The organism is Niveispirillum sp., assembly GCF_052437035.1.
GTDB lineage: Bacteria > Pseudomonadota > Alphaproteobacteria > Azospirillales > Azospirillaceae > Niveispirillum.
This window is the reverse complement of the sequence record NZ_JBQVOH010000002.1, coordinates 57672-114274: the sequence shown is the minus strand read 5'-3', so window position 1 is coordinate 114274 and position 56603 is coordinate 57672. Positions and strand designations below refer to the sequence as shown.

At 63.7% G+C, this 56603-nt stretch carries 51 protein-coding genes (2 of these 51 cut by a window edge); 20 read left to right on the top strand and 31 right to left on the bottom strand.

All coding sequences use genetic code 11. The features are described from left to right. A protein-coding gene (locus ACT6Q8_RS05750; protein WP_444734278.1) for a glycosyltransferase family 4 protein crosses the window boundary here: on the top strand, window positions 1–941 show its 3' portion. The gene continues 148 nt to the left of window position 1, outside the view; the window shows 941 of its 1089 coding nt (coding positions 149–1089); its start codon lies off the left edge, out of view; the stop codon is at window positions 939–941. Here ACT6Q8_RS05750 and ACT6Q8_RS05745 read toward each other — a convergent pair. The 8 genes from ACT6Q8_RS05745 to ACT6Q8_RS05710 all read right to left on the bottom strand — a co-directional run bounded on the left by ACT6Q8_RS05745 (window position 910) and on the right by ACT6Q8_RS05710 (window position 8291). Beyond that, window positions 910–1806, bottom strand: a complete 897-nt coding sequence (locus ACT6Q8_RS05745; protein WP_444734200.1) for a glucosamine inositolphosphorylceramide transferase family protein — start codon at window positions 1804–1806, stop codon at window positions 910–912. The genes ACT6Q8_RS05750 and ACT6Q8_RS05745 overlap by 32 nt on opposite strands. Before the next feature lie 126 nt (window positions 1807–1932). Then, window positions 1933–2130 carry a hypothetical protein gene (locus ACT6Q8_RS05740; RefSeq protein WP_444734201.1) on the bottom strand — a complete coding sequence of 66 codons (198 nt, stop codon included), beginning with the start codon at window positions 2128–2130 and terminating at the stop codon, window positions 1933–1935. A 90-nt stretch (window positions 2131–2220) separates the two neighbouring features. Then, on the bottom strand, window positions 2221–2469 hold the full coding sequence (locus tag ACT6Q8_RS05735; protein ID WP_444734202.1) for a hypothetical protein: 249 nt from the start codon (window positions 2467–2469) through the stop codon (window positions 2221–2223). 88 nt (window positions 2470–2557) lie between these two features. Further along, window positions 2558–3760: a DUF1624 domain-containing protein gene (locus ACT6Q8_RS05730; protein WP_444734203.1), complete on the bottom strand. Its 1203-nt coding sequence runs from the start codon at window positions 3758–3760 to the stop codon at window positions 2558–2560. Window positions 3761–3799: 39 nt separating this feature from the next. Beyond that, window positions 3800–5122 carry an NAD(P)/FAD-dependent oxidoreductase gene (locus tag ACT6Q8_RS05725; RefSeq protein WP_444734204.1) on the bottom strand — a complete coding sequence of 441 codons (1323 nt, stop codon included), beginning with the start codon at window positions 5120–5122 and terminating at the stop codon, window positions 3800–3802. A gap of 48 nt (window positions 5123–5170) precedes the next feature. After that, a complete protein-coding gene (locus ACT6Q8_RS05720; RefSeq protein ID WP_444734205.1) occupies window positions 5171–5572 on the bottom strand; it encodes a RidA family protein in 402 nt (133 codons plus the stop codon). Beyond that, window positions 5572–6699: a DSD1 family PLP-dependent enzyme gene (locus ACT6Q8_RS05715; protein WP_444739353.1), complete on the bottom strand. Its 1128-nt coding sequence runs from the start codon at window positions 6697–6699 to the stop codon at window positions 5572–5574. The genes ACT6Q8_RS05720 and ACT6Q8_RS05715 overlap by 1 nt, the downstream gene beginning before the upstream one ends. 161 nt (window positions 6700–6860) lie before the next feature. After that, window positions 6861–8291 (bottom strand): aldehyde dehydrogenase family protein, encoded by a 1431-nt coding sequence (locus ACT6Q8_RS05710; protein WP_444739352.1) that lies wholly within the window; start codon window positions 8289–8291, stop codon window positions 6861–6863. 140 nt (window positions 8292–8431) lie between these two features. Here ACT6Q8_RS05710 and ACT6Q8_RS05705 point away from each other — a divergent pair, with 140 nt between their 5' ends. After that, the gene (locus tag ACT6Q8_RS05705) at window positions 8432–9352 is read left to right on the top strand and encodes a LysR family transcriptional regulator (protein ID WP_444734208.1); all 921 of its coding nucleotides are present in this window, start codon (window positions 8432–8434) and stop codon (window positions 9350–9352) included. A gap of 139 nt (window positions 9353–9491) precedes the next feature. Here the strand turns inward: ACT6Q8_RS05705 and ACT6Q8_RS05700 are convergent, their stop codons facing one another. The 5 genes from ACT6Q8_RS05700 to ACT6Q8_RS05680 form a co-directional block, all read right to left on the bottom strand. Continuing rightward, a complete protein-coding gene (locus tag ACT6Q8_RS05700) occupies window positions 9492–10577 on the bottom strand; it encodes an amidohydrolase family protein (RefSeq protein WP_444734209.1) in 1086 nt (361 codons plus the stop codon). A gap of 14 nt (window positions 10578–10591) precedes the next feature. Beyond that, window positions 10592–12034: an NAD-dependent succinate-semialdehyde dehydrogenase gene (locus tag ACT6Q8_RS05695; RefSeq protein WP_444734210.1), complete on the bottom strand. Its 1443-nt coding sequence runs from the start codon at window positions 12032–12034 to the stop codon at window positions 10592–10594. 48 nt (window positions 12035–12082) lie between these two features. Then, window positions 12083–13543, bottom strand: coding sequence for a carotenoid oxygenase family protein (locus tag ACT6Q8_RS05690; RefSeq protein ID WP_054169217.1), 1461 nt, complete (start codon window positions 13541–13543; stop codon window positions 12083–12085). Window positions 13544–13580: 37 nt separating this feature from the next. Further along, on the bottom strand, window positions 13581–14909 hold the full coding sequence (locus ACT6Q8_RS05685; RefSeq protein ID WP_444734211.1) for a spinster family MFS transporter: 1329 nt from the start codon (window positions 14907–14909) through the stop codon (window positions 13581–13583). Window positions 14910–14970: 61 nt separating this feature from the next. Beyond that, a complete protein-coding gene (locus tag ACT6Q8_RS05680; protein WP_444734212.1) occupies window positions 14971–17844 on the bottom strand; it encodes a TonB-dependent receptor domain-containing protein in 2874 nt (957 codons plus the stop codon). Window positions 17845–18419: 575 nt separating this feature from the next. Between ACT6Q8_RS05680 and ACT6Q8_RS05675 the strand changes: the two genes are divergently transcribed. Continuing rightward, window positions 18420–19841: a carotenoid oxygenase family protein gene (locus ACT6Q8_RS05675; protein WP_444734213.1), complete on the top strand. Its 1422-nt coding sequence runs from the start codon at window positions 18420–18422 to the stop codon at window positions 19839–19841. Window positions 19842–19886: 45 nt separating this feature from the next. Here the strand turns inward: ACT6Q8_RS05675 and ACT6Q8_RS05670 are convergent, their stop codons facing one another. After that, a complete protein-coding gene (locus ACT6Q8_RS05670; protein WP_444734214.1) occupies window positions 19887–21233 on the bottom strand; it encodes an MFS transporter in 1347 nt (448 codons plus the stop codon). Window positions 21234–21533: 300 nt separating this feature from the next. On the opposite strand from ACT6Q8_RS05670, the gene ACT6Q8_RS05665 reads away from it, so the two are divergent. From ACT6Q8_RS05665 to ACT6Q8_RS05655, 3 genes are all read left to right on the top strand, one after another. Continuing rightward, window positions 21534–22091 carry a MarR family winged helix-turn-helix transcriptional regulator gene (locus tag ACT6Q8_RS05665; RefSeq protein ID WP_054169212.1) on the top strand — a complete coding sequence of 186 codons (558 nt, stop codon included), beginning with the start codon at window positions 21534–21536 and terminating at the stop codon, window positions 22089–22091. A gap of 183 nt (window positions 22092–22274) precedes the next feature. Further along, entirely contained in the window at window positions 22275–22790 is a 516-nt protein-coding gene (locus tag ACT6Q8_RS05660; RefSeq protein WP_444734215.1) for a nuclear transport factor 2 family protein, read from the top strand. Further along, entirely contained in the window at window positions 22790–23659 is an 870-nt protein-coding gene (locus ACT6Q8_RS05655; protein ID WP_444734216.1) for an alpha/beta hydrolase, read from the top strand. Before ACT6Q8_RS05660 ends, ACT6Q8_RS05655 begins: the two co-directional genes overlap by 1 nt. On the opposite strand, the gene ACT6Q8_RS05650 is transcribed toward ACT6Q8_RS05655, so the two are convergent. Both ACT6Q8_RS05650 and ACT6Q8_RS05645 read right to left on the bottom strand, forming a co-directional pair. Continuing rightward, window positions 23600–24163 carry a VOC family protein gene (locus tag ACT6Q8_RS05650; RefSeq protein WP_444734217.1) on the bottom strand — a complete coding sequence of 188 codons (564 nt, stop codon included), beginning with the start codon at window positions 24161–24163 and terminating at the stop codon, window positions 23600–23602. The genes ACT6Q8_RS05655 and ACT6Q8_RS05650 overlap by 60 nt on opposite strands. 15 nt (window positions 24164–24178) lie before the next feature. Continuing rightward, the gene (locus tag ACT6Q8_RS05645; protein WP_444734218.1) at window positions 24179–25300 is read right to left on the bottom strand and encodes a hypothetical protein; all 1122 of its coding nucleotides are present in this window, start codon (window positions 25298–25300) and stop codon (window positions 24179–24181) included. A 53-nt stretch (window positions 25301–25353) separates the two neighbouring features. Between ACT6Q8_RS05645 and ACT6Q8_RS05640 the strand changes: the two genes are divergently transcribed. After that, window positions 25354–26151 (top strand): response regulator transcription factor, encoded by a 798-nt coding sequence (locus ACT6Q8_RS05640; protein ID WP_444734219.1) that lies wholly within the window; start codon window positions 25354–25356, stop codon window positions 26149–26151. Between the two features lie 14 nt (window positions 26152–26165). On the opposite strand, the gene ACT6Q8_RS05635 is transcribed toward ACT6Q8_RS05640, so the two are convergent. The 7 genes from ACT6Q8_RS05635 to ACT6Q8_RS05605 form a co-directional block, all read right to left on the bottom strand. Then, a complete protein-coding gene (locus ACT6Q8_RS05635) occupies window positions 26166–27116 on the bottom strand; it encodes an MBL fold metallo-hydrolase (protein WP_444734220.1) in 951 nt (316 codons plus the stop codon). After that, a complete protein-coding gene (locus tag ACT6Q8_RS05630; RefSeq protein WP_054169206.1) occupies window positions 27113–27319 on the bottom strand; it encodes a DUF2783 domain-containing protein in 207 nt (68 codons plus the stop codon). Before ACT6Q8_RS05630 ends, ACT6Q8_RS05635 begins: the two co-directional genes overlap by 4 nt. A gap of 20 nt (window positions 27320–27339) precedes the next feature. Next, window positions 27340–28941, bottom strand: a complete 1602-nt coding sequence (locus tag ACT6Q8_RS05625; RefSeq protein ID WP_444734221.1) for an FAD-dependent oxidoreductase — start codon at window positions 28939–28941, stop codon at window positions 27340–27342. A 121-nt stretch (window positions 28942–29062) separates the two neighbouring features. After that, window positions 29063–30787 (bottom strand): acyl-CoA dehydrogenase, encoded by a 1725-nt coding sequence (locus ACT6Q8_RS05620; protein ID WP_444734222.1) that lies wholly within the window; start codon window positions 30785–30787, stop codon window positions 29063–29065. A gap of 43 nt (window positions 30788–30830) precedes the next feature. Beyond that, window positions 30831–31262 (bottom strand): nuclear transport factor 2 family protein, encoded by a 432-nt coding sequence (locus ACT6Q8_RS05615; RefSeq protein ID WP_054169203.1) that lies wholly within the window; start codon window positions 31260–31262, stop codon window positions 30831–30833. After that, window positions 31259–31627, bottom strand: a complete 369-nt coding sequence (locus ACT6Q8_RS05610; RefSeq protein ID WP_054169202.1) for a nuclear transport factor 2 family protein — start codon at window positions 31625–31627, stop codon at window positions 31259–31261. Before ACT6Q8_RS05610 ends, ACT6Q8_RS05615 begins: the two co-directional genes overlap by 4 nt. A gap of 22 nt (window positions 31628–31649) precedes the next feature. Then, window positions 31650–32138, bottom strand: a complete 489-nt coding sequence (locus ACT6Q8_RS05605; protein WP_054169201.1) for a DUF3237 domain-containing protein — start codon at window positions 32136–32138, stop codon at window positions 31650–31652. Between the two features lie 157 nt (window positions 32139–32295). On the opposite strand from ACT6Q8_RS05605, the gene ACT6Q8_RS05600 reads away from it, so the two are divergent. Next, on the top strand, window positions 32296–33960 hold the full coding sequence (locus ACT6Q8_RS05600) for a CocE/NonD family hydrolase (RefSeq protein ID WP_444734223.1): 1665 nt from the start codon (window positions 32296–32298) through the stop codon (window positions 33958–33960). Between the two features lie 49 nt (window positions 33961–34009). Continuing rightward, a complete protein-coding gene (locus tag ACT6Q8_RS05595; protein ID WP_054169199.1) occupies window positions 34010–34492 on the top strand; it encodes a DUF3237 family protein in 483 nt (160 codons plus the stop codon). Window positions 34493–34714: 222 nt separating this feature from the next. Here ACT6Q8_RS05595 and ACT6Q8_RS05590 read toward each other — a convergent pair whose 3' ends face one another. Genes ACT6Q8_RS05590 through ACT6Q8_RS05580 form a run of 3 tightly spaced genes read right to left on the bottom strand, consistent with a single transcriptional unit; the run spans window position 34715 to window position 38354 of the window. Then, window positions 34715–35161, bottom strand: a complete 447-nt coding sequence (locus ACT6Q8_RS05590) for a thiol-disulfide oxidoreductase DCC family protein (RefSeq protein WP_444734224.1) — start codon at window positions 35159–35161, stop codon at window positions 34715–34717. Further along, window positions 35158–36525, bottom strand: a complete 1368-nt coding sequence (locus tag ACT6Q8_RS05585; protein ID WP_444734225.1) for a sigma-54-dependent transcriptional regulator — start codon at window positions 36523–36525, stop codon at window positions 35158–35160. The genes ACT6Q8_RS05590 and ACT6Q8_RS05585 overlap by 4 nt, the downstream gene beginning before the upstream one ends. Continuing rightward, entirely contained in the window at window positions 36522–38354 is a 1833-nt protein-coding gene (locus ACT6Q8_RS05580; protein WP_444734226.1) for an ATP-binding protein, read from the bottom strand. Before ACT6Q8_RS05580 ends, ACT6Q8_RS05585 begins: the two co-directional genes overlap by 4 nt. Window positions 38355–38534: 180 nt before the next feature. Here ACT6Q8_RS05580 and ACT6Q8_RS05575 point away from each other — a divergent pair, with 180 nt between their 5' ends. The 4 genes from ACT6Q8_RS05575 to ACT6Q8_RS05560 are packed head-to-tail and all read left to right on the top strand — an operon-like array spanning window position 38535 to window position 41192. Further along, window positions 38535–38879, top strand: coding sequence for a hypothetical protein (locus ACT6Q8_RS05575; RefSeq protein ID WP_444734227.1), 345 nt, complete (start codon window positions 38535–38537; stop codon window positions 38877–38879). Further along, on the top strand, window positions 38879–40177 hold the full coding sequence (locus tag ACT6Q8_RS05570; RefSeq protein ID WP_444734228.1) for an NAD(P)H-binding protein: 1299 nt from the start codon (window positions 38879–38881) through the stop codon (window positions 40175–40177). The genes ACT6Q8_RS05575 and ACT6Q8_RS05570 overlap by 1 nt, the downstream gene beginning before the upstream one ends. Further along, on the top strand, window positions 40170–40640 hold the full coding sequence (locus ACT6Q8_RS05565) for a DUF2269 family protein (RefSeq protein ID WP_054169193.1): 471 nt from the start codon (window positions 40170–40172) through the stop codon (window positions 40638–40640). Before ACT6Q8_RS05570 ends, ACT6Q8_RS05565 begins: the two co-directional genes overlap by 8 nt. Window positions 40641–40643: 3 nt before the next feature. Next, complete coding sequence (locus ACT6Q8_RS05560; RefSeq protein ID WP_444734229.1) at window positions 40644–41192, top strand: DUF4166 domain-containing protein; 549 nt, start codon at window positions 40644–40646, stop codon at window positions 41190–41192. 227 nt (window positions 41193–41419) lie between these two features. Here ACT6Q8_RS05560 and ACT6Q8_RS05555 read toward each other — a convergent pair whose 3' ends face one another. From ACT6Q8_RS05555 to ACT6Q8_RS05545, 3 genes are all read right to left on the bottom strand, one after another. Continuing rightward, a complete protein-coding gene (locus ACT6Q8_RS05555) occupies window positions 41420–42103 on the bottom strand; it encodes a class II aldolase/adducin family protein (RefSeq protein WP_054169191.1) in 684 nt (227 codons plus the stop codon). Window positions 42104–42252: 149 nt separating this feature from the next. Next, window positions 42253–43278, bottom strand: coding sequence for an ABC transporter substrate-binding protein (locus tag ACT6Q8_RS05550; RefSeq protein WP_054169190.1), 1026 nt, complete (start codon window positions 43276–43278; stop codon window positions 42253–42255). A gap of 140 nt (window positions 43279–43418) precedes the next feature. Then, complete coding sequence (locus tag ACT6Q8_RS05545; RefSeq protein WP_054169189.1) at window positions 43419–45857, bottom strand: TonB-dependent receptor; 2439 nt, start codon at window positions 45855–45857, stop codon at window positions 43419–43421. A 572-nt stretch (window positions 45858–46429) separates the two neighbouring features. Here ACT6Q8_RS05545 and ACT6Q8_RS05540 point away from each other — a divergent pair. From ACT6Q8_RS05540 to ACT6Q8_RS05525, 4 genes are all read left to right on the top strand, one after another. Then, window positions 46430–47590 (top strand): LLM class flavin-dependent oxidoreductase, encoded by a 1161-nt coding sequence (locus ACT6Q8_RS05540; protein ID WP_444734230.1) that lies wholly within the window; start codon window positions 46430–46432, stop codon window positions 47588–47590. 178 nt (window positions 47591–47768) lie between these two features. Continuing rightward, complete coding sequence (locus ACT6Q8_RS05535; RefSeq protein ID WP_444734231.1) at window positions 47769–49556, top strand: ABC transporter ATP-binding protein; 1788 nt, start codon at window positions 47769–47771, stop codon at window positions 49554–49556. A 2-nt stretch (window positions 49557–49558) separates the two neighbouring features. Further along, window positions 49559–51397, top strand: a complete 1839-nt coding sequence (locus ACT6Q8_RS05530; RefSeq protein WP_444734232.1) for an ABC transporter ATP-binding protein — start codon at window positions 49559–49561, stop codon at window positions 51395–51397. A gap of 257 nt (window positions 51398–51654) precedes the next feature. Beyond that, window positions 51655–52746: an ABC transporter substrate-binding protein gene (locus tag ACT6Q8_RS05525; protein ID WP_054169309.1), complete on the top strand. Its 1092-nt coding sequence runs from the start codon at window positions 51655–51657 to the stop codon at window positions 52744–52746. 249 nt (window positions 52747–52995) lie between these two features. Here the strand turns inward: ACT6Q8_RS05525 and ACT6Q8_RS05520 are convergent, their stop codons facing one another. Next, complete coding sequence (locus tag ACT6Q8_RS05520) at window positions 52996–53586, bottom strand: nitroreductase family protein (RefSeq protein ID WP_054169185.1); 591 nt, start codon at window positions 53584–53586, stop codon at window positions 52996–52998. Window positions 53587–53792: 206 nt separating this feature from the next. On the opposite strand from ACT6Q8_RS05520, the gene ACT6Q8_RS05515 reads away from it, so the two are divergent. The 3 genes from ACT6Q8_RS05515 (at window position 53793) to ACT6Q8_RS05505 (ending at window position 56428) form a co-directional block, all read left to right on the top strand. After that, entirely contained in the window at window positions 53793–54416 is a 624-nt protein-coding gene (locus ACT6Q8_RS05515) for a helix-turn-helix domain-containing protein (protein WP_444734233.1), read from the top strand. Between the two features lie 149 nt (window positions 54417–54565). After that, complete coding sequence (locus ACT6Q8_RS05510) at window positions 54566–55660, top strand: LLM class flavin-dependent oxidoreductase (RefSeq protein ID WP_444734234.1); 1095 nt, start codon at window positions 54566–54568, stop codon at window positions 55658–55660. A gap of 24 nt (window positions 55661–55684) precedes the next feature. Next, window positions 55685–56428, top strand: a complete 744-nt coding sequence (locus ACT6Q8_RS05505; protein ID WP_444734235.1) for a class II aldolase/adducin family protein — start codon at window positions 55685–55687, stop codon at window positions 56426–56428. Window positions 56429–56463: 35 nt separating this feature from the next. On the opposite strand, the gene ACT6Q8_RS05500 is transcribed toward ACT6Q8_RS05505, so the two are convergent. Further along, window positions 56464–56603: the 3' end of a sigma-54-dependent transcriptional regulator gene (locus ACT6Q8_RS05500; protein ID WP_082372494.1), read on the bottom strand. The gene runs 934 nt beyond the window's last position; only the last 140 of its 1074 coding nucleotides appear in the window; its start codon lies beyond the right edge, outside the window; it ends in the stop codon at window positions 56464–56466.

Genomic DNA, 56603 nt, shown 5'->3' with positions numbered 1-56603 from the left:
TGGAGGCTGGGCTTGATCCCCTGGTGCGCGACGGCGGAACCGGCGACCATTGGCATGCTACCCGCTGGCTGGACGCGGAACTGCGGAAATGGGGGGCCACCCATCTCTGGACCTCGCTCAGCCGTGCCACCATCATGGGCCTTCTGATCGGCCCCAGGCTTGGATTGCCGGTCGTCTGCTGGCAGCATGCCGCCTTCCTGAAACCGTGGAACCGGCGGCTGATGCGGCTGCTGCAATCGTGCGCCTTGCTCTGGGTGGGGGATTCCACCTCGGTCACCACCCTGACACGGCAAAGGCTGGGCGTAACGCCCGACAGGCTGGTGACGTGGCCCATCTTCGCGGCCAATCCCGACCAGCCCGCCGCACAGCCCTGGCAAGCCGGAGAGACGCTGCGCCTAGGCAGCCTGGGCCGGTTGCACCCGGTCAAGGGCTATGACGTCTTACTGCTGGCATTGGCGGCTTTGCATCGCCAGGGTTTCCGCCCGCCATGCCCCATCAGCCTGACACTGGCCGGCGAGGGGGAAGAACGGGCGCGGCTGGCCGCCCTGGCGGGGAACGTCGGCATCGCCGATGTGATCCTGCCCGGCTATACGGACCGCCCCGACAGGTTCCTGGCGGACCTGCATCTCTATCTGCAACCCTCCCGGTCCGAGGGTTTCTGCATCGCAGCGCATGAGGCGATGGCAGCCGGCCTGCCCGTGCTGGCATCCGCCGTGGGGGAAATCCCGCATAGCATCACGGAGGACACGACCGGTCACACAGTTCCGCCTGGTGATGTGGTGGCGCTGGCCACCCAGCTGGCAAAACTATTGTCCAATCCCGGCGGACTGCATGCCATGGGAATGGCGGCGCGAACCCGTATACAGGATCAGTTCTCTCAGACCCGCTTCCGCGAGGCGGGCACCGCCATCATGCGGCGGATCGCCCCCATTTCCGTTTGATATCCAGCCAAAGACCGGAGAGCGACCGGTCAATGCGTTTCACATCGATCAGGGTGACGCCGCCACCGCTGCTCAACGTGTGCATCCCATCACGATAGGTCCCTGCCGATCCCGGCAGGTCCAGCGGCGCCCCCGCCACCGCCGCAAACCCCGTCTCATCCAGCCTGTCGATCCAGAGCGGGCGCAGCGCGCCGCCATAGGTGTGACGGCAATCCTGCACTGGCAACATGATCCGGCCATCAATGACCAGAGCCGTACCGCCGGGGCGGGATGAACCACGGTCGATGCGGACGGGATTGCCGGGATGCGGGATCCACGGTCCCGTCAGCCGGTCTGCCCAGGCCACATGCAGATGCCCCAGCTTGGTGGCCTTGGCTGTAGCCGGTGAATAGAACAGCCACCAGCGGCCATCATGCCAAAGCGGCGTGGCGTCCACGGGCACGCAGTCCAGACGGATCTCCGCCTCACGCCTCCAATCCGCCGGCCCATCCCCCATGCGATAGAGATGCAAGCCCCCCGACCGGTGCGCCTCCGGCAGCATCCAGGTGGCCCCATCGGCATCGAAAACCTGCGGATAAGAGAGGTGCCAGGCCTCCCGCAGGCAGGGGCGGCGCGCCACCAGCCGGAAATCATCGCCCAGCGTCAGCAGTTCGATAATCCCGTGCCGTGTCGCATAATCATAGCTTTCCACAAAGACATGAAGCCGCCCCCCCGGTTCACGCCACGCAAAGGGGTCGGCCAGGAAGGCGAAGGCAGGTTCCTCAGGCAGCCAATGCACCGCTGCATCGGCCAGCCCGCCAACCAGCAGTTCCGCCGCAGGCCGGGCGATCAGCCCGCATCTCCAGATATCCTTACGGCGGGGCATGCCTTGACTCCACAATCCCGTGAGTGGCCGATGCTGGTGACACCTATGTCAGCAGCAAGGGATAAACCCTGGGCCCGTGGCCCGTCGAACATCTTAAACAGTGGCCGCCCCCAACGGCATCCGCAATCAAGGCGCGCCTTTCCCCCGCGCGGTCGCCAGATCGGGGTCCTGCCGGTCAAAGCCCAGCCAGGGGGAAACAAAGCGCAGCAGCAGGTTCAGCAACAAATTGTGGCTGCGGACCAGATTGACGGAGGGTTCCAGGCTACTGCCGAAACGCAGTTTGGCTGCAATCGCGGGCCGGAAGCAGCACGGCAGACCCGTCATCAATCCGTCGCCGCAACCCCGCCTGCCCGGTCAGCGATCCATTGAGATCCAGGACAAGGCAGCGCACGCGCGATGGTGTCCCCAGTTCCGTCATTCGGCCGCCACCGTCGGCCTGAAATGCCGGTCCAGCCAGTCGGCGAAGACAGGCGTCAGGTCCTGAAAGCCCGCGAAGGGCGGATTGCTGCATGCCTGCGATCCCGCCATGCCGGCCGCACTGGCGCGGACAGCGGCGGAACTTTTGCCGGCAAACCGCGTTCTGGAGTGGCAGCGCAGGCTGGCACGGACCAGCCTGCTCCTCGGGAATTCCCCCTGGCTGACGAACGCGGACCTGGACGTCATTGTGACGACATTATCCACCAGCATTCAGCATGCACCCTGACGGCAACGACATCGGCCCCGCCTGCCGTCCCAGGGAAAACGCGACCGGTCAGAAATATCTCAGCCAGGTGATATCCTTGCGCCGCGCCTTCAACCGCGAGAACCAGGCCGTCGGAATGTAGAAGGGAATGATCAGGCCCAGGTACCAGGCGAACACCCAGCCATAATTATCAAACCCAAACAAAACCCCATGGTTGGGGCCCCAGATGGCCAGCGCCGTGTGGTACAGCACGCGCAGCATGGCCAAGTGGAAGATGTAGAAGAACATCGGGGCACCGCCGAACACTGACAGCGCGCTGGTGATACCAGCGTCGCGGATACGTTCGAAAAAGGCCAGCAGCAGCGATCCAACACCCAGGGTAAACAGCAGGAAATCCAGCGATGGCGGATATTTGGTGAGCGACATGAAGCTCATCATCGTCCGGGCCGGATCACCATCAACGACAAACCACGGCTTGTCGCCATAGATGTTGAGAAGTCGCAGACCAATGAACAGGGCGATCATGCCGACACCCAGCAGCAGCAGCCGGCGCTGACGCACTTGGGCCGAGACATGCGGCAGGAACCAGGGCCCGATCCCGAAGCCAAGCAGGATCACACCGATCCAGGCCAGCACAGGATAGCTGGTCTTGGCCACCAGCCCGAAAGGCAGGACAAGAAGGTCACGCTGGTGCAGCACGGCCCAGAGCCAGTGAAACGGCGCATCCGGGGCCAGACGGATGGGATCAAGCAGATTGTGGCCCGCAACGATCACCATCCCCAGCACGATCAGCGTAGCCAGCGGCAGCCGGAACAGACCGGCCAGCACGATCATGCACGCCCCAATGCACCAAATGACCTGCAACCACAATGTTGGCTGTGCGATCCCCCAGTAAAGCGGCGACAGGAAAAACACCTCAATCGCCATCAGCAGCAGGCCGCGCTTCAGCAGGTAGGAGGTCGTTTCCTGGGCCGTGTGGTTGCGGGCATAGAGAAAGACGCCAAGTCCCGTCAGCGCCACAAAGATCGGCGCGCACAGGCTGGCGGCCAGCCGGGCGAAGAACAGGGCCGGCATGATGGTCCTTGCATCCACCGGATCGGTAATGTCGACATGCAGGAACCACGTCTCCCGGACATGGTCCAGCAGCATCACCACCATGACGAAACCACGCAGCGCATCAATACTGCGCAGACGTGACCCCGCCGATTTGACAGCCGTTCCGATGATGCCGGATGGCTTTTGTCCGGAAGCGGCCATAGCGATCGTGCCCATGTTGTGCCCCCTGGATTTGTCTGTTTGTTGTGGAAAGTCCTAAAGCGAGCCGACTTTGATGGTCGACCCGTCAACCAGCCGTGACAGGTTGAAATGCGTCGGGTCGACGGATGGCGTTTCATTGGCGATCAGTTGCGCTATCAGATAGCCGATACCCGGCCCAAGGCCGAACCCGTGCCCCGAACAGCCGGCCGCCAGGAACAGGCCGCCGACCGCATCAATGCCAGACGCAACCGGCACGGCATCCGGCGTGCAATCGACATAGGCGCCCCAGACATGGTCGATCTCGATCCCGGCCAGTTCGGGAAAGGTGCCCCTCACATTGTCCATGATGGCCTCAACCAGCCGACGGTTGGGGGCCGGGTCCAGCACGCGCTGACGTTCGAACATCCGGTCATCGCTGCCCAGCCAGGATGGAAGGGATTCCGGCCCAGCGAACAGGGATTTGCCAACCCCGATCTGTACCGCCTTCAGGCGCTTGATGAATTGCGGCAGGAATTCGCGGGCGAACCGCATGCCCTGCGCCGTCAGTTCCAGCGTCGCCCGCCCGCTGATCGCCAGGGTGTAGCTGCCATCCAGGCGCCGCGTCATGGCCAGGTCGGGGCAATAGACCACGTCGCCGACATCGCGGGTCGGCTTCGTGCGCAACGCCGTCTGCCGCACGCTGGCCTGTGGAAACACCACGCCATGGCGGGCCAGGAAGGTGGAGGCCCAGGCCCCGGCAGCACACAGGACCGCATCCGCCCGGATGCTGCCCTTTTCGGTATGCACACCCGTCACACGGCCATTGGTGATGTCCAGGCCGCGCACGGCACAGTTCTGATGGATGGTGGCGCCGCGCGCACGCGCCCCGTCGGCCAGGGCCGGCGCCGCCCAGGCGGGTTCCGCCTTACCATCCGCGACGGAGTGCAAACCGCCCACCCATTTGCGGCGGGTTTCGGGAATGCGCTGTGCCGCCTGCGCCCCTGTCAGCATGTAGGTTTCAACACCGAACGTCCGCGCCGTCGGCCGCCATGCCTCCCACCCGGCCAGCATGGCGGCATCGTCGGTCGCATAGACCAGACCCGTGCGCCGGAAACCCAGATCCTGACCGATCTCCGCCGCCAGCCCGTCCCACAGTGACATGGACAGAAGCGACAGGGGCATTTCACGCGGGTCGCGGTTCTGCTGCCGACACCAGCCCCAGGTCCGGCTCGACTGTTCACAGGCGATATGGCCCTTCTCCAGCAGAGCCACGGACAGGCCGCGCTTGGCCAGATAATAGGCCGACGCAGTGCCGACAATGCCACCGCCGATCACCACGACATCAACGGACTGGGGCAGGGTTTCGTCACTGGCAACGGATCGAACAGCGGGAAGCATCGTGAAACCTCGGCGAGGTGAGTTCGGAGTACCGGCGCGTAGATGCAATTAGGCCGTTGTAATCGTGGGAAGATACGCGACGGCGTCAACCTCCACCAAAAACCCGTAATGAAGTTCGGGCACGGGCACCACGGTCCGCGCCGGTCGCGCATCGGGCAGCATCTCCGCATAGATGCAGTTGAATTCCGGCCAGTTGGCGACGCCCACGATATAGGCGGTCACGCGCGCCAGCTGCGCCGGCGTTCCGCCCGCCGCCTTCAGGATTTCCAGCATGTTGGTCACGGCCTGACGGGCCTGCGCCTCAAAACCGGCGTCGGGCAGCGGTTGACGATCCGCGCGGATCGGCAATTGCCCGGAGATATAGAGCATATCGCCGGCCCGCACCGCCTGCACATAATGGCCGGCAGGCGCTGGGGCGGTATCGGTCAGGATGGTTTCAATACCGGACATTACCAGCCTCCAAAACGCGGCCAGCTGGCCGCGACAATATCCGACGCGCCGCGCACGACCTTGTAGCCGGCATGCTGGGCCCCCGTGGCGCAGGCATGGTTGGGCAGGATACGCACGCGGTCACCGATCTTCAGATCGGGCAGCATCGCCCCGGAGCCTGGCCGGACGGTGACGATCCCATGTTCCTGGTTGGCATCGGCCAGGATGATATCGGCATAGGGCTTGCCGCTGCTGTCACAGACCAGACCATAGCCCTGGCTAACCGGCTGCTTGGAGGTGCCGCGATCCTGCGACATTGCCATCCAGCCGGCATCGACAAGAACCCAGCCCTTTTCCTGCTGATGCCCGATCACGGTGGCCAGGACCGACAGGGCGATATCATCGACCTTGCAGACACCGATGCCCGTCATCACCAGATCGAAAAAGACGAACACGCCGGCCCGCACTTCCGTGACACCGGAAAGATCGGTGGCGAAATGGGCGGTGGGCGTGGAACCCAGGCTCACCGTCGGGCATGGCAAGCCAGCATCGCGCAGTATCTGCGCCGCCTGCACCACCGCGCGGCGTTCCTGGGATGCCGCATCGACCAGGGCCTGTTCGGTGCGGGCACCATAGCTGGCGCCGGCATGGGTCAGGACGCCACGAAGCTCCCCCCCCTGCACCAGCGCCCGCCCGATGGCCAGCAGGCGGTCGGCATCATCGGGAAGGACACCCGACCGGTGGCCATCGCAATCGATCTCGATCAGCGCCGGGATGGCATGGCCCGCCGCCCGCGACGCCGCCGCCACGGCTTCGGCCTGTTCAACGGTGTCCAGCACGACCGCGATATCGACGCCGTCCTGACGAAGCTGCTGCACCTTGGCAAGCTTGGCCGGCGCGATGCCGACGGCATAGATCATGTCCTTGACGCCGGCTGCCGCGAAATACGCCGCCTCCTTCAGGGTGGAGACCGTTGCAGGCCCTTCCGGCGTCGTCATCACCCGGCGCGCCACATCGGCAGACTTCGCGGTCTTCAGATGCGGGCGCAGCGAAACGCCAAGGGATGCAAGCCGCTGCCGCAGGCGGGCAATATTGCGATCCATGCGGTCGGCGTCCAGGATCAGACAGGGTGTTTCAAGGTCCGCCAACCGCACGGGCGCCGAGGCCGTGTCAGGGTTCGTTATTGTGTCCGCGTGCGTCACAGGATAGGTCCTCGCAAATAGGGTGATTTCAATGGTGCTCGCGCGACCAACGCGGCGCAATTAACGGCTTCTGCATGATTGAATAAGACTGGACTTAATGCCGCCAATTATTGCGGGAAATAGCCCAGCACGGCCTTGGTCTCCAGATACTCCTCCATGCCAAACGCCCCATATTCACGGCCATTTCCGGACTGTTTATAGCCGCCGAAGGCAGCATGGGCATCCCAGGCGGGATGGTTGATATGGACCTGCCCGGCCCGTATCCGCGACGCGACCCGCCGGGCACGGTCCAGATCGGCGGACTGGACATGCGAGCCCAGGCCGTAAACCGTATCATTGGCGATGCTCACAGCCTCTTCCTCGTCGGCATAGGGGATCAGGCAGAGGACCGGGCCGAATATCTCGTCCTGGGCGATACGCATGTCCGACCGCACCTGTGAGAAGATGGTTGGCCGCACGAAATAGCCCTGTTTCAGCCCTTCGGGCCGCCCCGGCCCGCCGCAGACAAGCTTCGCCCCTTCCGCCATGCCGATGGCGATCATGGCCTGCACCTTGTCGAACTGCGCCGGGGTGGAGACGGGCCCCAGCACCGTCTCCTCCTGCATCGGATCACCCACCGTCATTGCGGCAGCGGCCTTAGCCGCCAATTCCTCAACCTGCGCCAACCGGCTGGCTGGAACCAGCATGCGGCTGGGAGCGCTGCAGGACTGCCCGACATTGCGGAAGGCCGCTGCCACACCCAACGGCACGACACGCTCGAAATCGGCATCATCCAGCAGGATATTGGGCGATTTTCCGCCCAGTTCCTGGGTAACGCGCTTCACGGTCGGGGCTGCGGCTTGCGCGACCAGAATGCCGGCACGCGTCGACCCCGTGATCGAGATCATGTCCACATCCGGGTGCGCAGCGAGCGGGGCGCCCACCTGCGGTCCCGTGCCATAGACAAGGTTGAAGACGCCCGGCGGCGTCCCGGCATCATGCATGATCCGGGCAAACAAATCGGCGCTGAGCGGCGACATCTCGCTGGGCTTCAGCACGATCGTGCATCCCGCCGCGATGGCCGGTGCCACCTTGGCCGTGACCTGATATAGGGGCCAGTTCCATGGCGTGATCAGTCCGCAGACGCCAATGGCCTCCTTGATGATCGCCGTCGTTCCCTGTCGGCGAATGAAATCATAGGTCCCCAGCACCTCAATGGCGGCACGCACATGCGCGAAGCCGAAGGGAACCTGAGAGGCCCGTGAAAAGCTGATCGCCGCCCCCATTTCGGTGCTGATCGCCTGGGCCAGTTCCTCCGCCCTCTCCTCCATCAGCGCCAGGATCCTGCCCAGCAGCGCTGCACGCTCTGCCACCGGACTGACAGAGAATGCGGGAAAGGCGGCACGCGCCGCGGCGACGGCAAGATCGACGTCATCGGCGTAACCGGACGTGACCAGACCGATCTCCTTCTGGGTTGCCGGATTGATGACCGGCATCGCATTCCCGGCTTTGGACGGAACCGTCCAGCGTCCCCCGATGTAATGCTGATCGCAGACCATAAACGCCATAATCCACCTTTTCATGCCAATGCCGGCGAACGGAACCACTGGTTCCGGAGGCATTGCGTCAACCAGAGGATCATGCAAAAACATGAACTCAGCAATTAACTATCACTTCATGTTTGATTAAGGCTGATCTTATGATCTCCACCGAGGATCTGACCTTCTTCGCCATGATCGCCGCCTCCCCATCTTTGGCGGAGGCGGCGCGGCGGTTGAATGTCACCGCACCGGCGGTGACCCAGCGGCTGCGCGCCCTGGAACTGCGCGTCGGGGTCAATCTGGTCGACCGCACCTCGCGCGGACTGAACCTCACCGACGAGGGCGAGTTGCTTGCGTCGGAGGGGCGGGCAATCATTGAGGCGATGGATGATCTTTCCGAACGCCTCGCCCGGCGAACGACGCAGGTCCGGGGGCATTTGCGGATTGCGGCCCCCCACGGCTTTGGTCGGCGATATGTCGCCCCCATCGTGCAGGCGTTCGCACAGCGTCACCCTGCCGCCATCGTCACACTCGAATTATCGGACAGCCCGATACGGCAGATGTCGGAAAGCTGGGATATCGTGGTCCATATCGGAGCCTTGCCGGAAAGTGACCGGCTGGTGACAACCCTGGCCCCCAATCGCCGCTTCCTATGCGCGGCACCGGACTATCTGGCGAACCACCCGCCCATTGAAAGGCCGGAGGATCTTGGCCTGCACCGCTGTCTGGCCCTGCGGGAAAACAATGAAGATGTCACGCTGTGGCGATTTACGCACCCGACGCTGGGCGGTGCGACGGTACGGATCAACCCCACCATGTCGACCAATGATGGCCAGGTCATTCGTGACTGGGCTCTGTCAGGGGCCGGCATCATCGTGAGAAGCGAGTGGGATGTGGCCAGGGACCTTGCAACGGAAAAGCTGCATCGGGTTCTCCCCCAATGGTCCCTGCCCCCCGCCGACGTGGTCGCCCTGGTGCATGCGCGCCGTGGCCGGAGCAGCCGCGCCAACGTCTTCCTTCAATCGCTCAGGGAGGCATTGGCCTCGCCCCCCTGGCTGACCCCCACGGCAAACGGCTGACAGAGAACCGCATGTCGGCAGTACCCGACCGGAGAGGCTGAATGTGCTGGACCGCGATAGGGTCGCGGTCATCGCGGACGCCATGAAAATGGGTCCCCGCCCAGGGCCTCTCCGATACACCCTGGGCGGGGATAGAATGTCAGAGGTGCGCCGTTGCCGCCGGCGACGGATTGATCTTGAAGAGCCTTTCCGCGTTGGTCTGGAAGAATTTCCGCTTCACCTCCAGCGGCATGTCCATCGCATCCATGGCTATCACCTCTTCCACCGGGCACTGATAGGGATAATCCATGGCATAGAGCACGCGGTCATCGCCCATCACCTTCTGCGTGAACTTGATCGCGTCTTCCCAGGCCATGCCGGAATTGGTGATGTGGAAATGTTCACGCAGATAGGTGGAGACCTTGCCCTTCTTCAGCGGCTTCATGCTTTCATAACGGCCCGTGCGCACGCCGGCCCCATGCATGAAATCCAGTCGGTACAGCCAGAAGGGCAACGCCTCGCCCATATGGCCGATCACGATCTGAAGCTTGGGGAACCGGTCCAGCGCGCCTGACGTGATCATGCGCAGCGCGTGCATGCCCGTCTCCACACCGAAACCGAAAATCGCCCCATCCAGCCCGGCCTCCAGCAGCGGGCCGATCATAGTGGCGGGTGGTGTATTGGGGTGGATATAGAGGGGGACATCCATCGCCTCGATGGCTTCCAGAACCTCGTTGAACTTGGGATTGTCCAGATACTCACCCAGGATGTGGCTGTTGATCAACACGCCGGACAAGCCCAGCTTGCTGATGGCACGTTCGATCTCCCGTGCCGCCGCCTTGGGGTTCTGCGGGGCGCAGGCGGCCATGCCGCTAAAGCGGGTGGGATATTTGGCGATGGCGTCGGCCAGCCGGTCATTGGCGGTTTCCGCCACCATGGTGGCGCGGTCGGCATTACGGATGACGTTGGTGCCGGGCGCGGTCAGGCCCAGTATCTGGCGGTCAATGCCGCGTTCATCCATATGCGCGATGCGCTGTTCGCCCAGATCCATCAGGGCGTTTGCAACGAAGCGTGGCCGTTCCGCCGGGTGGTCCAGATAATAGCCGATCAGGCTGAGGAAGCCGGGATCGACATCCGGTGCCGCCAGTTCCTCGCGAAAGGCCGCGATCAGTTCGGGCGTGGTGAAGGCTTCCTCGGTCGCGATGCGCAGATAGCCCTGGGCGCCGCCGGTCTTGGGCATGGTCATGATGACCCCTGTCTTCAATGCTGATGGATGGTCTTGGTGACAAGGCATGCGGCAAGGCCTTCCGGCCCGTCTTCCGACCCGTGGCCGCTTTCCTTCACCCCGCCAAAGGGCGCGTCGGACGCGGCCAGCGCGGTGGTGTTGATGCCCACCATGCCCGCCTCGATGGCGTCACCGATCAGGTTGGCGCGGCGCGCATTCTCCGTGAAGGCGAAGGAAGCCAGCCCATAGGGCAGACGGTTCGCCTGTTCCACCGCCTCGTCCAGCGTGGCGAAGGGCGTGGCGACGACCACGGGGCCGAACGGTTCCTCATTCATGATGCGGGCCGTATTGGGAACGTCCGACAATACCGTCGGCTGCCAGAAGAAGCCCTTGCCGTCGATGGCCTCCCCACCTGTGCGGATGCGGGCGCCATGGCCGACGGCATCCTTGATCAGGTCGGCAATGGCGGCGGGGCGGCGGGCGTTGGCCATCGGCCCCATATTGGTGTCGGGGGCCAGACCGTCGCCAACCTTCATCTTCGCCATGCGCTGCGCATAGGCCGCCACGAACCGGTCATAGATGCCCTCCTGGACATAGAACCGGGTGGGGGAGACGCAGACCTGGCCGGCATTGCGGACCTTGCTGTTGGCCAGCATCTCCACCGTCCGGTCGAAATCGCAATCATCAAAGATGATCACGGGCGCGTGGCCGCCCAGTTCCAGCGTCGTCACCTTCATCGTGTCGGCGCATAGCCGCATCAGATGCTTGCCGACGGTCGTCGATCCCGTGAAGCTCAGCTTGCGGATGATCGGGCTGGCCAGCAGGTGGCGCGACACCTCATCCGGGACACCGAAGACAAGCTGCACGACATCGGACGGGCAGCCGGCATCGATCAACGCCTGCACCACGGCCATGGCCGAGGCCGGGGCCTCCTCCGCCGGTTTCAGGATCACCGAGCAACCGGCGGCAATGGGTGCCCCCAGCTTGCGGCCCGGATTATGGACGGGGAAGTTCCAGGGGGCGAAAGCCGCCACCGGTCCCACCGGCACCTTCATGACCAGCGAGCGCTGGCCAGCCGGGCGGACAAGCACGCGGCCATAGACCCGGCGGGCCTCCTCCGCATAGAAATCGAACAGACCGGCGCAGGCGATGGTCTCGATCCGCGTCTCGGCCAGTGTCTTGCCTTCCTCCCGCGTGGCATTGCGGGCGATAATTTCGACACGTTCCCGCAGCAGCCGGGCGGCATCACGCAGCACGCGCGCCCGTTCATCGACGGATGTCTTGCTCCAACTACGAAAACCGCGGTCGGCGGCGGCCAGCGCCCGGTCAAGATCGGCGGCACCGGCCAGCGGCAATTCGCCCAGCGTCTCACCATTGGCCGGGTTGATGACGGCATGGGTGCGGTCAGCCCGCATGATCCATTCGCCGTCGATATACATGCCGAGTTTGGGATAGTCGGCGGAAGTCTGGTCAACCAAAATTGATCCTTTCGGTCGCGCAAACCTTTAGGTCGCGCAAAGGGGAGATCAGGCGGCGCTGGCCTGGGCCGGTACCCAGTTGCCATGCAGTCCCTGACGGATGCGGAAAGGCAGGCCGATGGTCGCGATGGGGCCGGCTGCCAGATTAAGGGCGTTGAACAGCAGCAGGCGGGAGGCGTGCTCCACCAGCCGGTTCTCGATCACCACGATATAGCCGTCGCCCTCAGCATCGGAGCCGGGGCGCGGAATGAAGGCCGGTTCCTGGAAGGAGGAGGTGGAGCCGATCCACCAGGTATCGGTCTGCCCCGTTTCCAGGTCGATGCGACCCAGCGTGTTCATCATCAGGCCCGACGCGCTGCGCCCGCCCGGCAGGTCCACGGGCTTGGTCATGTCCTGGACCAGCTGCCAGCCATAGCGGTTCTTCACCCCCGCGAAACGGTCATCGATGCGGGGAAACTCGCCGACCAGATTGGCCAGCGGCGCCATATGGATGTCGTCGCTGTTGGCGCTCATGTCGACGGTCCAGCGCGTCATGGTCGCGGCGGCTTCGTGGGGCTGGAACGGCGCCCCTTCGGTATCGGGGAAGAAGGGGAACATGTTGCCCTTCGCCATCGGCACATCGAAGTGCACCTTGCTGCCATCCTCATGCGCATTCATGACGTGGCTGGCAAAGCAGGTGGGGGCGGAGAACCAGCGGATATCCGCCGCCTTGCCATTGCGCGGCAGCACGCCCAGATGCACGGGGCGTCCGCGATCAAAGCCGAAATGCGGCAGGCCGGCCTTCAGACGTTCCCAGGAACCGACAATGGGCACCACATGGAAAACGACATAATTCTCGGTGAACCCGAAATCATGCATCATGCAGTAATAGGGGATTTCGAACCAAACCTCGTTCGTGATCTGCCCCTCCGCGCTGATCGTGTAATAGACCATGTCGCGGGTACACAGGCCCTTGGCGGCGTAGCCGAAGCTCAGCATCTCGCCCGTGCGCGGGTCGATCTTGGGATGGGCGGAGAAGGTCTGTGAAATCATGGCCCCGCCGAAATCATAGGTCGGGTCCAGTGTCTCCAGCGTTTCCGGGTCCATGACCACGGGCGGGCTGTCCTCCTTCAGGGCGAACAGCTTGCCGGCATGGACGACAACATTGGTGTTGGCGGTGCCGCGCACCTCCCCCTGCACACTGTCATCATCGGTCAGGGGATTGCGGTAGGCGCCGAACAGGGCGCGGCCCGCCTCGCGTTCCCGCGTGAACTTGTCGGTACGGACCCAACGCTGCTGCAGGGCAACATTGCCGTCCTTGAAGCGGAACCGCGTCACCATGCCATCGCCGTTGAACCAGATATCGTCGCCGGCCAGCGGCGGGAATTGCGGGTCCGGCGCTACGCGGTAGAAGCTGCCATCCAGGTCTGCGGGAACGGCACCGTCCAGCACGGGCAGATGGCCGACCTCCGCCTCCACACCAGACGGGGCGAAGAAGCCGGTGAAGTTGGGGGTGTTGGGAAACTTCATAATGTGCCCCTTGCATGCAAAATGTCAGGACGGATGGTCATGGGCGATCCTCCGCCGCGATGGCGCGGGCGGCCAGCCCGTAATGCAGGGCAGCCCAGGCATAGAGGCCGATACTGGCCAGAAGCGCGCTGCGCACCCCGATGGCCGACGCGGCGGCGGGATCAGCAATGCCCGACGCGCCTGCAAACAGATCGCTGAGCAGGCCCAGTAAGGGCGGACCGAAACCCACGCCCACCATGGTGGAGACGAAGAAATAGACGAAGGCCGCCGTGGTCCGTTGCTGCGGCGCCACCATGTTCTGAAAGGCGACCAGCGTGGGCACCGAATGGAAGAACAGGAACACCCCGGCAATGGTGATCAGGGTGACCGCCGCGACATGATTGTCCAGCCCATAACCGGCCAGATAGAGCGGCACGCTGATGGCGATGCCCAGGCAGGGCAGCAGCGCGTACCAGCGCTTGCCGCGCCGGGCGATGAAATCGATGCCGAAGCCCCCCAGGCTCATGCCCGCCGTCGATGCTGTGGTGCTGATGATCGCGACATAGAAGGCCGTGGTGGTCAGCGGCAATTCATGGACCCTCATGAAGAAGGGTGCGGTAAAGGCCCCGCCCGCGAACAAGGCCATGCTGGCCAGCGCCAGACCGGCCAGCATATGGCGGAAGGCCGGGCGGCGGAACATCTGCGCGAACACTTCCCATGTGCGGGGCGGGCTGGCGGCGGGCGCGGCGACATTGCCCCCGGCCAGCCGGTCGCTGTGACCGCGCGGCGGGTCACGCAGCAGCAAACGGAACAGTATTGCCACCACAATGCCCGGTGCGCAGACCAGCATCAGGGCCACGCGCCAGCCATAATCCCGCGCCAGCCAGGCCGCCACGACGGAGCCCAGCAAGGCCCCCACCGGGGCACCCAGCCGCATCACGGTCAGGGCGAAACCCCTGCGGTGTGGCGGAAAATGATCACCGATCAGCGACGTGCTGGGTGCCTGCACCCCCGCCTCCCCGATGCCGACGCCGATGCGGCACAGGAACAGCGTCCAGATATTGGTCGCCATTCCGCACAGCAGGCTCATCACCGAAAAGACGGCGACGGACACGGAAATGATGGTGACGCGGTCACGCCGTTCGGCCAGCCGCGCAATGGGCAGGCCCAGCGTGGAATAAAGAATGGCGAAAGCCAGACCGCCCAGCAACCCGAACTGGAAATCGGTCAGCCCCAGATCCTTCTTGATCGGTTCCGCCAATGTCTGAACGATGACCCTGTCGACATAGGCAAAGGCCGATACCAGCAGGATCAACACCAGCAGGGTCGCGCGATAGCCGCGTCCGAACAGCGGATCATCGGTCGCCTTCTGTACCGCAGAGGTCATATCGGCTCCACTTTCTTAACCGGAAGTGAGGGGAGGTCCATTCGACCTCCCCCTGGCTGGATCAGAAGGAGAAGCGGAAGCCGGCCTTGAAGGTACGACCGATGCTGTCATAGAGGACCGGGTTGGTCACACCGAAGCTGGACGGCAGGTCGTTCGGTGGATCGCGGTCGAACAGGTTGTTCACGATGCCGAACAGTTGCACCTTGGTGTCGTTGAAGGTCAGGTCGTACTGGGCATTCAGGTTGAACAGCCAGTAATCGCCGACATAATTGTCGCTGATGCTGTTGGCCGCGGTCGCGCTGTAACCCGACTGGTGCGGGCCGATCAGCGTGGCGTTGTACACACCGCGCGAGATATAGCGTGATGTCAAAGTGCCGCTGAAATCACCCTGTGCGTAGGTAGCGCTCAGCGTGCCGGTGAAGGTCGGCAGGCCCGACGGCTGTGACGTGGGCGAACCGTTCATGCCGGCCCGGTTGACCGAGGCGCCGGTGGCATCGATGGTGATCAGGTCGAACAGATAGGTGCCGAGCGCGCGCAGGGTCAGGTCCCCCTCCCCCAGCGCGATCTTGTAACGGGCCTCGACATCCACGCCGCGCGTCTTCAGCGTGTTCAGGTTCAGGTTGGCGTTGTTGACGCTGGTGATGGTGCCCGCCGCATTGCGGGTGATCAGGGAACAGAGATCGGTGGCGCCGGCATTGCAGCGATTGATGATGATCTGCCCGCCCAGGGTGGTGATGGCACCATCCAGGCTGATGTCGAAATAATCAGCGGAGAATTGCAGATCATCGATGGGGGTGACCACAGCACCGCCCGTCCAGGTCTTGGCGATTTCCGGGCGCAGCTTGGTATTGCCGCTCAACACGACGGAGGTAAGGGCGCTGCCGCCGGTGCGCGGGTCTGTCAGGAACTGGAAGCTGGTGCTGGCCGGGGCGTTCAGTTCGAAGAAGTTGGGCGCACGGATATCACGCGACCGGGTGCCGCGCACCCGCAGGAAATCAGTCGGTTCCCAGGACAGCCCGGCCTTCCAGCTCCACACCGAACCGCTGGTCGAATAGTCGGTCAGGCGGACGCCGCCATTGACCGACAGGCTTTCGGCGAACGGCACCGATTTCAGCAGCGGCACGCCCAGTTCGGCATAGCCTTCCTTGACCTTGATATTCGGGCCGGAGATGGCCTGGCCGGAGCTGGTGATGAAGCGCAGGGCCGATGAAATCTGGTCGGCACTGCCGGCCACGCTTTCCACACGGTATTCCGCACCCGTCGCGAAGGAGACCGGGCCGGCGGGCAGTTCCGCAACGGTGCCGGAGATATTGGCCGAGGCCACCTGCTGGATCAGGTGCGTCTTCTGCCAGGCCGTGCCATAGGCATAGGCAACGGCGTCGGGCGAGAAGCGGTTCTCACCGAACAGGTTCAGCGGCTTGCACCCCGCCACCAGCGGGTTGGTCGGCGTGGTCAGGGTCGACCGGCAGACGATATTGCCGTTGGCGACACCATTCTGGAACAGGCCCTGATCGACCGCATCCACCGCGCGGGCGAAATTGTCGGTGATCTGGGTGTTGCGGGTTTCCTGTTCGTAATTGGTGCGGCCATACTGGTAATAGGCATCCCACTGCCAGCCATCGCTGAAATCACCACGGGCGCCGGAGACAAGGCGATAGGTTTCGCGCTCCACCTCCGCAACCGGCGGGCCGATATCGTTGGACACGCGACCGAAGGAGAAGCTGGTCTGGTTGGCCGTTGCCAGTTGCGCGCGCAGGGCCGCCGGCAGATAGGCATTGTCACGCTGGATGGTGATGTTGCCGGTATTGCGGGCCGACGCGCCGATGGTTTCCGCGTTGGCGCGTCCATAGGAGGCTTCCATGAACAGTTCGACACTGTCCGAGGCCTGATACTTGGCATGCATCATGCCGGAATAGCGCTCCACCGGCGCCACCAGCGGGAAGTTGTTGTAGAAGCCATTGACCGGATCGGCGCTGCCACCCGACTGGAACAGGCCGCCATTGGAGAAGGCGGGACCGGTGGCATAGTAGGTGCCGTAATCATGGTTGAAATAGCTGCCGTCGGGCCGGAACTCGATCCCGCGCAGCACACCCGTCGTGATCAGGCCATTGAAGGATGCGGTCGCCGTGCGGGCATTGGGCAGCAGGATCTGACGCGCCAGACCGTTGGTCTGCGGCGTCGGATTGGAAATGGTATTGTAGCTTTCGGCGCACCAGGACCGGCTGTAACAGTCACCCATGCCCTTGTTGTTGGAGTATTCACCGCCGATCACGACATGGCCGCGACCATCGGCAAAGTCGGTGCCGCCAGCCAGGGTGGCATAGACTTCACGATTGTCATCTTCCTGCGACAGGCCATACTGCACGCTGCCGCGCACGCCTTGCAGGCTGGTATTCAGGATGACGTTGACGACACCGGCCACCGCGTCAGAGCCATAGGCCGCAGAGGCACCGCCAGTGACCACTTCGCTGCGTTCGATCAGGACGGTCGGGATCAGGTTCAGGTCGACGGAACCCGACGGGGAATTGCCGCTGCCGGCGATGGTGCTGGCGACAAAGCGACGGCCATTGACCAGGACGAGCGTGCGCTGCGCGCCCAGACCGCGCAGGTCGGCCAGATTGGCGCCGGCATTGCTGGAGAAGATGCCGACGGTGGCCGGCGTGGATTGCGGACGGAAGGAAGGCAGGGTGTTCAGCATGTCGGCGACATTGGAGACGCCCTGGCGCTGCAACTCCACCTCGCCCACCACCGTCACCGGCGTCGGGGCCGCAAAACCGGTCACAGGCAGGCGCGTGCCGGTCACAATGATCTCTTCCAGAGAGTCCAGCGTCTGCGGCGCGCCGGCCGCGTCCTGTGCGGTGGCGGGATTGGCCAGGGCGGTAAGGACGGCCAGGATGCTGGCGCCGGTCAGCCGGTGCGCCGTTGAATGCCTCATGTGGATTTCCTCCCCCTGCGCTGCGCCGGATAGACACGGGACACGGCGGCGCGAGCGCTTGTTGATTTATCAATGAGATTATTGATAGCTCAATGATGTAGGCCTTGGCAAGTGGTTGATCGGGTAAATTGCTCACACCTGCATGGTTCTGTGTGGGGCTGGCTTTTCAGGATGGGCTGCGGGTACAGGTGGATTGAACCGCCGCAATCAACACATTGTATTAACTTGATATTTTATCGAATTCCCCATCGCGTCATCACATCCAATGGTATGCGATCCCGCCTTTGCCTGCCACTAAATTAAAGGCTCTCCGGACATTGGGACCGTGGAAGTTCGGCTTCCAGCTTAGAAACGCTGCCAGTTATGTCCGGCCTTTCCGGCTTTGCCACCGATGGTCTTAAATTCCGCGCTTTGCGCATTGACAGCGGGACCATAATATTGATCACTCAATGACCAATCACATTGGGGCCGCGAGTCGCGTTGTGTCCGGGGATATCCCTGGGCTACTGCTGGTCGCAATCCCGTACCAATCACGGTCACTCGTGAACCCGCGGTTGCCCCCAGGGGAGAAAACAATGGAAGTCCGTTTTCCCGATATCCCGGCCTATCACGGCTGGGCAAAGCCGCTGCGCCTTGAATCAACCGTCGAGGGGCTGGAACTGATCGAGGGGGCGGTACCCGCCGGCCTGGACGGCACCTGGTACCGCGCCGGGCCCGACCGGCAATATCCGCCCATGCTGGGTACCGACATCTTCATCGATGGCGAGGGCATGGCGCACATGTTCCGCATCAAGGACGGCGTCGTTTCCTATCGTAGCCGCTGGGTCCGCAATGACCGTTACATGGCGCAGGCCAAGGCTGGCCGATCGCTGTTCGGCCTTTATCGCAACCGCTTCACCGATGACCCGTCGGTCAAGGATGTCAGCGGCGGCACCGCCAACACCAATATGATCTTCCATGATGGAAGACTGCTGGTGCTGAAGGAGGATGACCTGCCGTTCGAGGTGGACCGCGACACGCTGGACCCCATCGGACGCTATGATTTCGGCGGCAAGGTTCGGGCCACATCCCTGACGGCGCATCCGAAATGGTATCCCGACGATGGCCGCCTGCTGACCTATTCCTATCAGGCGCGCGGCGACGGCACGCGGGATATCGTGTTCTACGATATCGATGACCAGGGCCGCATCCTCGACGAAATCTGGTTTGAGATGCCCTATGCCTCACTTGTCCATGATTTCGCGGTGACGCCCAATTGGGCCATCTTCCCCTTCATGCCGCTGATCACGGATGTGGAAAACCTGAAACGCGGCGGCACCTTCTATGAATGGCATCCCAACGAACAGGTCGTGGTTGCCCTGGTGAAGCGTGGCGGCACGAAGGAGGATATCCGCTGGTTCCGGGGCCCCGCCGGCTGCCTCAGCCATATGATGAACGCTTGGGAGGAAGGCAGCACGATCCATCTGGATACATGCTATTACGACGGCAACTGTTTCCCGTTTTTCCCCACGCCTGATGGACAGCATGTCGAAGGCTGCCCACCCTTCCTGTCTCGCCTCAGCTTTGATCTGAACAGCGACGGGGATGGGTTCGCGCGGCGGCGCATCATCAACACACCGGGCGAGATGCCGCGCACCGATGACCGCTACCAGGGACATGAATGCCGCCACGGCTTCCTGATCGTGGGGCGTGGCCCGGACGGGTCATCGGCCATCGGCCGCATCGACCTGCGCAGCGGGGAGGTCACGCGCTGGCATCCCGGTCCCGGTGCCTCCGTCCATGAACCGCAGTTCGTGGCCCGTTGTCCCGGCGCACCGGAGGGGGATGGCTGGCTGCTGGTCATCGTCAACCGGCTGGAAACCAACCTCAGCGAACTGGCGATCCTGGATGCACAGGATGTGGCGGCGGGGCCGGTGGCCCGGCTGTACATGCCGATGCGGGTACGGACCACCTTCCATGGCACCTGGGTGCCGGGGGAACGGCTGCGCAGCCGTTGAAGGTTTACCCCGGTCTGGCGGCGGATACCGCCAGACCGGGGAATGTCACGCCACGGCGGGCTTTGCGGCCGGCGCGCCGTCGCGGCGGATCGGCTTCAGCAGTAATACCAGCAGGGCGACCGCAACCGGCGGGATGGCGATCATGGCCAGCGTCACCTCCAGCGTAAAGGAGGATGCCAGCGCCATGCCGCCAAACAGCGGGGCGATGATCCCGCCGATACGGCCCGCACCACCGGCCCAGCCCACGCCCGTGCTGCGCAGGGCCGTCGGATAGATCTGGGTCATCAGCATGTTCAGCCCCGCCTGTCCGCCCGACTGACAGAAGCTCCAGCAGACCAGCAGCAGCACGAAGCCCACGGTGCCAAATGGCACATGGCCCATCAGGATCAGCGTCGCCGCAATCCCGACATAATAAAGCGGGATCAGACGCGTGGCCCCGATCCGGTCCATCAGGAAACCGATGGTGACGGTACCGATCATGCCGCCGATGAAGCCCGTCATGGAAACGATGGCAAAGCGCTGGATCGTGATGCCGCCCATTTCCTGGAAAAAGGTGGGCAGCCACGCGGCCAGCAGCGCGATATTGCCCATGGACAGGACACAGGCCGCAAACAGGATGGCGCTGGTGCGCGCACGCCCATCGCGGAACACGTCGATGACATGGGCCTTCACCTTCTTGCCGCCGGTTTCCGCCGTCACGAACCTTTCCTCCCCCGTCAGGACGAGGCTGCGGTCCATCCAACGGATGGTGCGGGCGATGGCGGGATGGCTGGGGTCACGGCCCACGCGGTAGGTCAGCGATTCCGGCAGGAACAGCAACAGAACCGGCACCATGATCAGCGGCATCAGCCCACCAAGCCAGAAGCCGCTTTCCCAGCCATAATGCGGGACCAGCAAAGCAATGGCAGCACCAGCCGCACTACCGGCGCTGTAACCCGCGATACCGATGGCGATAAACAGCGAGCGCCAGCGCTTGGGCGTGAATTCCGCCAGCAGCGCCATGGTGGTGGGCACGACGCTGGCCAGGAACAGGCCCGACAGGCCGCGCAGGATGGCCACCATCATCAGCGACGTGGAGAAGACGGTGATCGTCGTCAGCACGCCGAAGATGATGAAGGCGATGATCAGCATCCGCTTGCGCCCGTAATAGTCCGACAGCGGGCTTATGACGAAGGCGCCGATGGCCAGCCCGGTCTGTTGCAGGACGAAAACGATGGTCATGCTGGCCGGCGTGACACCGAAATTCCCGGCGATGGCGGGGGCGATCTTGCCCACCATGAAGATGTCGAACCCGTCGATGAACATGGCCAGCGTGGTCAGCGCCAGCACAAGGCATTGCGGAAAACCGATCTTGCGCTGGTCGATAAAGTTTTGGACGTCGAACGCCGTCATGAAGCTGCGCTCCCTCCCTCAAGGGCGCCGGACCTTGATCCGGCAAGGTTTTATGATGGGGATGCCGGCCTGTATACGCACGGGTTAAGGGGCCGCGCGCTCCGACCAGTCTTTGAGGAATCAATAATATCGCCTGTCCCGGTTTCGCGCCAGCCCTCTTGAGCATGTAGCATCAAAATGTCGGCGTTGCAGTCCAATGGCGCTGGCGCGCTGCCAGAACGCTGGAATAACATTGAATGATCAACTAACAATGGATCAGATCAGCTATCGCTGACACTTGATCGGGATGAAAGAAGACATATGAAACGGCAGGCCAGATCGGACGCGAGCCCGGCCAGCGGCGAAGTGGAGGGCGAGGTGCCCGGCGCGGAAAACGCAGTGCCGGCCCGCGCCAAGCTTGAGCTGCCGGGATGGAATGTCTCTAATCTGCAGTTCTCCACCTTCCGGGTGACCTTGATCGCCAAGGTGATCGACCGTCTGACGATCAGGCGGTTGGCGGAGCGGGGGGAACTGACATACGCGGAATGGCGTGTCCTGGCGCGGCTGGGTACCATGCCCGACGGTGGCACCGTGGGACAGGTTGCCGATCTTGCCTGGGTTGACCGCGCAGAGGTCAGCCGGGCCGCCCGCTCGCTGGAGGAACGGGGATATACGCGGCGGCGGGAGAATCCCAACGACCTGCGCACGCCCATCCTCTATCTGACCAAGACCGGACAGAAGCTGTACAAGGCGACGCTGAAGGAACGTGTTGCCTTCCATGAATCGCTGCTGGTCGATCTATCGCCGGAGGAACGCGTAGTGCTGGATGAGCTTCTGTCCCGCATCGGCGAACGGCTGGCTCATCTGGTCAAGACGTGAGATGGATCGAAGTGGGAATTTCAAACATCATTGATCCCTCAATATAAAAGTTCATTGAACTATCAATAAATCGATGATACCCCTGGCTTCTGTTCCGCCCGGCGCCTTGGATGCGCGCGCGGGCCGTTTCCAGGAGAGATATCGATGGTCGAGGTCTGCTGGCCGGGCGGTGTCCCGGCTTTGATGCCTGCTGAGGATCGCGCCGAAATCACCGAGCTTTTCGCACGCTATGCCTGGGGCCTGGATCTGGCCGACGAGGAGCAGGTGCTGGACACTTTCGCCGAGGATGGGGAGTTCGATCACCTCTGGCAGGGCAAGGCCCAGGGCCGCGACGCCATCCGCGCCCATCTGCGCGGCCTATGGTACGACCGGCAGCATTGGTGGTTCGGGCGGCAGCATCTGTTCAACCATTTCATCATGGACCCGCGTCCGGAAGGGGCGCGCGTACGCTGCTTCTTCCAGATCATCCAGTTCAATGCCGATTACGGCACCAATTTCATCTTCGGCATCGGCACGCGCGATGACCGGCTGGTGAAACGCGATGGCCGCTGGAAATTCCAGCGCCTGCACGTCAATGCCTGGACAAAAGCGGATCAGGTGCCCTGGAAGGGCGAACGGACGATGGTCCCGCGCCCTTTCAATGCCCCGGCCCCCGTCGATTGCCGGCCTTTCAGCGTGCAGTCGCAGGACCCCTGGTGATGCAAACCTCCTTCCATGACCGTATCCGCGCCCTGGGCACAGCGTTCTCGGTGGCACAAATCCAGGGTTCCATGGCGCTGTTCGCCCCCTTACAGCCCCCTGTCGATGAAGCCCTGGTTCAACGCGACCTGTCCTATGGCCCGGACGCGCGTCACCGGCTGGACCTGTTCGGCGGCGGTGGTGACGCAAGGCGCCCGGTGCTGGTCTTCCTGCATGGCGGTGGTTTTATCGGCGGTGACAAGGGGGCGCCCGGTGCGCCTTTCTACAACAATGTCGGCGCCTGGGCGGCGGCGCAGGGCTGGCTGGGCGTCACCGCCACCTACCGGCTTGCCCCTGCCCATCCCTGGCCGGCGGGCGCGCAGGATGTGGCGCGGCTGGTGGACTGGCTGAAGGCGGAGGCCGCAAACCATAGTGGCGATCCGGACCGCATCATCCTGATGGGGCAATCGGCAGGCGCGGCACATGTCGCCTCCTATGTCGGTGGGCAGGGCTTTGCGGAAATGGCGGCCACATCCATCGCGGGGGCCATCATGCTGTCGGGCCTCTATGATGTGCCCAGTGCGGCCCGCAACCCCTATCAGGATGCCTATTTCGGCACCGATCCTTCCCGGTTCGCAGCCCAATCCAGCATCGACGGTCTGGTGGAGACCAGCGTGCCCTGCCTGTTCACCGTATCGGAGAATGACCCGGCGGATTTCCAGCGTCAGGCGGCCCTGCTGGTCTCCCGCCGGGTGGCTGCCACGGGCAAGTGGCCGGATTTCCATTGGCTGGAGGGGCATAACCATATCAGCCCCGTCCACCAGATCCATTCACCCGTCGATGCGCTGGGTCCCGTCCTGGCACGCTTCGTTGCGGGGGTAGTGGGATAGGGTCGCCTTTTCGATGACCCAGCGGGCCAGTTCGCCATGGGCGGTCTTGGCCGCCGCCTGCATGTATTCGTCCGACACGCTCTGTGCCGTCAGTTCGACACGCAGGCCGTTGGGATCGAAGAAATAGAGGGACTGGATGATGTGATGATCGGTGATGCCGACAACCTCCACCCCCGCCGCCTTCAGGCGGGCCATGGCCTGTTCCACTTCCGCTACTGTGCCAACACGCAGGGCAATATGGTTGACCCAGGCCGGCGTGTTGGGCGACGGCGCCGCCGCCACATCATCCCCCAGGTCGAAAAAGGCGATGTAGGAGCCGTCGCGCATCTGGAAGAAGATATGGACATAAGGGCAATATTCGCCCGTGCTGGGCACATGGTCGCTGCGCACGACATGCACCAGCGGCAGGCCCAGCAAATCCTCATAGAAATGCCGCGTCTCCTCCGCATCGCGGCAGCGCCAGGCGAAATGGTGAAGGCCCTGGATGGGAACGGGGGGCTGCATGCGCTGTCTCCTGTTTCAAAGCCGGTTGCACCAGCCGGCGATATGGTCGGCCACCTCATCCACCAGATGCGGCTGGCCACTGAGATAATGGTTGCCGCCCTTGATGGCGTGGCGCTGCACCCTGCCCTTCGCGGCCTCTGCCCAGATGGCATTGTCAGACGGGAAGACCGACGGATCGGCGGTATATTCCAGCAGCAGCACCGGCACGCGGGTGCGCGCCAGATTGGCGGGGCCGTCGCCCCGGCTGCTGGGCGACCATTGGCTGAGATATCCCGTCAACGAGCTGTAGCGCCCCATGCTGTTGGCGGCGTAGTTCTGCGCATGCGGCGGCCCCCAGACGGTGGTGCCGGGAATGCGGTCATTAGGGTCGATGGACGGGTCCAGGCAGCGCGGATCGGCCAGGGTGCGGTGGATGACGAAGGCTTCGTCACGCATGCCATCGGGCCGTGCGCGCAACTGGCTCAACCGGTCCCGCGCCCAGGCCTCGATCCCGGCATTGCGGGCGCGCTGCGCGGTGCGGTAGCGCTCCAGAAAGGCGGCGCCGTAAGGCGGGCCATTATCCGGGTTGAACATGTCCAGCTGCGCACAGGACGGCATCGGATCATGTTCGTCCACCACGGCGGGATCGATCCATGTATCCATCAGGCGCGACCGGCCCAGATGGGCGGCGGCCAGCACGATGCCGTTGGCCGGCGGCAGGTCATCTGGCCGCAAATCGACCGGGTCGCCAGCCGGCGTATCGGTGATGGTGAGCTTCTCCGCCTGTGCCTGATAAAAGGCCGACAGGGCCGCACCGCCGGAATTGCCGATCAGGACCACGCGGTCGAACCCCTGCCGGCGCAGCCAGGCCACACCTGCCCCCATATCCTGGATCACCCGTTCCAGCAGCAGTACCGCATCATTGCCCATATAGCGGGAGTTCAGCGCCAGGGTGGCGATGCCGCGCGCCGCAAGCGGGGCCAACAGGTAATGGCCCATGAAATTGCTGGTCGGATGCATGATCAGGGCGGCGGTGCGCGCACCCGGTGGCCGGGCGAAGGCGCCGTAGATACGGGGGCGCAGCATCTGCAACCCCGACTGGCTTTCCATCGCCGCACCGGGCCGCACATCGATCACCACCAGTTCCAGTGTCATCATCTCCCCCTCTGGCTTTATCGGTTTATGGTTCTGCCGCACCGGGAGGCCCGGCGATGACGGATATTGCAGTCAGGCTTTGCGCCCTGTCCGACGCGGTAGCCGCCATTGGCCGGCCTCGTTTCGACGATGCGCTGCTGGCGGCTGTGGCAAGGCTGATCCCTGTCGACCATTGCACCATCCTCTGCTACTCGCAGGCGGCGGGGCTGAAACAGGTGGGCGGGGCCAGCCTGCAGGACAGGGCGACGGTGCTGTCGCTGGGGCGCGACTATGTCGCCGGCCTGCACGCGTTCGACCCGAATTTCGAAGAACTGTCGCGCATATCCAGCAGCCGCAGGGTGATCTTCCGCCGGCACGACCCGGCCCGTGTGGCCATGCAGGATTACCTGCGCCGTTTCTATACGACCGTCGGCATCGTCGATAAGGTGTCCTATATCTGGCGTACGTCGGACATGGCCTTCTACCTGAACTTCTATCGCTCGCTCCGCGCCGGGACGTTCACGGACGCGGAGGTCGATCTCCTGTCCGCCATCACGCCCCTGCTGACCAGCATCGTGCGACAGCACTGCGCCCATTACATCGTGCAGTCGGACATCAATGCCGGACGGACCCTGCCCTTTGTCGAACGGCTGGTCGAACTGGCCGACGAAACCTTGAGCACGCGGGAACTGGCCGTGTGCTGCCGGATCGTGTTGGGCTATCAGACGGACGGGATCGCCGCCGATCTGGGCGTACGCCCATCGACGGTCATCACCCTGCGCAAGCGCGCCTATCAGAAGCTGGGTATCGCGTCGCAGGCGGAACTGTTCGCGCTCTGCCTGCGCAACCTGCCGCGTCTGATGCGCCCCGTCTGATCCCGGCATCCGTATCAGCCCCGCAGCAAGGCCCAAAGGGCCTGATCACGCTCTGCGGTCCAGGGGGTGGGATGCTCCCCGCCCTGCAACTGTTCCAGCATGCGCGCCACATCGAAGGGCAGCACATGGGCAAAGACCGGCCAGTCGCCATAAAGTGGGGTCATGACCTTTTCCGCCGACTGGAAACAGGCTTTCAGATCCGCTCCCCGCGCGTGGGCATTGGCGACCACATCGCGCAGAATGGTGAGGAAGCCCTGGGTGGCCGCGATGGCATCCTCCACCGCACTGCGCGACCGCAGGGCGGCCCCCCGGCCCGGCACCATGGTCGTGGCCGGCAGGTCGCGCAGCCTCGCCAGGGTGTCGATCCAGTCGGCAACATAGCCGTCGCCAGCATAGACGCCGCAGCGGTTTTCCACCAGATCGCCGGAGAACAGCACCCCGCAATCCGGTATCCAGCAGATGGAATCCCCCGCCGTATGCCCGCGCCCCAGATGCCGGAAATGCAGGTCCCGGTCGCCCAGACGCAGGGTCAGCCCCTGATCGAAAACCAAATCGGGCCAGGTCAGGCCGGGAATTTCCTCCACGCCCCGGAACAGGCGGGGGAAACGCCGCACCTCGGATTCAAAATCATCCGGCCCGCGTTCGCTAACCAGGTCCAGCGTGGCCTGACTGGCGATCAGGGCCGCGCCGCCGAACGCCGACGCCCCCATGACCCGCACCGCGTGGTAATGGGACAGGAACACATAACGTACCGGCTTGTCCGTCACGGTGCGGATGGCGGCCAGCATTTCCCGCGCCAGGGCGGGCGTGGCCCGCGTGTCAATGGCAACGACATAGTCCGGGCCGACCACGAAGCCGCAATTCGGGTCGAAATCGCTGATAAAGCCATAGACGCCGCTGGCCAGTTCGACCAGTTGCGGGGTCTGCTGCATATTGTCGGCGGCGGACGCAAAGGATTTGGTCACGGATCATTCCTCCGGTGGGCGGCGGTATCCCGCGCCGTTTCAAGACAGGACAGCAACACGCCCTGGTCACCGATCTGATTGGCCAGCAGCAGGACAAGGCGCGCGTTCAGCGCGTGGCTTTCCGTCGCCGGCAGCCCGGCATGCGTGTCCAGCAAGGCCTCGTAAAAGGCATCTGGGTCGGGAATGTTGGGGGTGGTGCGCATGTTATCGTTTCCTCCCTGTTTCATATCCGGCAAATGGCCCGCGCCAGGGCCCGGCGCACCTGATCCACATCCGCGTCGTTCAGACGGGCGGCAAGGTGCAGGTCGGGGCGGATCAGCATCACCTCCCCCGGCGCCATGCCCAGCACCCGCCGGTCATCGGCACCAACACCCTGAACATGCAGGGGCCAGCCCTCATGCGACAGGTGCGACAGGGCACGGCCCAACCCGTCCTCCCCATCACGCGGACACCAGAGGGCCAGGAAGCCCGCCCCCTGCCCCCGCAGCATCCCGCCCAGCGACCGGCTATCCAGGGCGAGATTGGGCATGGCCTGTCCTGCATCGCCCGTCGTCAGGGGGGAGGGCCCATAATGATGGGGCACGCACATCCGCCCGGTATTCAGCAGCAGCCGGGCGAAGGGATGATGGACCGCCAGATCCATCACGGCGGTACGGAACATCCGCTCAACCTTCGTGCGCGGGGCCAGGAACCGGCCCGACCTTCGGGTGACGGCAATATTCTCCACCGCCGCCGGGCGGCGTTCGGCGTTGTAGCTGTCCAGCAGTCCCTGCGGTGCCTGACCGTTCAGGACCAGGGTCAGCTTCCAGGCCAGGTTTTCTGCATCCTGAATGCCGCTATTGCCACCGCGCGCCCCGAACGGGCTTTTCACATGGGCGGCATCGCCGATGAAGAATACCCGTCCATGCCGGAAATCATCCATCAGCTGCGTTCGGTAGGCATAGGCACCAACCCAGACCAGATCGAATTCCACATCGGGTCCCAACTGGTCACGCAGCCGGGCCGCGGCAATTTCCGGTCGGCTGGCCTCATGCGGATCGGTATTGGGCAGCATCTGGTAATCCATGCGCCAGACGCCATCCGCCATCAGATGCTGCCACACGGCCCGGTTCTCATTGAACGGCGCTTCGACCCAGGTCCAGCGCTCCACCGGCAGGTCCTTGCGGAACCGCACGTCGGAGATGCACCAGCGATCCTCCCCCAGTTCCCCCTTGGTATGCAGACCCAGGGCATGCCGGACGATGCTGGCATGGCCCGACGCGTCGATCACCCAGTCGGCATGCAGACTGTAGGAACCGTCGGGCGTTTCCACGGCCAGGACAGCGCCATCTTCATCCTGTCGGATGCCGGTCACCCGGTTCTTCCAGCGCAAATCCGTGCGGCCCAATTCCCGGATACGATCCACCAGGAACCATTCGACATAGAATTGCTGGATATTGATGAAGGGCGGCTGCGCCGACCGGCTGCCCACGGCCAGATCGAACCGGTACAGCGCGTCCTGGCCGCGCAGCACCTTGCCGACGGACCAGGTGACACCCTTGTCGCGGATGCGCGGGTAGATGCCCAGCCGGTCGAAAATCTCCAGGCTTTTCTGGGCGTAGCAGATGCCCCGGCTGGACGCGCCGCGCACGCCCACCGTGTCATCTTCGTCCAGGATAATGGCCGAAACGCCCCGGCTGGCAAGATCACAGGCCAGCGTAAGGCCGGCTAGACCGGCACCGACGATGACCACGGGATACCGGCCCCGGCCCGTTCCCGACAGTTCCGGTGGCGTTTCATAATCATAGACGGGCAGGTCATAGCCCGTGGGTGACAATCCGCTCACGTCCCCCTCCCGATTTTGGCGCCGGGTGTTTCCCCGGTTCGATGGGCCAACTATGCGGATGGGGAAGAAAAACATCTGTCCCCCTTATAGGGGACATCGGCGATGGCGGAAGAGACGGCGCCTATGCGGATACAGGCGGCAGCAGCGCCGCACCCTGACGGACCAGCCGGGCAATGGCTGGGACAGGGGCCAGATATGTCCAGCAGAAATGGCGGGCGAGCCAGTTGATATCGGCCGGCGTTTCCGGGGTCGGCTTCATCATGGCCCCCCGCAGCAACAGGCCCGCCCCCAACGTCCGGCCCAGCATGTCCAGGAATGGCGTGGCACCAGCCAGCCGGTCGGCATCCGTCCGTTGCTTTTCCAGCAGCCAGTCGACCGTGCCCGCAATCGCATCCAGCGCATCGGTCAGCAGCGGCGCGCAATCGCGCAGGGCCGGTTCATCTATGGCGGTCGCCGCGCCTGCCTCCATGCGCAGTTCCGCCAGCAGGGCCCGGATGGCCGATCCACCGGCCTGCACGATCTTGCGCTGGACAAGGTCGATGGCCTGGATGCCGTTCGTCCCCTCATAGATGGCGGTGATGCGGACATCGCGAAGGTGCCGGGCCACGCCCGTCTCCTCCACATAGCCGGCACCGCCATGCACCTGGATGCAGGTGGAGGCGACATCGATGGCCGTATCGCTGCAAAACGCCTTCACGATGGGGGTCAGCAGCGAAGCGCGATCAAGCGCGGCCTGACGCTGGTCGGCATCGCCGGCATTATGTGACCGGTCAATGGCCATTGCGGCGCTGTAGGCGATCAGCCGGATGGCCGTGGTCCGGGCGCGCATATCGGTCAGCATGCGGCGCACATCCGGGTGGGCCAGGATCGGGGCCGGCGCACCGCCACGGCTTGCACTGCCCTGAACCCGTTGCCGAGCGTAGGTTTCGGCGGCCTGCGTGGCGCGCGCCGCCACCGCCACACCCTGCAGGCCGGTGGCAAGGCGGGCGCGGTTCATCATGGTGAACATGCAGGAAAGCCCCTGATGCTCCCGACCGATCAGCCAACCGACGGCACCCCCATGCTCCCCAAAGCCCATGGTACAGGTGGGTGACGCGTGCAAGCCCATCTTATGTTCGATGCCCAGGCAATGGACATCATTGCGTTGCCGCAGGTCGCCTGCCGCATCCGGCAGCCATTTGGGAACCAGGAACAGCGAAAGCCCCCTGCTGCCGGGCGCCCCATCGGGCAGGCGCGCCAGCACCAGATGCGCGATATTGTCGGTCAGATCATGATCGCCATAGGTGATGAACATCTTCTGTCCGAACAGGCGGTAGCGGCCATCACCGGCCCGTTCCGCCCGCGTGCGGATCAGGTTCAGGTCCGATCCGGCCATCGGCTCCGTCAGGGCCATGGTGGCCATGCAGGTACCCGCCGTCAGCGATGGTATCCAGGCGGCCTGCAAGGCCTCATCGCCATGGGTAAGCAGCACCTCCATGGCGCCCTGGGTCAGCACAGGCGCCAACCCGAACGCCATGCAGGCCGATGTCCAGGTCTCCATCAAGGGCGCGGCAACCGACAATGGAAGGCCAAGACCGCCCCATCGTTCCGGAACATCGACAAGGTTCCAGCCGCCTTCGACCCATTGGCGATAGAAAGCCACGAAGCCCGGTGGCATCGTTACCGTTCCATCGGCAAAGGCAGCACCGATCCGGTCCCCGACGGGATCAAGCGGACCCAGTTCCGTTTCCGCCAGCCGGGCCACCGGGGGAAGCAGATCGCACAGCAAGGCTTGATCCTCCGCCGGCGCGCCTGCGACCCGCAGAGCGAACAGCATGTCCTGCTGCGCGATCCAGAAATCCATCATTCTTTCCCTTCCAGTATAGGGTTCCAGTGCTTTGCGCCGGCGTTCAGATACGATCCGCGTGCCGCTTCCAGACACGCCGGAACACGGTCGCACGGATACGGCTGAACCGGCCCTGGTCGATATCGTAGAAAGCAAAGCTGTTGATGTACATCCGGTCGCCCTGGCGCATCGGTCCGGAGGTAAAGTCCGGCACATCAGTCACCGCCAGGAACTCGGATTCCAGTTCGGCGGCCAGCAAGGTCTCACTGGCAAAGCAATCCAGAACCGTGATGGTACGCCGGGTGACGCTGCGCACACCGGTATAGAAGCTGACAATTTCCGACCGCCCCCGCAATTCACGGCCATTGCCAATGGTCAGGCGGATATCGTCGGCATAGTAGGAACAGGCCGTTTCAAAATCACCCGCGTTAAAGGCGGCGATATAGCGGGCGAAGGCAGTGGCAGCATCGGCTGGGCTTGTGGATGGCTGTGTCATGGGGCGGCCCTGCACGGGGCCGAACGGATACGCTTGAAGCGACCGTCGGCGATGTCGATCATGGTGAAACTGGCCCAGGTCCGCGTCTCCCCCGTCGCCAGGGGATCGGTCGGATGCTCCCGCGCGCGCAGGGTCCAACGGATTTCCGCTGCGATCCGGCCCGGACGGTCGACATAGTTCAACAATTCCAGACGGGATGCGAAGCGGCGATGGAATGCCATCGCCGCTTCGCCCGACCGCAGATCCACCTGATCGTCGGTCATGTGCAGGTCAGGGGCATAGCAGGCGGCCACACCCTCCATATCGTCACGGTTAAGGGCGTCGACATAGAAGTCGAACCGCTGGCGCTGGCTGAAATCATTCATGGCCGCTGCTCCGCCGCACGGGTCACAGCACCGCGTAATAACGGAACAGCGAATGGTCGGGATCATCCTCCGGCTTCACCTTTGGCCGGCGCTGGCCCACGCCGACGATCACGGTGCGGTTCAGCCATTCATGCGGCCCATCGGGTGCGCGGAAATAGGGGGTGCAGCGGAAGTAGGATGTCAGCGGCGGGTAGCCGGGCCGTTGCAGGGGGCCATGCACATAACCCAGGTTGCGGATATAGATCAGCGCCCCGTCATCGGCCTGGATCATGTAATGCGCGTTCAGTTCGACCACGCCGTCGGCGCGGACCGCGGGCCAATCGGCGCCGCTGTGATCGACCAGTTTGCCGTTCAGGCGCGGGCCGCTAACGGTGCATCCCTCTCCGACCGAGGTATAGCCATGATTGGGACCGCCCGGATGGATCGGCCCCGTCATCCAGCGACGGTCGAAATTGATGCGGATATCGAACACATGCTCGTGCCGCAGGGCCAGCGGATGATCGTCATTCATGATCTTGTCCTCCCATGATTCATTGAGAAATCAATATTCCGGTCGATCGGCTCTTGCAAGAGGGTGATTTTGAATTATGATGATTAATCAATGAATGAAGGGCCATGCGGTCAGATGACCACCGGACAAGGCCGAAAAACAAGGGACGGAGACGGGCATGCCCGATAGTTTCGAATTGAAGATGCTGCCGGGCCGCGACCCGGCGACGAACCCTTATAAGCCGCCCCTGCCGCCAAAGGATTATGCGCGGATCGTGGAAGATGGGCTGGTCTTCGAACGCAACCTGCCGGTCAGGATGCGCGACGGCGTGACCATATATGTCGATCTCTACCGCCCGGAAGGGGCGGTGGGGGAGCGTGACCTGCCTGTGCTTCTGGCCTGGAGCCCCTATGGCAAGCATGGCAAGGCCGCCAATCTCTGGCCGCCGGCTGGGATTGAAGATGGCTGGAACTCCCGCCACACGGCGTTTGAGGCGCCGGACCCCGCCTATTGGTGCCGCCAGGGCTACGCAATCTGCTATCCCGACCCGCGCGGCGCTTGGCTTTCCGAAGGAGAGCTTCGCCATAATGGCATTGGCGAGGGGGAGGATTGTTACGACCTGATCGAATGGCTGGGCGTGCAACCCTGGTGCAACGGTAAGGTCGGCATGACAGGCGTGTCCTACCTCGCCTGCATCCAATATCTGGTCGCACCGCTGAAGCCACCGCATCTGGCCGCATTGAACCCGTGGGAGGGGTTTTCCGACTGGTACCGGGAATTCGCTTTCCATGGCGGCATCCGGGAAACCAACTTTGTCGAACGCGCGACCATGAGCCTGAACTGGTCTACCACCCGCACCGAGGATACGGCGGGCAATGTGAAGGCGCATCCCCTGATCGATGCCTATTGGCGCAGCAAGGAACTGGATCTGGCGGCCATCGACCTGCCCACCTTCATCGTGGCCAGCTGGTCCGATCACGGCCTGCACACGCGCGGCACGTTGGAAGCGTACAAGCAGATATCGTCGGATCAGAAATGGTTGCTGGTGCATGGCCAGAAGAAGTGGCGGCATTATTACACGCCGGAAAATGTGGCCTTGCAGCGCCAGTTCTTCGACCAGTTCCTGAAGGGACAGGATGCGGGCGTCCTGCAATGGCCTCGCGTACGTCTCCAGGTGCGGGAGGCCGGCAGCGACGGGGCTTTCCGGAATGAAGCCGAATGGCCCGTGGCCCGGACGCAGTATCAGCCGTTCTACCTGGATGCCACCGACGGCACGCTTGATCCCTCCCCTCCCGTGCAGGAGGCGGAAACGCGGTACGATGCCCTGACCGGGCGCGCCAGCTTCGACATCGTGTTCGACAGGGAAACTGAGCTGACCGGCCATTTCAAGCTGCGCCTGTGGGTGCAACCGGATGGGGCCGACGACATGGACCTGTTCGTCGGGCTGGACAAGATCGACCTTTCGGGCAACCGCGTGCCCTTCACCTTCTACGCGCTTTACGATGATGGGCCGCTGGCGCTGGGCTGGCTGCGTGTTTCCCATCGGGAACTGGATATGGACAGGTCCACCCCCTGGCAGCCCGTTCACCGCCATGACCGGGAAGTGCCCCTGCCAGCAGGCGCCCCGGTACCGGTGGAGATCGAGATCTGGCCCACATCCGTGCGCTTCGCGGCGGGTGAGGGGCTGCGCCTCACGGTGCAGGGGCGCGACATCTATGACCAAGACCGCTACAGCCTGGCCTTTGCGCGGCATGAGGATTTGCGCAATCGCGGACAGCATGTCGTGAAAACCGGGGGTGCCTGTGATTCACACCTTCTGGTGCCCCTCATCCCCGTTGAATGAATGCCGCTACCGCCGTTACCACGGCACCTATGTCTGACAAGGAAACAACATGACCGAACCCCATCCCTTCGCCCCGCGCTTTGAATTCGCCTTCTCCATCGGCATCACGCTGACCAAGCCCCATTGGCTGCGTCCCACCACGATGGGGGCGACGCGTGCGGCCATCTATGCCGCCGACGGCACGGTTGAGGGGCCGGGCATCAAGGGACGCGTCGTACCGATGAGCGGCGGCGACTGGCCGCTGCTGCGCCCCGACGGTGTGATCGATTTCGATGCCCGCTATCTGCTGGAACTGGATGATGGCACGATCATCTATCTCCAGAACCGTGGCTATCGCTGGGCCTATACGCCTGAGGTGGCGGAACGCATGTCCCGCAATGAACCGGTGGACCCGTCGGAATATTACATGCGCGTCTGCCCGAAATTCGACGTGCCGGCAGGCCCCTATGACTGGCTGGCCAAACATGTCTTTGTCGGGGTTGCCGAAAAAATCCCCGGCGCCAACCGCATCCATTACTTCAAGCTTTTATAAAATCGGTCGATCCGTCCCAAATCACGACATTTCCGCGACAACGTCACCCGACCGGGAACCGTGAAAGCGCATTGAAATGTCGTGCAATCGACCACATCTGGAAACCAGAAGCCCTGCTGGATAGTTCAGCAGGGTTTCAACGGAAAAGTGCGTTGGGCATGGCGTGTTCTTTATCCATGCCCGGACATGCTGGCAAATTGTCGGATCAGATAACCCACTGCCTTAGCTGAGGAAACGCCGCGACTGGCTTGGCGATGGCACCAGACAGAGGTCACGCTTGCCGAACAGGCGGTAACGATTGTCAGCAAGCCGATCATAGAGCCAATCGGTCAATCTTGCCGGCAACAGGCCAAACAACCTCACCCACGACCAGGGTGCCCGCAATCGTCGGGCCAGACGGAACGCCGCCATCGACCGCAGGGAAACCACGCCATCATCGATATAGACAAAGCTGTTGGTCAGATGCGGCATTCCAATGGCTTTCAGCACCGCCCTGCCCCGCGGCGACTGTATGGCCGTGAACAGGATTTCATGGTCGGCCTCCGTCGCCAGGATGAAGCGGACCGAGCCGTTGCAGAGGTTGCACACTCCATCGAACAGGCAGGTCGGCCCACGCAACAGCCGCTCCAGAATGGCAGGTTCGGGGCTGTCTTCATTCGCATCGCTCATCGCAGGCCCATCCTGTCCATCTTCTTCAACAGGCCGACACGCGACAGCCCCAGAAGCCTAGCCGCATGGGTGTGGTTATGCCCCGTTTCTTCAAGCGCTTGAATGATCAGCCGACGTTCCAGCACCGCCACCTCCTGCTCCAGCGTGCGGCGGCCAGTCGCCCCGTTATCCATGACCGGTACCGCCATCTCCCCGTTCGCCGCGAAAGCCAAATCAGCCGCATCAAGCAATCGCTCTCCGGCCTCTCCCGGACCTGCCAGGGCGGCGGCGCATTCCACCAAGGCCCGCAACTCACGCACATTGCCGCGCCAGTCGCGGTCGACCAGCCAGTCCAGCGCATTCTGGGTGAAACGGCCCCCTCCCCCCGATGCTCGACGCAGGAACAGCGTGGCCAGCACGGGCACATCCTCCGGTCGTTCCGACAAAGGCGGGGTGCGCAGCACCATGCCTTTCAGCCGGTAATAGAGATCCTCACGGAAGGTGCCCTCCCCCACCATCGCCTCCAGGTCGCGATGGGTGGCGGCGACGGTGCGGACATCGGCCTTGCGCGTCTCCCGTCCGCCCACCGGCTGATAGGTGCCTTCCTGGAGGAAGCGCAGCAGCTTTACCTGCATGGGTGGAGGCATCTCCCCTACCTCATCCAGAAACAGGGTACCGCGATGGGCGGTTTCCACTAGGCCCGGCCGGTCGGCATGGGCGCCGGTGAAGCTGCCCTTCAGATGGCCGAACAGCTCACTTTCCAGCAATTCCGCGGGAATGGCGCCGCAATGAACGGTGACAAAGGGTTGGTCACGCCGGGAACCGCCATCGTGCAGGGCACGCGCCACCAGTTCCTTGCCGGTCCCGCTGGGGCCTAGCACCAGAACAGGAAGCTGCGTCGGCGCGATACGGCGGACCAGATCACGCAGGCGGGCCAGGGCGGCACTGGTCCCGACGATGCCCAGATCATCGGTCGCCCCCGCCACCGCGCGCAGGCGCCGCAGTTCCGCCGCCAACCTCCCGCGTTCCAGACCCCGCGCGACTACAACGCGCAGCAGATCAGGGTCCAGCGGCTTGCCCAGGAAATCCCAGGCACCGCGCTCCACCGCCTTTAGGGCCAGCGCATGGTCGGCATGACCGGTGATCACCACCACGGGTGCCGGCGCGAAGCCGGAGATCAGTTCCAATCCCGCCACGGGATCATGGTGCGGCGGCATGGACAGGTCCAGCAAAACAAGATCAGCCGGCTGCCGACGGAAGGCGACCAGTGCCGCCTCCCCGTCGCCCGCCACCTCCACCTCATGGCCGGCACCGCGCAGCCAGGCGGCACCCAGGCGCTGAAAGGCCGGCTCATCATCGACCAGAAGAATGTGCGACGGGTTCATGCCCGGTTCTCCACACGATCAGGAAAGGTCAGGGTAAGGCAAGTTGACCAGCCGGACCGGTCGCCCAGCGCGACCGTTCCACCATGGGCTTCCATGATGCGGGCGACGATGGCCAGTCCCAGACCTGTGCCACCAGGCCGGCGCGACACGAAGGGCTGGAACAGCCTGTCGCGGATATCAGGCGGAACACCCGGTCCATCATCACAGACATGGATGCGCACGTCGTTCCGCACCCGCTCCGCCATGACGGCCAGACGCTTGCCATGGGCGGCGGCATTCTCCAGCAGATTGACCAGCACCTGACGCAACCGGCGGGGATCGGCCTGAACGGCCAGTTCCGGGTCGATGTCGGTCTCCACCTTCAGGCCCGGCAGCCCGGACAAGGCCAGCGCCACCGCATCCGCCACCGGAAGGGTGTTGGGTTCCAACCGGGCAGTGCCGGCATAATCCATGACGTCGCGGACCAGCATTTCCATGCGGCCTACCTGCTCGGCAATCTCCGCGCGCACCTCCGCGGGGGCACCGGTGGCGGCCATGGTGATGATGTTCAACGGGTTGCGCAGATCATGGGCCACCGTGGCGGCCAGTTGACCAAGCTCGGCCAAGCGCGCTTCCCGCTGGCGCTCCCGCTCCGCCCTGGCCAGCGCCTCGGCCCGGTCCAACCGTCCCGCCGCCTCGGCCAAGCAGCCGGCAAACAGGCCCGCCGCATGACGGGGCCCAGGCGGGGCATCGTCCCAGCCGACCAGATCGCAGCACCAGCCCCGCACATCCCGCGACAGGGCCAGGGCAGGCACCGGCCCGTCCGCTTCCGCCCGCCGCACGGCAACCGGCAGGCCCAGGCGCCCACCGATCAGCGCGGAAGCGCGGTCCAACAGTGCCGGCCAATCGGCAGGCCCTGCCAAAGCCTCCCGCCAGCTCCCCAGATCAGCCGCCGAAACCTCCCCGCCGGGAAAGACCAGACGATCGGCAATGAAACGCAACGGCTTCCAGATGGCCAGCGTGATGAAGGTCACCGCCGTCATCAGCAGCCACGTCTCCAACCCCGCAAAGGGGGTACCCGCGGCCAGCGGCAATGCCATCACCAGCGTCGCAGCCGCCGCCATCAACCCCATCAGCAGCAGCCAGACCAGCATCCGCCGGGCCCAAAGGTTCACATCCATCAACTGATAGCGCAGGATGCCATAGACCAGCGCCACCGAATAAAGCGGCAGGCCCAGCATGGGCCAGGGATAGACATCAATGCCCAGGGGTGCAAAGGCGAAACCCGTCAGGCTGACCAGCCCGATCAGGCTGGAACAGCAGATGGCCGCCGCCTGACGCCGCCGCAGTCCCGTCAGGTCCAGCCAGCCCTTGAACAGCCGCAGATGCCCCACAACCGACAAAAATCCGCAGACACTGATCACCACCCAGCCCGCAGCGCTGGGGATGAAGACACCACGGAAGTCACGCCACGCCACCACCTGCCCTGGATCAACAATCAGGCCCAACATTGTCGCCGCCACCGCCAGCCCATAGGCAACGCGGACCAGTGGCCCCGTGGCACCACAGCGCACGAAGGCCAGGACCAGATGCACAAACACGGCAGAGGGCAGCGGCGCCAGCGCCAGCAAGTTGCCGACCACCCCGTCGCTGGCCGGGCCGAACAATGGCGGCAGGGCCTGCCCGCCGCTCCAGACCGCCACACCGGTCAGGAACAAGGCAAGCAGCCGCGCACCCGGCACCGGGGCGGCTTTCAACAGCAGCAGCAGGGCCAGACCGATGCCGGCCAGCGCCGACAGCAGCAGAGCGCCGACATAGAGCAAGGTGGGGGTCATGGCTTCTGTAAACATCGTTGACAGCATCCTAGCAGGAACTGTTCACGCCGTTAACGCCGCTGCCGCCCCGGTTGGGGCCGAAAGCGCCGGAAACCGGCCTTCACACCGCCGATACAGCACATGGCATGCCAATCGCAATGAGGGTCGCAGGCGCACCTGCCGGTGGCGCCGATACGGATGGAACGGAGATTTGTTATGGCATCGCTTTCCCTGACCCTCATGGGCTGGTTCATCACGCTGACCCTCTCCTCCATCGCCGCTGCGGCCTTGTGGCGACCGCTGCTGGTGTTGCTGGGTGATCTGTGCGGCACCGAACAGCGGTCGCGCTTCTGGACCATCTGGTCGGTGGCGATGGTGATCCTGGTACCAATGCTGGCGGTTTCCGCGGTCGACCTGAACGGCGATGCCGTGCGCGTGCTGCGCGGCGTGGTTTTCTACGCCGTGGGTGGCATCGTGACGGCCTTGCTGGGCATGGGTTACGCCATCTGGACGCGCACGCCGCGCGGTAACGATTTGCCGGTACGGCGGGAGGTGATGTGATGCGCATCCTGATTATCGGTGCCGGTGGCTTCGTCGGCCGGCACCTGCTGGCAAGACTGATAGGGGGGGATGACACGGTCATCGCGGCGGGCCGCAATCCCGACCGGTTGCGCCGACTGTTTCCCGACATACCCGTCCTGGCATGCGACATGGCCCGCGACAATACCGCCGATTGGCATCCAAGGCTGGCCGGCATCGACACCGTCATCAATCTGGCAGGCCTGATCCGCGATGTGAATGGCGGCTTTGATGCGGTGCATGAACAGGGCGCCAAGGCCCTGTTCGATGCCTGCCTGGCTGCCGGTGTCCGCCGTGTGATCCAGCTCTCGGCCCTGGGTGCCGACGAAACGGGGATCAGCCGGTACCACCAGAGCAAGAAGGTGGCGGACGATCATCTGGCGGCCCTGGACCCTGCCGGCCACCGCATGGATTGGGCTATCCTGCGCCCATCGCTGATCATCGGGCGCGGCGGGGCTAGCACGGAGATGTTTGCGGCGCTTGCCGCCACCCCCCTGCCCCTGCGGTTGGGTCCCGGCAACTGGCGGGTGCAACCGATCCATGTTGACGATGTCATCGAAATGATTCTGGGTCTGCTTCACCGCGCTGAGCCCTTCGCCCGGCGGCTGAATCTGGTGGGGCCGGCACCGATGACGACGGATGAGGTCACCTTGACCTTGCGCCGCTGGCTGGGCCTGCGCCCCGCCCCCTTCATCGCCTTACCCGCCGCATTGCTAAAGCTGGGTGCGGTGCTGGGGGATCGGTTCGGGCTGGGGCCGGCATCGCGGGACAGCCTGATCATGCTGAAGGCCGGCAATGTCGGTGATGACGGACCGATGCGCGAAGTCCTGGGCAGGCCGGCACACGCCTTGCCCCTGGCGCTGGCCCGGCATCCGGCAATGGCGGCGGACCGCTGGCGGGCGCGGTTGCTGCCGCTGGCCTTGCCTCTGCGCCTGCTGCTGGCCGCAATCTGGATCTGGACGGGCATCGTCTCGCTGGGACTCTACCCCGTGGCGGACAGCTACGCGCTGCTGGCGCCGCTCGGGCTGACAGGGTTGTCGGCCGGCATGGCGCTCTATACGGGAGCGGTGCTGGACCTGGCACTGGGGCTGGCCCTGCTCTGCCGATGGCGTCCAGTGGCGGTGGGGGCCATGCAACTGGCCCTGATGGCCGGGTACACAATCCTGATCAGCCTGTATCTGCCCGACCTCTGGCTGCACCCGTTCGGGGCGATCACGAAGAACCTGGCCGTCGCCGGCGCCACGCTGGCCATGATGGCGATGGAGGCTGAGAATGGATGACTATATCCTGCTGAAATATGTCCATATCCTCAGCTCGACGCTGCTGTTCGGCACGGGCCTGGGTACGGCATTCCATGGCTGGATGGCCAACCGGTCGGGCAACCTGTCGGCCACCACCGTGGTCAATCGCAATGTCGTCCGGGCCGACTGGCTGTTCACGGCACCCGCCGTCATTGTGCAGCCGATAACGGGCGTCTGGCTGGCCCACATCACGGGATACCCGATGGATAGCGGCTGGCTGCTGGCCGCCATCCTGCTCTATCTGCTGGTCGGGGCCTGCTGGCTGCCCGTGGTCTGGCTTCAGATCCGGATGCGGCACCTGGCCGAGGCCGCACTGGCCGCCGGCGTAGAGCTGCCGCCGCTCTATCACCACTATGCCGCCATCTGGTTCGCTCTGGGCTGGCCTGCCTTCATCGGCGTACTCGCCATCTTCTATCTGATGATCGCCAAGCCGGAGTTGTGAGCCATGACCACGCAAGATGCTCCCCTCTTCCGCCGCCTGCTGGGCCCAGCCATGGACCTGTTGCCCGACGCTGTCCGTCATGTCCATGATGGGCAAGGCCGTCTGGAACTGTCAGGTCTGGCGCAGATCGATATAATGCCGGGACTGCTGCCCAGGCTTATATGCGCCCTGATGGGATTGCCCAGGCCCGGACGCAATGTACCGGTCACGGTAATCTTCGACCGCACACCCACGGTTGAACATTGGCACCGCCGCTTCGGCGACCGTGTTTATGCCAGCGAACTCACCGCCGGCACAGGGGCCGAAACGGGCCTGCTGGTCGAGCGGATGGGCATGATCACCAACATCTTCCGGATCGAGGCGACTGCGAGCGCCCTGCATCTGACGGTGATGCATTGCCGTTTCCTAGGCATGCCAATGCCCGGCTGGCTGGCGCCGCGTTGTGCGGTGGCAGAACGGCAGGAGGACGGGAATTTCACCTTCGATATTCCGATTGATTTGCCGTGGCTGGGGCGCCTGATCCATTATCGCGGGGAACTTGCCGGCGCATAGAACCGTCACGATTTGACCAGCGGGTGCGGTTGTAGGTTGGGGAGCCGATAAACCCACCGGCTCCCCTCCTATGACTACAGTACCAGTTCGGCACTGGTGATACTGGTGATGCCGGCCAGAGTGACTGTCATCTCCGCAATGCCATCGCCGTGCCACCCCACCACGCCGCCAGCAGCCATTCATATGGCCCGAACTTGCGGACATTATCGGCGCTTATCGCCGCCCCCTCACGCCGGCGCGTAGTCACCGGCAAACGCACGGGCGCGTTCCAGAAGGCCGGTGCGTTTCCACTGAAGGTCCAGGGCACCGGGTGTATAGACCTGCGCCCCGCCGATCTGTGCGGCGATGGCCTGCAACCGGGCGCTTTCCTCAATCAGCAGGATCAGTTGTGCCGTCTTCAGGATGCCCGTGCCCCAGAAATTGGCACCGCCATTGCTTTCCAGCAGCGCGGGCGGCGGGGCCAGTTCCGGGTGTTTGTCCAGCCGTTCCCGCACCACATCCAAAACCGTGCGCGTCCGTTCCAGATGGTTGGGGATTTCACGGGCCAGCAGATGGCGCTGGGCCGCGACATAAAGGATCGGGAACGGCTTATGCGACAGCGACCAGGCCGCCAAATGCGGAGTATGGGCATGGATCAGCGTATCCGCCTCCAGCCGCTCCTCCGACAGGATATGATCCTTATGGTCAGAGAATTTGGAGATGCTGATCTTCACTTCCTTGTCGCGCGTCCAGGGCGACGGGAACCGCACCGACAGCAGCGTGTCATGGCCCGGAATGCGGTGGGCAATGTTGAAAATCAGGCTGGCGGTCAAGGTGCCGCTGTCCTTCAGGAACTCAAAGGCAAAGGCCGCATCCGTCTTGGCCTGGGCCACATATTCGGACAGTTCGACATCGGTCAGGGTGTTGGACATCGTGTTTCTCCGTTAATCAGCCGCGACAGCGCGGCCCGTGTGGGGATTGGCGGGGCGCGGCAGGTTCAGATGCTCGCCCAGGGTGGTGCCCTCATACTCGGTGCGGAAAATGCCGTGCCGTGGCGGCTGCACTAATCCGCGCTACGACCCTACTCCGCCGCCACAGCGCGGGCGACCAGCCGTTCGGCCTCCGCCAGCGGCCCCTCGACAACCCAGTCCTGGATGTCGAAATCACCCGCCAGGAAACCCCAATCCCGCAGGAAATTCTTCTGCGCCTCCAGCCCGGCGACATAGTCCGCCGACAGGCGCGGACGCAGCGACGTGGCCAGTTTGGGGAAGGTTGCCGCCGTGATGGCAACACCGACCTTGGCATCTTCCTCCGCGATGGCGGCAATGGCACCATCCGGGTTCGCCACCGCCCAATCGGATGCGCGCAGCAGAACTGACAGGTAGCGCACCACCAGATCGGGGTGCGTGTCCAGAAACTGCCGATGCACCGTCACGGGGCGCGGGGTGCCATTATTGATGCGCTTGAACGGATCGGGCACATCGGTCAGGCGGATCAGTTCGCGCAGATGCGGTGCCCGCTCCGCCGCCAGCTTGTATCCCGACGCCTGACGCAGGAACACGGCATCGACCCGGCCCGTGGCCAGGGCCGCCAGTTCCGCTGAACCGGACGGACCCGGATTGTCACCGGCGGCACGGTCGATATCGATATCGACAAACTCCACATCACCGCGCCCCAACCCCACCAGCGACAGGGCATTGGCAAAGCCATGGAAATTGGCGCCGCGCTGAAAGTCGATGGTGCTGCCGACATAGTTGGGAACGGCCAGGCGTTTGCCCTGCAACTGCGACAACTCCCGGATGGGGCTGTCGGCGCGCACGACGACGGACTGGAACTCATCCACCCAGGTGATGCCCAGAACCACCGTATCGGCCCCGCGCGCCCGTGCCCAGATGGGCGGGATATTACCGCCTTCGCGGAACATGGCGGTGATGGAATGGTCATAATGGCTTTCGCGCACCGACCGTTCATTGCTGTCCCGCAGGGAATGCAGCGTCACCTCCGCCGGGTCGAACTCCACCGCCAGCCATCCCTTCTGAATGGCCAGGGTGGAGGCGGTGGCCCCGCCGCAGCGCGTGTACCAGATATCGACAGGTTTCTTGCTCATGGTGCTGCTCCTTGATCATGGAGAAAAAGCACAGGGTTAGAGCGGTTTTCGGTTGACCGGAAACCGCTCCGGCGGCGACTGCCGCGTAAAGCCAAGCTGCGGATGCAGCGCCGGCGTTTGAGGCAACTGAAGAAGCACGATCAGAACTGGGCGGTGACACTGGCCAGCACGCTGCGCGGCTTGCCATAAAGCTGCGTGCTATAGCCGCTGGTGACTGGCAGAGCGTGGTTCTTGTAGACTTCATCGGTCAGGTTATTGACCGACAGTTGGAAGGACAGCGTATCCTCGTCATTCACCGACCAGCCGACATGGGCGTTGAACAGGGCGAACGCCTTCTGGTTCAGCACCGGATCGGGTGCCGTGATCTGCGACGCGATGGTGGGATAGAAGTAATAGCGGGACCGCCAGTTGCCATCGACGCCATAGGTCAGCGCACCGCCACCGGGCAGGCCATGGGTGTAGCTGGCCACGAAACTGGCCGTATACTTTGACGTGCGCGGGGTCCGGGCACCCAGGATGGTGGCCGTCTGGCCGAAATCCTTGGTATATTCGCTATCCAGGATGCCGGCGGAACCTGAAAGCTGGAAACCAGCAAAAGGTACGGCGTTGACGCGCAATTCGACGCCCTTGATCTCCGCCGCACCGGCATTGCGGAACAGGACCGTGGCATTGTTGGGCAGCGGGTCAATCTGTGTCGGCACATTCACGACCAGATTTTTATAGTCGTAATAGAAGCCGGTCAGGTCAACCGACAGCCGCTTTTCGAAGAAATTGCTCTTAAACCCAAGCTCGTACGCGTCAATCTTCTCCGGGTTCAGGACATAGATCTGGTTGGCGCGGATGGCAGCGGGGCGCACACCGGTAGCGGCCAGCGGCAGGGTCAATGTGCCCTTGCTGGTGCTGGGGATCAGCACATTGCCCGTGGTCGTGTAGCCGCCCGGCAGCACGCCATGGGCATAGCGGAAATAGGTGCGGAACTGTTCATTGAAAATATACTCGGGCGTGACGTCATAGGTCCAGGAACTGGTCTTCTGGGTCGCGCGCTCGGCAAAGATCAGATCGCGCGGAAGATAGGTGGTGTAATTCACCTGCGGCAGGTTGCTGATGAAGGTGGCCTGGGTGCCGGCAATATTGGCGGCGCTGTAATCCCAATCGAAACTGCTGGTCTCCCGCGACCAGCGCACACCACCCGACAGCTTCAACGCCTCGGTAAAGCTGTAGCCGACATTGCCGAAGCCGGCGAAATTCTTGGTTTCCTGGCGATAGGTGCTGTCGGTGAATTGGGGCCCCGCCCCCCAGGCATTGCCGGTGGACGTGGCCGATCCCGGATTGCCGCGCACGTAATAGGCCTGCACCACACGGTTATCCAGCACGCCCTTGAAGGCATAAAGCCCACCAAGCCAGGTCAGCGGCCCGTCATCGGTGGAGGTGACCCGCAGCTCTTCGCTGACCTGCCAGCTGTCATACTGCGTATCCAACTGGCTGAACGGCACGCCATTATTATAAAAGGGGCTGGATGCCGGGATCGGCGCCGCGCCCGTTTCCACGCTCTGCTTGTTATTTTCATAGGCGGTGATGGAGGTGATGGAGAAACCCTTACCGTCCCAGACGATCTTGGCGTTGGTACCGCGTGCCTTCAGGGTTTCCGGCGTCGTATTGCTCCAGTGCGTCTCATCTTCCTGACCAACAACGTAACCGGTCGTATAAACCGACCGCCAGGCTGGCGTGGTCGTCGTGGTGAAGGTGGAGGGCACATAACGGTAACCCTGCTGCGTGCCTGAGAAATCGCGGCCATGAACGTTCAGCTGGATCGACAAATCCTCTGTCGGCTTGAACAGAAGCTGGACACGCCCCGCCACGTCGTGGCCGCCTGGATGGTGGCCGCCGGTGAAGCTATTCTTCTGCCAGCCGTCCCAGTCATTATAATAGAAGGCCGCACGTGCCGCGACCTTGTCCCCCACGACGGGGCCACCAATAACTGCTTCCAGCTGCTTTTCGTTGAAGCTGCCAAAGCCCAGCTTGGCATAGCCATCCTTATCGAACCCCGGTGCCTTGGACACAAAGTTGACAGCACCGGAGTTGGAGTTCTTGCCCCACAGCGTGCCCTGCGGTCCGTTCAGGACCTCCACCCGCTCCAGATCGAACAGCGGATAACCCTGGTTGGCGATATCGGCAATATAGACATCGTCGTAGTAGATGCCCAACGGGTTGACGGTGTTATTGCCGGTATTGTTGGTGCCGATGCCGCGCACGAACCAGCGGGCACGCGATGGCCCATGCGGTTGCAGCGCCTGGGCATTGGGCACGAACTGCAGCACATCATTGGTCGTCTTGATCTGTTCGGCCTTCAACAGATCATCGCCGGTCAGCACCGACAGGGCCAGCGGCACATCCGATGCCTTCTGCCCGCGACGCTGCGCATAGACGATGATGTCTTCAATGAAGCCGGCTTCGGCCACTTCGGTGGCATCGGCGACCTGCTGGGCCTCGACCTTCTGTTCCTGGGCCAGGGCGGTGACGGGAACGGCCACCAGGGCCAGGGCGCTGACAGTGTGCAGAAGGCGGCGGGAACGGGTCATTTCATCAATCCTTGGAATTCGGTCACGATGGACGCACCCGCCCTGCCGGCGCCGACAGGGGGCGCCACAGCGGAAATCGGGCTGCGCAGAGAGAATGGGGGGCTGTGTTTCAGGGGGACCTGGCGGCGGCGCTGTAATCAGCGCGCGGTAACGGCGATCCCCGGTCGACAGCGGTGCAATGCCCTTGGGGCCATGGCGTTCATCACATCCATCCTAGAGGATATCCGGGGGAAGGTTCGTACCCGCCACCCTCACCACAGGATGACAGATGCATGTCTAATATATTGGATAGTGCGCCGCAATAGCATCTTTGTGGAAAATGCGAAAAATTTAGCATAAACAACATTTTCTATATGTGGTTTTTGCCGACAACATATTGGCACCTCATCACCACCCTGTGTGGCAGACACCTTACAACACAAGGGCACCATCCGCTTGGCAGCCGCTGCGCATCTGCTATAATGGATACGCAATGTACAATATAATTGCATTACATCTGTTATGTTGTCATTCTCTCCCTCGACACCGCCAAGGCCGAATTGGTGAGCCGCGGCGGTATCCGATGGAGATGGATGATGGTTGAGTTCCACTGGCGCCTGCCCACGCATGGCGACCGCGCCGATGTCTCCCTGCCGCATGACACGCGTGGCGACTGGGGTCCGCTGAATGCGGGCAACCAGGCGCCCGGTCTGGTGCAGGGGCAGCCGGACGGCATCCCCTATCACGATCATCTGTTGGAAATTGCGCGTGCCGCCGAACTGGCGGGCTTTGATGGCGGGCTGGTTCCCTCCTTCCCCAATACCGATGATCCCTGGGTGATCAGTGCCGCCATCGCACGGCGGACCAAGGCCTTTAAATTCATGATCGCGTTCCAGCCGGCCTGGATCGACCCGGCCTATGCGGCCAAGGCGGCGGCCAGCCTGCAGCGCCTGTCGGGCGGGCGGCTGAATTTCAACATCATCACCGGTGGCGGCGGCCCATCGCAACTCTGGTGGGGTGACCGCATCGCCCATGACGACCGCTACAACCGCACGACCGAATTCCTGGACGTGTTCAAGGGTCTGTGGGAAGGCAAGCCCTTCAGCTACCAGGGTAAGTTCTTCCAGTTGGACAATGCACAATTGCCCGCGCCCTTGGCCGGTCAGGCCTTCCCCAGCCTCTATTTCGCCGGTTCGTCGAACGCGGCATTGGAGGCGCAGGGCAAGCATGCCGATTTCAACCTGACCCATATGGAACCGCTGGAAAGCCTGCGCATCAAGTTCGACCGGGTGCGCGAACTGGCCTCCAAGGAAGGCCGCAAGGTGAAGCCCGCCGTGCGCTTCAACATCCTGGCCCGCGAGACCGAAGAGGAAGCCTGGGACGAGGTGCGCCGCGCCTGGGCCAATGTCGATTGGGACGAACGTGACCGGCAGTTGAAGGCGCGCGGTCGAGGCGATGGTATCGGCTCGCCTCTGCCCCCGCACCTGATCCCGTCACGCGACAAGGACCCGAAGGATCTGCAGATCGACGGCTTCTTCTCGGGCCTGGGCGTGCTAGGCGGTCAAGGCACGCCGCTGGGCGTTGTCGGTTCCTACGAAACGGCGGCCGAACGCATCGACACGCTGATCAATCTGGGCGTCGAGGGCTTCATCCTGGCGGGCAGCCCGCATCTGGAGGAAGCCTACCGCATCGGCGAGGAAGTGATCCCGCTCGTCCGTGGTCGCAAGGCGCAGTGCGCCGCAGCAGCGGAATAAGCTCCACCTCCCGGCCCGTCATCCCGGCGAAAGCCGGGACCCAAGGGCCACTTGTACAGACGTCAACGTGGCGTTGATCAACGCTGCGGGAAGGTCCGACCAGTGACTCCTGGGTCCCGGCTTTCGCCGGGATGACGATATGGTGCTGGAATAAGTCTTTCCCTGCCAAGGACATATCATGGCGACCACCAAATCCTTCCTGGCCGCCTCGCCCCTGCTGCGCCTGCTCGCCATCTACCGTGAAATGCCGATCCGGTTCACGGCAACCGCCCTCCTCTATGCCGTCGTCAACGGGTCCCTGGCCTGGCAGCAATGGCTGATCGGCCATGCGGTGGACGAGGTGCGCAACGGTCAGGTGGTGGCGCGGACGGCGGATGGCGGCCTGGATTTCGACCGCGCCTGGTTCTGGCTGGCGGCCCTGATCGGGCTGGCCGGGGCGCGAGCCGTCGTGCAGTACGGGGCGGGCGTGTTGGCCCTGATCATTGGTCAGGAGCTGCTGACCATCATCCGCGAACGCATCCTGGCCCAGGTGCAGCGCCTGGACCTGACCTACCACTGGCGGCACGGCATCGGCGAGTTGATCACCCGCACCACCCGCGACAGCGACAAGGTGCGCGACGCGCTTGTCGGTTTCTGGCGACAGGTGGTGGAGACGGGCATGGTCCTCATCGCCTCCGTCACCATCCTGTTCTGGTATGCGCCAACCCTGGGCATCGTGCCCCTGCTGGCCATGCTGACGGGCCTGACGGTGCTGCTGCGCCAGACGGACCGGCTGGTCACCCTGGACCGTGTGGTGGGGGAGGCCTATGACGCCGTGAACCAGGACCTGTCGGAAGGCATCAATGGCGTGCGCGTGGTCAAGGCCTTCGGGCTGGAGGCCACCCGCATCGACCGGTTCCAGACACAGGTGACCCGCTTCACCGATGCTGCCCGCGACGCCCTTTCCTACGCCACCCGCAACATTCCGGTGCCGCAGACCATCGTCGCCCTGTCCCATGTCTGGGTCCTGGGTTATGGCGCGCTGCTGGTGGGTGCCGATCAGTTGACGGTGGGCGGGCTGGTGGCGGCCCTGCTGGCGGCCAATACGCTGGTCCTGCGGGTCGAAAGTATCGGTACCATTATCCAGACCTTCGCCGACGCCCGCGCCTCTGCCGGCCGCATCTGGGAACTGCTGGATGAAGAACCGGCGATCAAACCCGGCGACCGGCTTTTGGCCCCCGGCCCGCTGGGCCTGCGCCTGGAACGGGTGCGTCTGGCGGCCCCCGGTGGCGGGCGTGACATCCTGAACGATCTGTCATTCCGGGCCGCACCGGGGGAGATCGTCGCCATTGTCGGCAATACCGGATCGGGCAAAAGCGCGCTTTTGTCCCTGCTGCCGCGTCTGGCCGATATTGATGGCGGCTCCATCCTGGTCGGTACGGATGCGCGCGGCTGGACCGACATCCGCGCCCTGGATACCGGTTCCCTGCGCCGACAGGTGCATGTCGTGCCGCAGGAAAGTTTCCTGTTCTCCGACAGTCTGGCCGCCAATCTGCGCTTCGCCCGGCCAGAGGCGACGGAGGACCAGTTGCAGCACGCCTTGGCCCTGGCCGCCGGGGAGGAGATTCTGGACCATCTGCCCGACGGGTTCGACACGAAACTGGGCGACCGGGGTGTCACCCTGTCGGGTGGGCAGCGTCAACGCCTGTGTCTGGCCCGCGCCCTGTTGTCGGGGGCCGCCATCCTGGCCCTGGATGATGCCACAAGCGCGCTTGATGCCGCCACCGAACGGCGGGTGCTGGAGAATATCAGGGGCCTGCGGGACCGGGGCGCGCCCGTCACCCTGCTGGTCGTATCCTCCAAGCTCTCCACCATTCTGATGGCCGACCGCGTGCTGCTGCTGTCCGGCGGGCGCATCACGGCCAGCGGCACCCATGCCGAACTTTCGCAGAACAGCGCCGCCTACCGTGATCTGATGGGGATATGACGATGGCACCCAACCGCAGCCTGAAGGCCATGTCCGATATCGAGATTGAGGAACATCTGGCCAAACAGTCGCTGAACCGCTCCATGGCCAGACGCCTGCTGCCCCTGCTGGCCCCTGTCCGCCACCGCATCGCGTCGGTAATCGGGATCGAGGCATTGCTGGCCATTGCGGTGTTCCTGCGCCCCTTCTTCATCGGCTATGTCATCGACCATGGATTCATCAAAACCGGTGATCACTGGCAGACCGAAACCCAGGTCGTCCTCTGGGCCGCCCTGGGCCTGTTCGCGACCTGGACGGTGCGTTTCGCGCTGGGCGGCCTGTCGCGCTATCTGGCCAGCACGGCGGCCCTGCGTGTCCTGAACGGCTTGCGCATCCAGGTCTTCGCCCATGTCCAAGGGTTGAGCGTCGGCTATTTCGACCGGACCAAGGCGGGCCGGATCATTTCCCGTGTCGACCGCGATGTCGACACGCTGGAACCCCTGCTGATCCAGGGGCCGCCAGAGCTGCTGTCGGCCCTGCTGCGCTGTGGTCTGGCCGGCCTGCTGCTCTGGTCGATCAGCCATGACCTGTTCCTGTCGCTAGTCGCCATCGTGCCGGTATTGGTCGGTGCCACTTGGTTGTTCAAGCATATCTCGCAAAGCCGATGGGCACGGGTGGCAGAGGCGCGCAGCCGCTTCACCGCCCATCTGGTCGAAAGTGTTTCCGGTGTCCGACTGATCCAGCAGATGGTGCGGGAAAAGCCGAACTGGGACCGTTATTCCTGGCTGGTGCGGGATTTCTCCTGGGCACTGGTCAGCGGCAATATCAAGACGGGCTGGTTCGCCCCCTTCACCGCCCTGCTGACCACGACCGGCATGGCCATCATGCTGGTGGTCGGTGCGCGCGGGATGGCACTGGGGGAGATCACGGCGGGGCAATTGGCGCAAAGCCTGTTCTTTGTGTTCCAATTCCTAGGCCCGTTGCAGGAACTGAACGACCTGTTCGAGCGCTATGCCAACGGCTCCGCCTGTGCCCAGCGCATCTTCCTGACCCTGGATACCAAGCCCGATATCGTGGACGCCGATGATGCCATCGACCTGCCCACTGTGCGCGGCGATGTCGGCTTTCATAATGTCCGCTTTGCCTATGATCCGCGCCGCCCCGAACCGGTGATCCGGGAACTGGACCTGCATATCCAGGCGGGCGAGGTACTGGCCATTGTCGGACCCACCGGCCATGGCAAAAGCACCCTGGTACAGTTGCTGACCCGCTTTTATGACGCCAATGGCGGGGCAGTCACCATCGACGGCCATGATGTGCGCCACCTGTCACAGCGCAGTCTGCGTCGGCATGTCGGCGTGGTGTTACAGGATAATGTCCTGTTCGGCGGCACCATCTTGGACAATCTGCGCCTGGCCTGTCCCGACGCCACCGATGCCGATTTGATCGACGCCGCCCGCGATCTGGGCGCGGATGAGGTGCTGGGGGCACTGCCGCTGGCCTATCATACCCAGGTCGGCCCCATGGGCAGCCATCTCAGCCTGGGCCAGCGCCAGTTGGTCTGCCTTGTCCGCGCCTATATCGCCGATCCTGCCGTTCTGGTGCTGGACGAAGCGACCTCAGCCGTGGATGTCCATACCGAACGCCGCATTCAGCGGGCGCTGCGCCGCCTGTGTGAGGGACGCACCAGCATCATCATCGCCCACCGTCTGGCCACCATCCGCGACGCCGACCGCATCGCCGTGATCCGCCAGGGCCGCGTCGTGGAAATCGGCAGCCACCAGACCCTGATCAATGCCGGCGGTGCCTATGCCGGCCTTTACCGGGCTTATGAAGCCAACACCGCCGTGCCCGCGGCATAAGTAGGTCAGGTCGAGCGCGTTAGCGCGAGCCCTGACAGAAAAGGCCGTCAATCCTTGCCTGTCAGGGCTCGGGCTAACGCCCTCGACCTGACCTACGATTCACCACTTTCCCCCCTTGCGCCCATTTGTCTAATATATTAGACATTCATTCGTTAAGTTATCACCCCATCCTGCACAGCACAGCCCTTCGTCCGCCCCCATGCCGACGTCGTCGGCACGCTTGCGCCCGCCTCCCTCCCCCCTTGAAGGAAACACCCATGCCCGACATCCACGCCCCGGCCGCCGATGCCGCTGCCAGCACCCTGGACAAGATTTGGTTCACCCGTTGCCCCGTGCCCACCGCCACCGGTCTGGCTTACAAGCTGGGGTGGCTGGGCGAAGAGTTCGCGGGCGACCAGATCAACCTGGAAACATTGCAGGAAACCGGGCAGCACCAGTTGCGCCGCCATCATTATGACCATGCCCTGACCTCGCTGATCCGGGAGGGTGGCAATATGTTGGCGCTGGGTGCCCGTGCCCAAGGCGCCCCGACCCGCCTGATCGGTCTGACATGGATCGATGAATGGCAGTCCATCCTGGTCCGCCCCGACAGCGGCATCACGGAGGCCAAGCACCTGAAGGGCAAGCGTCTGGCCCTGCCCTCCTATAATGAGAACCCGATCCCCGACCATGTGCGCGGCACCTCCATCGCGCGCGGCATGTCCCTGCACGGCTACAAGGGCGCCCTGTCCTTCGCGGGCCTGACCTTTGACGATGTCGAATTTGTGGAGGTGGCGTCGGGCCGTGGCAATGGCCGGGGCGATCTGGCCGGCGGCGATGATCGCGTCGGCGCCCTGGGCGGCCTGTGGGCGCTGGATGCGCTGGTGTCCGGCAAGGTTGACGCCATCTATGTGAAGGGGGCATCCGCCGTTGACGCCGCGCGTCAGCATGGCGTGGTGGTCGGTATCGACCTGGACCGCCTGCCCGAACGCCGCTTCCGGGTGAATAATGGCACCCCGCGTCCGATCACGGTGAACAGCCACCTGCTGGAAAACCATTTCGATCTGGTGGTGCGTTTCCTGGCCCAGACGCTGCGCGCCGCCGACTGGGCCGCCGGCAATCTGGACGGGGTGAAGGACATCCTGCAGGCCGAAACGCGCGGCAGCCGCGATGCCGTGACGGCTGCCTATGGCCCGGATTTCCACCGCAACCTGCATCCCGACCTGTCGGAGGAACGTCTGTCCCTGTTTGATCAGCAGAAGAAGTTCCTCTGGGTCCATGGCTTCCTGGACCATGATTTCGACCTGCGCGCCTGGGCCGACCCGCGACCGCTGGAGGCGGCCCGCAAGCTGCTGGACAGCAGGGCGTGACAACAGAAAAGGGGCCGTCACAAGACGGCCCCTAACTGTTTCAAGAGCCGGGTGACGCTGTTATAATGGACGTTATCAACGCCCTTATTGCATTAACGCCGCCTTGAACGGGAGTGTGAGGTCATCCACCTCCGAATGAACCGATAAAACCGCCTTCCGTGTAACACACCTTATTTTCTGGTTCATCTTGTTGCACGGGGACGGCGCCCGAACGGGAGGACGCCCCCGTACAACTCCGAAATCACGCCCTTACGCCGCCGCGAACCGCCCCTCCGCCACGATCTTATCCAGGGGCAGACGGTCGGTCAGCACCTCACGCGCCCGGTACTTTTCCGGCAGTTCATCAGCGGCCCCGCGCCGCCCGATGACGATGGCGACATTGATGCTGTAATCATCGGGAACGCCCAGCGCCAGCTTGGCATCGGCCCGGTTGATGCCGCCCACGGTACGGGTGTTCCATCCCAGGATGCTGGCTTGCAGAGACAGGCTGAAGGCGGCAGCGCCGGTGTCAAAGGCGTGCGAGGTGCTGTCATGCCACTCGCCGTTCCGTTCAAACCGCTTTTCCGACAGGACAAAGACAATGGCCGCCGCCTTCTCCGCCCAGGGGCGGTTAGTCTCTGCCAGCAGGTTCAGGAACAGCGGAAAATGGTCGCCCTCGCGCCGTGCATAGACAAAGCGCCAGGGCTGCTGGTTGAAGCCTGACGGCGCCCACCGCGCCGCCTCGAACAGGGTCAGCAGTTCCGCCTCGCTGATGGTCTCCCCCGTCAGCGACCGGGCCGACCAGCGTTCCAGGAAAAACGGGGAGACGGGATGCGCAGATGTGCGAACGGCGTTCGACATGAAATGGCTCCAAGGATGGGGAATGTGGCGGTGGGCCGCTTGAAAAACCGTGGCCGGCTGGGTAAACCGCAAGGCGGATCAACGGTCAGGATCATGCCGCTCTATTGAACGGACGTTATAACATATGTTCGTAAAATATAGTGGACGTTTTTGCATCCTGTGCCATGCTGCCATTACAACCCTTACTGCGTGGAAGGCTGCGCACCATGGCCAAGGACGAGATGCTGGACGACGCGTTGGAAGCCGTGAAGCCCGACACCAGTGCGGATGAGCTGGGGGAGCTGATCGGTGCCAACCTGAAGCGCATCCGCACCAAGCGGGGCCTGTCGCTGGAGGCGCTGGCCAAGGCCGCCGGCGTCAGCCGTGCCATGATCGGTCAGATCGAGACGGGCCGGTCCATGCCGACCATCGGCCTGTTGTGGAAGATCACCTCGGCACTCGACATCCCGTTCTCAACCCTGATGGGCGGGGGCGAACGCGCCAACCTGCGGGTGATGCGCGCAGGCGATGCCAAGCTGCTGACCTCCAAGGATGGCAGCTTCACGTCGCGCGCCCTGTTCCCGTTCGAGGGCGACCGCAAGACGGAGTTTTATGAACTGGTCGTAAAGCCGCGCAGCCTGGAAAAGGCCAGCGCCCATGCGCCCGGTACTGTGGAAAATATCGTGGTCACCAAGGGCCGGATCGAAATCAGCGTCGGTACCGAACATGTCACCCTGGATGCCGGCGACGCCACCTGGTTCAACGCCGACCTGCCCCATTCCTACGCCAATCCCGGCGATGAGGAAGCGGTGATGTACATGGTCATCACCTATGCACAGTCGGTCGGGTGAAATCTTGAACATCCACCATAACATCATACTGTAAAATATATTGACATACCATCCGCGATGGTGTGAATTTAGCGGACAGTTTCTCCAATATAACGGAAGCCACGCCGGAGGTCCAGGGGACCGGGGGCGGGCCGCATGGAGTGTCCGCGATGAGCATCGAGTTCTATTGGCGCCTTCCGCCCCAGGGTGATGGCCGCGCCGCCGACCGCCAGGACTGGAACCGGGGCGACTATGCCCACCCCGCCGGTCACCAGCGGGACTTTGCCCGCACCGGCACAGGCCGCGACGGCTTCACCTATTACGACCTGCTGGTACAGGTGGCCCGCGCGGCGGAGCTGGCGGGGTTTGACGGCCTAGCCATCCCGCAGACGTCCGGCGGGGAAGAACCGCTGATGGTTGCAGGGTCGCTGGCACAGGAGGTGCGGCGGCTGAAGCTGCTGCCCTCCTTCCCCGCACAGTTCATCGCCCCCGTCTACGCCGCCAAGATCGCCACCAGCTTTCAGCGCCTGACCACGGGCCGCCTTGCCTGGCACCTGCATATCGATGATGGAGAGGACAGCGCCTGGCACGGCCGCAGCCGGTCGCGCGAGGAACAGGTGGCCCGCACGGGCGAGTTCCTGGACATCGTCAAGGGCTTCTGGAACGAAGCACCCTTTGATTACAAGGGCACCTATTACGAGGTGGAAAAGGGCGGCTTTGCCGGTCCGCTGGCAGGTCAAAAGCTGCCGGAAATCCACCTGTCCGGGGATACGGAGGGGGAATTGGCCCTGGCCGGACGCCATGCCGATGTCTATCTGCTGACGCCTGCCCCGCTGGATGAACTGAAGGCCCGCATCGCCGATGTGCGTGCCCGCGCCGCCGGCCGGGATGTACGTTTTGCCCTGGCTGCCGACATCATCACCCGCCATTCTGACGAGGCGGCATGGGATCACCTGCGCCGGCAGTGGGAAGCGGCGGGTCGGCGGGTGCAGCGCCTGTCGGGCGAACCCGCCGACCGTCCCGGCTTTGACAGTTTCCGGCGAAGCGATGATCAGTGGGCCGGCTTCGCCGCCCTGTGCGGGGAGGAAGGTGTGGGTCTGGTCGGGTCCTACGACACCGTGGCCGCCACCCTCGCCGACTATGCGCGGGCCGGGATCGACCGCTTCATCCTGGGCGCCAACCCGCATCTGGAAGAGGCGTACCGCGTGGGTGAGCATGTGATCCCCCGCATCCGCGCCCTGCTTGACGCCGCCAAGGCCGCCTGACCCCTTCGTTTTCTGGAGAGAACCATGACCGACACCGTCGCCCCCGGCCTGACGGCCGAACAGCTCGCCTTCGTTACCCAGGCGCAGAAGGATGCGCGCAAGGCCTTCCGCGTCCTGCGGGAAACCCGCACCATCTCCCCCTCCGGCACCCTGGGCTTCACCATCCGCATCCCCGACAGCCAGATCCTGGTCAATCTCAACTATGCCGGCCCCTGGGGCGATGACCTGGACGAGGTGAAGACCAGCGTTGTCGGCTTCGACGGCACCGTCTATTTGGGCAAGAGTGCGGGGCCCGGCGGCGGACGCTATACCAAGCTGTTCCGCACCCATGATGATGTCGTGGCCATCAGCCATGTCCACACCCCGAACCTGGGCGCCTATTCCCAGGCCCATGCCGAACTGCCGCTGCTCTACGTACCCAACCGCCGCTTCCGCAAGACGGCCAGCCTGCCCGTCTATATCAACCGCCGCCAGCCGGAGGTGGATTTCATTCTGGACAGCATCGCCAAGGATACGGAAGTCCCCGGCATCATTGAGGCCAACGGCGGCGCCACGGTGTGGAGCCGGAAGGGCATCATTGATCTGGCCAATACCATCCTGTTCCTGGAGGAAGGGGCGCATTTCCAGATCCTGGCCGCCGCCGCCCTGGGCGGGTCCAAGCCCTTCGGCCCCGGCGTGTTGCAGCAGCAGTGGCGCATGGGCGGCCTGATCCCTTCCAATGCCACCGTGGATGATGACGGCACCATCCATCTGGCCGCGGCGGAGTAAAACAGCAAAGGCAGATCGGGGAGACCCGATCTGCCTTACAGCATTCCGTACTGCTTCAAACGGTGCCGCAGGATGTTACGGCTGATACCCAGCAGCTTGGCCGTCTGCAGCTGATTACGGTGGCAATATTCATACGCTGCCTGGAATAGCTTGGCCTCGACCAGCTCATACAGGT

Bases quoted from the DNA above. Each gene is read 5' to 3' on its own strand.
- ACT6Q8_RS05745 (WP_444734200.1), bottom strand. From the start codon at position 1,806: ATGCCCCGCCGTAAGGATATCTGGAGATGCGGGCTGATCGCCCGGCCT.
- ACT6Q8_RS05740 (WP_444734201.1), bottom strand. From the start codon at position 2,130: ATGACGGGTCTGCCGTGCTGCTTCCGGCCCGCGATTGCAGCCAAACTG.
- ACT6Q8_RS05735 (WP_444734202.1), bottom strand. From the start codon at position 2,469: ATGACGTCCAGGTCCGCGTTCGTCAGCCAGGGGGAATTCCCGAGGAGC.
- ACT6Q8_RS05730 (WP_444734203.1), bottom strand. From the start codon at position 3,760: ATGGGCACGATCGCTATGGCCGCTTCCGGACAAAAGCCATCCGGCATC.
- ACT6Q8_RS05725 (WP_444734204.1), bottom strand. From the start codon at position 5,122: ATGCTTCCCGCTGTTCGATCCGTTGCCAGTGACGAAACCCTGCCCCAG.
- ACT6Q8_RS05720 (WP_444734205.1), bottom strand. From the start codon at position 5,572: ATGTCCGGTATTGAAACCATCCTGACCGATACCGCCCCAGCGCCTGCC.
- ACT6Q8_RS05710 (WP_444739352.1), bottom strand. From the start codon at position 8,291: ATGGTCTGCGATCAGCATTACATCGGGGGACGCTGGACGGTTCCGTCC.
- ACT6Q8_RS05705 (WP_444734208.1), top strand. From the start codon at position 8,432: ATGATCTCCACCGAGGATCTGACCTTCTTCGCCATGATCGCCGCCTCC.
- ACT6Q8_RS05700 (WP_444734209.1), bottom strand. From the start codon at position 10,577: ATGACCATGCCCAAGACCGGCGGCGCCCAGGGCTATCTGCGCATCGCG.
- ACT6Q8_RS05690 (WP_054169217.1), bottom strand. From the start codon at position 13,543: ATGAAGTTTCCCAACACCCCCAACTTCACCGGCTTCTTCGCCCCGTCT.
- ACT6Q8_RS05685 (WP_444734211.1), bottom strand. From the start codon at position 14,909: ATGACCTCTGCGGTACAGAAGGCGACCGATGATCCGCTGTTCGGACGC.
- ACT6Q8_RS05680 (WP_444734212.1), bottom strand. From the start codon at position 17,844: ATGAGGCATTCAACGGCGCACCGGCTGACCGGCGCCAGCATCCTGGCC.
- ACT6Q8_RS05675 (WP_444734213.1), top strand. From the start codon at position 18,420: ATGGAAGTCCGTTTTCCCGATATCCCGGCCTATCACGGCTGGGCAAAG.
- ACT6Q8_RS05670 (WP_444734214.1), bottom strand. From the start codon at position 21,233: ATGACGGCGTTCGACGTCCAAAACTTTATCGACCAGCGCAAGATCGGT.
- ACT6Q8_RS05665 (WP_054169212.1), top strand. From the start codon at position 21,534: ATGAAACGGCAGGCCAGATCGGACGCGAGCCCGGCCAGCGGCGAAGTG.
- ACT6Q8_RS05660 (WP_444734215.1), top strand. From the start codon at position 22,275: ATGCCTGCTGAGGATCGCGCCGAAATCACCGAGCTTTTCGCACGCTAT.
- ACT6Q8_RS05655 (WP_444734216.1), top strand. From the start codon at position 22,790: ATGCAAACCTCCTTCCATGACCGTATCCGCGCCCTGGGCACAGCGTTC.
- ACT6Q8_RS05650 (WP_444734217.1), bottom strand. From the start codon at position 24,163: ATGCAGCCCCCCGTTCCCATCCAGGGCCTTCACCATTTCGCCTGGCGC.
- ACT6Q8_RS05645 (WP_444734218.1), bottom strand. From the start codon at position 25,300: ATGATGACACTGGAACTGGTGGTGATCGATGTGCGGCCCGGTGCGGCG.
- ACT6Q8_RS05640 (WP_444734219.1), top strand. From the start codon at position 25,354: ATGACGGATATTGCAGTCAGGCTTTGCGCCCTGTCCGACGCGGTAGCC.
- ACT6Q8_RS05630 (WP_054169206.1), bottom strand. From the start codon at position 27,319: ATGCGCACCACCCCCAACATTCCCGACCCAGATGCCTTTTACGAGGCC.
- ACT6Q8_RS05620 (WP_444734222.1), bottom strand. From the start codon at position 30,787: ATGATGGATTTCTGGATCGCGCAGCAGGACATGCTGTTCGCTCTGCGG.
- ACT6Q8_RS05615 (WP_054169203.1), bottom strand. From the start codon at position 31,262: ATGACACAGCCATCCACAAGCCCAGCCGATGCTGCCACTGCCTTCGCC.
- ACT6Q8_RS05610 (WP_054169202.1), bottom strand. From the start codon at position 31,627: ATGAATGATTTCAGCCAGCGCCAGCGGTTCGACTTCTATGTCGACGCC.
- ACT6Q8_RS05605 (WP_054169201.1), bottom strand. From the start codon at position 32,138: ATGAATGACGATCATCCGCTGGCCCTGCGGCACGAGCATGTGTTCGAT.
- ACT6Q8_RS05600 (WP_444734223.1), top strand. From the start codon at position 32,296: ATGCCCGATAGTTTCGAATTGAAGATGCTGCCGGGCCGCGACCCGGCG.
- ACT6Q8_RS05595 (WP_054169199.1), top strand. From the start codon at position 34,010: ATGACCGAACCCCATCCCTTCGCCCCGCGCTTTGAATTCGCCTTCTCC.
- ACT6Q8_RS05590 (WP_444734224.1), bottom strand. From the start codon at position 35,161: ATGAGCGATGCGAATGAAGACAGCCCCGAACCTGCCATTCTGGAGCGG.
- ACT6Q8_RS05585 (WP_444734225.1), bottom strand. From the start codon at position 36,525: ATGAACCCGTCGCACATTCTTCTGGTCGATGATGAGCCGGCCTTTCAG.
- ACT6Q8_RS05580 (WP_444734226.1), bottom strand. From the start codon at position 38,354: ATGTTTACAGAAGCCATGACCCCCACCTTGCTCTATGTCGGCGCTCTG.
- ACT6Q8_RS05575 (WP_444734227.1), top strand. From the start codon at position 38,535: ATGGCATCGCTTTCCCTGACCCTCATGGGCTGGTTCATCACGCTGACC.
- ACT6Q8_RS05570 (WP_444734228.1), top strand. From the start codon at position 38,879: ATGCGCATCCTGATTATCGGTGCCGGTGGCTTCGTCGGCCGGCACCTG.
- ACT6Q8_RS05565 (WP_054169193.1), top strand. From the start codon at position 40,170: ATGGATGACTATATCCTGCTGAAATATGTCCATATCCTCAGCTCGACG.
- ACT6Q8_RS05560 (WP_444734229.1), top strand. From the start codon at position 40,644: ATGACCACGCAAGATGCTCCCCTCTTCCGCCGCCTGCTGGGCCCAGCC.
- ACT6Q8_RS05555 (WP_054169191.1), bottom strand. From the start codon at position 42,103: ATGTCCAACACCCTGACCGATGTCGAACTGTCCGAATATGTGGCCCAG.
- ACT6Q8_RS05550 (WP_054169190.1), bottom strand. From the start codon at position 43,278: ATGAGCAAGAAACCTGTCGATATCTGGTACACGCGCTGCGGCGGGGCC.
- ACT6Q8_RS05545 (WP_054169189.1), bottom strand. From the start codon at position 45,857: ATGACCCGTTCCCGCCGCCTTCTGCACACTGTCAGCGCCCTGGCCCTG.
- ACT6Q8_RS05540 (WP_444734230.1), top strand. From the start codon at position 46,430: ATGATGGTTGAGTTCCACTGGCGCCTGCCCACGCATGGCGACCGCGCC.
- ACT6Q8_RS05535 (WP_444734231.1), top strand. From the start codon at position 47,769: ATGGCGACCACCAAATCCTTCCTGGCCGCCTCGCCCCTGCTGCGCCTG.
- ACT6Q8_RS05530 (WP_444734232.1), top strand. From the start codon at position 49,559: ATGGCACCCAACCGCAGCCTGAAGGCCATGTCCGATATCGAGATTGAG.
- ACT6Q8_RS05525 (WP_054169309.1), top strand. From the start codon at position 51,655: ATGCCCGACATCCACGCCCCGGCCGCCGATGCCGCTGCCAGCACCCTG.
- ACT6Q8_RS05520 (WP_054169185.1), bottom strand. From the start codon at position 53,586: ATGTCGAACGCCGTTCGCACATCTGCGCATCCCGTCTCCCCGTTTTTC.
- ACT6Q8_RS05515 (WP_444734233.1), top strand. From the start codon at position 53,793: ATGGCCAAGGACGAGATGCTGGACGACGCGTTGGAAGCCGTGAAGCCC.
- ACT6Q8_RS05510 (WP_444734234.1), top strand. From the start codon at position 54,566: ATGAGCATCGAGTTCTATTGGCGCCTTCCGCCCCAGGGTGATGGCCGC.
- ACT6Q8_RS05505 (WP_444734235.1), top strand. From the start codon at position 55,685: ATGACCGACACCGTCGCCCCCGGCCTGACGGCCGAACAGCTCGCCTTC.